The 55567-nt window shown below is 66.2% G+C and carries 59 protein-coding genes (2 of these 59 only partly in view); 31 read left to right on the top strand and 28 right to left on the bottom strand.

All coding sequences use genetic code 11. From position 1 onward, the window contains the following. The 9 genes from miaB to ASE70_RS16480 form a co-directional block, all read left to right on the top strand. Positions 1–1310 carry the 3' portion of a tRNA (N6-isopentenyl adenosine(37)-C2)-methylthiotransferase MiaB gene (gene miaB, locus ASE70_RS16520; protein ID WP_082451088.1) on the top strand. Its footprint begins 1 nt before the window's first position, so 1310 of the gene's 1311 nt are visible here — the last part of the coding sequence; its start codon straddles the left edge of the window (only 2 of its three bases are visible, at positions 1–2); its stop codon occupies positions 1308–1310. Continuing rightward, entirely contained in the window at positions 1307–1870 is a 564-nt protein-coding gene (locus ASE70_RS16515; RefSeq protein WP_056507207.1) for a hemerythrin domain-containing protein, read from the top strand. Before miaB ends, ASE70_RS16515 begins: the two co-directional genes overlap by 4 nt. An 88-nt stretch (positions 1871–1958) precedes the next feature. Then, the gene (locus ASE70_RS16510; RefSeq protein ID WP_056507203.1) at positions 1959–3017 is read left to right on the top strand and encodes an NAD(P)-dependent alcohol dehydrogenase; all 1059 of its coding nucleotides are present in this window, start codon (positions 1959–1961) and stop codon (positions 3015–3017) included. A gap of 350 nt (positions 3018–3367) precedes the next feature. Then, positions 3368–4369 (top strand): PhoH family protein, encoded by a 1002-nt coding sequence (locus tag ASE70_RS16505; protein ID WP_056401533.1) that lies wholly within the window; start codon positions 3368–3370, stop codon positions 4367–4369. 49 nt (positions 4370–4418) lie between these two features. Beyond that, entirely contained in the window at positions 4419–4676 is a 258-nt protein-coding gene (locus ASE70_RS16500; RefSeq protein ID WP_056401530.1) for a type II toxin-antitoxin system VapB family antitoxin, read from the top strand. Beyond that, the gene (locus ASE70_RS16495) at positions 4673–5068 is read left to right on the top strand and encodes a type II toxin-antitoxin system VapC family toxin (protein WP_056401527.1); all 396 of its coding nucleotides are present in this window, start codon (positions 4673–4675) and stop codon (positions 5066–5068) included. The genes ASE70_RS16500 and ASE70_RS16495 overlap by 4 nt, the downstream gene beginning before the upstream one ends. After that, a complete protein-coding gene (gene ybeY / locus ASE70_RS16490) occupies positions 5065–5577 on the top strand; it encodes an rRNA maturation RNase YbeY (protein ID WP_056401524.1) in 513 nt (170 codons plus the stop codon). The genes ASE70_RS16495 and ybeY overlap by 4 nt, the downstream gene beginning before the upstream one ends. A 10-nt stretch (positions 5578–5587) precedes the next feature. Then, positions 5588–6496, top strand: a complete 909-nt coding sequence (locus ASE70_RS16485) for a hemolysin family protein (RefSeq protein ID WP_056401519.1) — start codon at positions 5588–5590, stop codon at positions 6494–6496. Between the two features lie 280 nt (positions 6497–6776). Further along, entirely contained in the window at positions 6777–8117 is a 1341-nt protein-coding gene (locus ASE70_RS16480; RefSeq protein WP_056507200.1) for a PQQ-dependent sugar dehydrogenase, read from the top strand. A gap of 14 nt (positions 8118–8131) precedes the next feature. On the opposite strand, the gene ASE70_RS16475 is transcribed toward ASE70_RS16480, so the two are convergent. Both ASE70_RS16475 and ASE70_RS16470 read right to left on the bottom strand, forming a co-directional pair. Then, entirely contained in the window at positions 8132–8434 is a 303-nt protein-coding gene (locus tag ASE70_RS16475; protein WP_055995825.1) for a polyhydroxyalkanoic acid system family protein, read from the bottom strand. A 23-nt stretch (positions 8435–8457) separates the two neighbouring features. After that, positions 8458–8790 carry an SMR family transporter gene (locus tag ASE70_RS16470; protein WP_056507197.1) on the bottom strand — a complete coding sequence of 111 codons (333 nt, stop codon included), beginning with the start codon at positions 8788–8790 and terminating at the stop codon, positions 8458–8460. 265 nt (positions 8791–9055) lie between these two features. On the opposite strand from ASE70_RS16470, the gene lnt reads away from it, so the two are divergent. The 3 genes from lnt to ASE70_RS16455 all read left to right on the top strand — a co-directional run bounded on the left by lnt (position 9056) and on the right by ASE70_RS16455 (position 13077). Continuing rightward, positions 9056–10591 (top strand): apolipoprotein N-acyltransferase, encoded by a 1536-nt coding sequence (lnt, locus tag ASE70_RS16465; RefSeq protein WP_056507193.1) that lies wholly within the window; start codon positions 9056–9058, stop codon positions 10589–10591. Positions 10592–10666: 75 nt separating this feature from the next. Further along, positions 10667–11878 (top strand): methionine adenosyltransferase, encoded by a 1212-nt coding sequence (metK, locus tag ASE70_RS16460; RefSeq protein ID WP_055995830.1) that lies wholly within the window; start codon positions 10667–10669, stop codon positions 11876–11878. Between the two features lie 101 nt (positions 11879–11979). Next, a complete protein-coding gene (locus ASE70_RS16455; protein ID WP_056507191.1) occupies positions 11980–13077 on the top strand; it encodes a hypothetical protein in 1098 nt (365 codons plus the stop codon). A 592-nt stretch (positions 13078–13669) separates the two neighbouring features. Here ASE70_RS16455 and ASE70_RS16450 read toward each other — a convergent pair. Continuing rightward, positions 13670–14251, bottom strand: coding sequence for a phosphatase PAP2 family protein (locus tag ASE70_RS16450; protein WP_056507188.1), 582 nt, complete (start codon positions 14249–14251; stop codon positions 13670–13672). A gap of 71 nt (positions 14252–14322) precedes the next feature. Here ASE70_RS16450 and trmB point away from each other — a divergent pair, with 71 nt between their 5' ends. Next, positions 14323–15003, top strand: coding sequence for a tRNA (guanosine(46)-N7)-methyltransferase TrmB (gene trmB / locus ASE70_RS16445; protein WP_056507182.1), 681 nt, complete (start codon positions 14323–14325; stop codon positions 15001–15003). Here the strand turns inward: trmB and pncB are convergent. Next, positions 15000–16304, bottom strand: coding sequence for a nicotinate phosphoribosyltransferase (gene pncB, locus ASE70_RS16440; protein ID WP_056401493.1), 1305 nt, complete (start codon positions 16302–16304; stop codon positions 15000–15002). The two genes, trmB and pncB, sit on opposite strands and share 4 nt — an antisense overlap. Positions 16305–16307: 3 nt before the next feature. After that, entirely contained in the window at positions 16308–16997 is a 690-nt protein-coding gene (locus ASE70_RS16435; protein ID WP_056507179.1) for an NUDIX hydrolase, read from the bottom strand. A gap of 58 nt (positions 16998–17055) precedes the next feature. On the opposite strand from ASE70_RS16435, the gene ASE70_RS16430 reads away from it, so the two are divergent. Beyond that, complete coding sequence (locus tag ASE70_RS16430) at positions 17056–17688, top strand: isochorismatase family protein (RefSeq protein ID WP_056401485.1); 633 nt, start codon at positions 17056–17058, stop codon at positions 17686–17688. A 56-nt stretch (positions 17689–17744) separates the two neighbouring features. Further along, positions 17745–18368, top strand: coding sequence for a response regulator transcription factor (locus ASE70_RS16425; protein ID WP_056507177.1), 624 nt, complete (start codon positions 17745–17747; stop codon positions 18366–18368). A 462-nt stretch (positions 18369–18830) separates the two neighbouring features. Here the strand turns inward: ASE70_RS16425 and ASE70_RS16420 are convergent, their stop codons facing one another. Together ASE70_RS16420 and ASE70_RS16415 are read right to left on the bottom strand one after the other, a co-directional pair. After that, entirely contained in the window at positions 18831–22088 is a 3258-nt protein-coding gene (locus tag ASE70_RS16420) for a PAS domain-containing protein (RefSeq protein WP_056507174.1), read from the bottom strand. Between the two features lie 74 nt (positions 22089–22162). After that, positions 22163–23260, bottom strand: a complete 1098-nt coding sequence (locus tag ASE70_RS16415) for a GNAT family N-acetyltransferase (protein WP_156356315.1) — start codon at positions 23258–23260, stop codon at positions 22163–22165. A gap of 91 nt (positions 23261–23351) precedes the next feature. Between ASE70_RS16415 and ASE70_RS16410 the strand changes: the two genes are divergently transcribed. The 4 genes from ASE70_RS16410 (at position 23352) to ASE70_RS16395 (ending at position 26937) form a co-directional block, all read left to right on the top strand. After that, on the top strand, positions 23352–23813 hold the full coding sequence (locus ASE70_RS16410) for a DUF2721 domain-containing protein (RefSeq protein ID WP_055997203.1): 462 nt from the start codon (positions 23352–23354) through the stop codon (positions 23811–23813). After that, the gene (locus ASE70_RS16405; protein ID WP_056394708.1) at positions 23810–24217 is read left to right on the top strand and encodes a DUF4345 domain-containing protein; all 408 of its coding nucleotides are present in this window, start codon (positions 23810–23812) and stop codon (positions 24215–24217) included. The genes ASE70_RS16410 and ASE70_RS16405 overlap by 4 nt, the downstream gene beginning before the upstream one ends. Before the next feature lie 336 nt (positions 24218–24553). Beyond that, the gene (locus ASE70_RS16400; RefSeq protein WP_056507172.1) at positions 24554–26452 is read left to right on the top strand and encodes a ribonucleoside-diphosphate reductase subunit alpha; all 1899 of its coding nucleotides are present in this window, start codon (positions 24554–24556) and stop codon (positions 26450–26452) included. 110 nt (positions 26453–26562) lie between these two features. Continuing rightward, positions 26563–26937 (top strand): endonuclease domain-containing protein, encoded by a 375-nt coding sequence (locus tag ASE70_RS16395; protein ID WP_056507301.1) that lies wholly within the window; start codon positions 26563–26565, stop codon positions 26935–26937. Positions 26938–27005: 68 nt separating this feature from the next. Here ASE70_RS16395 and ASE70_RS16390 read toward each other — a convergent pair whose 3' ends face one another. Further along, the gene (locus tag ASE70_RS16390) at positions 27006–27281 is read right to left on the bottom strand and encodes a DUF2171 domain-containing protein (RefSeq protein WP_056507168.1); all 276 of its coding nucleotides are present in this window, start codon (positions 27279–27281) and stop codon (positions 27006–27008) included. A gap of 53 nt (positions 27282–27334) precedes the next feature. On the opposite strand from ASE70_RS16390, the gene ASE70_RS16385 reads away from it, so the two are divergent. Genes ASE70_RS16385 through ASE70_RS16375 form a run of 3 tightly spaced genes read left to right on the top strand, consistent with a single transcriptional unit; the run spans position 27335 to position 28819 of the window. Beyond that, positions 27335–27538 carry a hypothetical protein gene (locus ASE70_RS16385; RefSeq protein WP_056507165.1) on the top strand — a complete coding sequence of 68 codons (204 nt, stop codon included), beginning with the start codon at positions 27335–27337 and terminating at the stop codon, positions 27536–27538. Further along, entirely contained in the window at positions 27514–27765 is a 252-nt protein-coding gene (locus ASE70_RS16380; RefSeq protein ID WP_056507162.1) for a hypothetical protein, read from the top strand. The genes ASE70_RS16385 and ASE70_RS16380 overlap by 25 nt, the downstream gene beginning before the upstream one ends. Positions 27766–27769: 4 nt before the next feature. Continuing rightward, the gene (locus ASE70_RS16375) at positions 27770–28819 is read left to right on the top strand and encodes a ribonucleotide-diphosphate reductase subunit beta (RefSeq protein ID WP_055995868.1); all 1050 of its coding nucleotides are present in this window, start codon (positions 27770–27772) and stop codon (positions 28817–28819) included. Between the two features lie 370 nt (positions 28820–29189). Here ASE70_RS16375 and ASE70_RS16370 read toward each other — a convergent pair whose 3' ends face one another. After that, positions 29190–29525, bottom strand: coding sequence for an HNH endonuclease (locus ASE70_RS16370; RefSeq protein WP_235520006.1), 336 nt, complete (start codon positions 29523–29525; stop codon positions 29190–29192). A gap of 176 nt (positions 29526–29701) precedes the next feature. Here ASE70_RS16370 and ASE70_RS16365 point away from each other — a divergent pair, with 176 nt between their 5' ends. Next, the gene (locus ASE70_RS16365; protein ID WP_056394699.1) at positions 29702–30010 is read left to right on the top strand and encodes a hypothetical protein; all 309 of its coding nucleotides are present in this window, start codon (positions 29702–29704) and stop codon (positions 30008–30010) included. A gap of 56 nt (positions 30011–30066) precedes the next feature. Here the strand turns inward: ASE70_RS16365 and ASE70_RS16360 are convergent, their stop codons facing one another. Continuing rightward, positions 30067–30669: a hypothetical protein gene (locus ASE70_RS16360; RefSeq protein ID WP_056507159.1), complete on the bottom strand. Its 603-nt coding sequence runs from the start codon at positions 30667–30669 to the stop codon at positions 30067–30069. A gap of 155 nt (positions 30670–30824) precedes the next feature. Further along, a complete protein-coding gene (locus ASE70_RS16355; RefSeq protein WP_056394695.1) occupies positions 30825–31457 on the bottom strand; it encodes an outer membrane protein in 633 nt (210 codons plus the stop codon). Positions 31458–31773: 316 nt separating this feature from the next. Between ASE70_RS16355 and ASE70_RS16350 the strand changes: the two genes are divergently transcribed. Further along, entirely contained in the window at positions 31774–33084 is a 1311-nt protein-coding gene (locus tag ASE70_RS16350) for an NAD(P)/FAD-dependent oxidoreductase (RefSeq protein WP_082451092.1), read from the top strand. 296 nt (positions 33085–33380) lie between these two features. On the opposite strand, the gene ASE70_RS16345 is transcribed toward ASE70_RS16350, so the two are convergent. Further along, a complete protein-coding gene (locus ASE70_RS16345; RefSeq protein ID WP_056394693.1) occupies positions 33381–33683 on the bottom strand; it encodes a hypothetical protein in 303 nt (100 codons plus the stop codon). Between the two features lie 11 nt (positions 33684–33694). Beyond that, complete coding sequence (locus ASE70_RS16340; protein ID WP_056507156.1) at positions 33695–36550, bottom strand: M16 family metallopeptidase; 2856 nt, start codon at positions 36548–36550, stop codon at positions 33695–33697. 185 nt (positions 36551–36735) lie between these two features. Between ASE70_RS16340 and ASE70_RS20040 the strand changes: the two genes are divergently transcribed. Both ASE70_RS20040 and ASE70_RS16335 read left to right on the top strand, forming a co-directional pair. After that, a complete protein-coding gene (locus ASE70_RS20040) occupies positions 36736–36891 on the top strand; it encodes a hypothetical protein (RefSeq protein ID WP_156347242.1) in 156 nt (51 codons plus the stop codon). A 78-nt stretch (positions 36892–36969) separates the two neighbouring features. After that, positions 36970–37425, top strand: coding sequence for a hypothetical protein (locus ASE70_RS16335; RefSeq protein WP_056394688.1), 456 nt, complete (start codon positions 36970–36972; stop codon positions 37423–37425). A 3-nt stretch (positions 37426–37428) separates the two neighbouring features. On the opposite strand, the gene ASE70_RS16330 is transcribed toward ASE70_RS16335, so the two are convergent. Further along, entirely contained in the window at positions 37429–38427 is a 999-nt protein-coding gene (locus tag ASE70_RS16330; protein ID WP_056507153.1) for a hypothetical protein, read from the bottom strand. Continuing rightward, entirely contained in the window at positions 38424–39200 is a 777-nt protein-coding gene (locus ASE70_RS16325) for a glycosyltransferase family A protein (RefSeq protein ID WP_056507150.1), read from the bottom strand. The genes ASE70_RS16330 and ASE70_RS16325 overlap by 4 nt, the downstream gene beginning before the upstream one ends. Before the next feature lie 77 nt (positions 39201–39277). Between ASE70_RS16325 and ASE70_RS16320 the strand changes: the two genes are divergently transcribed. Both ASE70_RS16320 and ASE70_RS16315 read left to right on the top strand, forming a co-directional pair. Next, the gene (locus tag ASE70_RS16320; RefSeq protein WP_056507147.1) at positions 39278–40333 is read left to right on the top strand and encodes a glycosyltransferase; all 1056 of its coding nucleotides are present in this window, start codon (positions 39278–39280) and stop codon (positions 40331–40333) included. Further along, positions 40330–41100, top strand: coding sequence for a glycosyltransferase family 2 protein (locus ASE70_RS16315; RefSeq protein WP_056507144.1), 771 nt, complete (start codon positions 40330–40332; stop codon positions 41098–41100). Before ASE70_RS16320 ends, ASE70_RS16315 begins: the two co-directional genes overlap by 4 nt. Positions 41101–41374: 274 nt before the next feature. On the opposite strand, the gene ASE70_RS16310 is transcribed toward ASE70_RS16315, so the two are convergent. From ASE70_RS16310 to ASE70_RS16280, 7 genes are all read right to left on the bottom strand, one after another. Beyond that, on the bottom strand, positions 41375–41572 hold the full coding sequence (locus ASE70_RS16310) for a sulfurtransferase TusA family protein (protein WP_056507141.1): 198 nt from the start codon (positions 41570–41572) through the stop codon (positions 41375–41377). Continuing rightward, positions 41569–42942 (bottom strand): ribosome biogenesis GTPase Der, encoded by a 1374-nt coding sequence (der, locus tag ASE70_RS16305; RefSeq protein WP_055995905.1) that lies wholly within the window; start codon positions 42940–42942, stop codon positions 41569–41571. The genes ASE70_RS16310 and der overlap by 4 nt, the downstream gene beginning before the upstream one ends. A 201-nt stretch (positions 42943–43143) precedes the next feature. Continuing rightward, complete coding sequence (locus ASE70_RS16300) at positions 43144–44475, bottom strand: outer membrane protein assembly factor BamB family protein (protein WP_056507139.1); 1332 nt, start codon at positions 44473–44475, stop codon at positions 43144–43146. 28 nt (positions 44476–44503) lie between these two features. After that, the gene (locus ASE70_RS16295; RefSeq protein ID WP_056394675.1) at positions 44504–45208 is read right to left on the bottom strand and encodes a tetratricopeptide repeat protein; all 705 of its coding nucleotides are present in this window, start codon (positions 45206–45208) and stop codon (positions 44504–44506) included. Between the two features lie 246 nt (positions 45209–45454). Continuing rightward, the gene (panB, locus tag ASE70_RS16290) at positions 45455–46315 is read right to left on the bottom strand and encodes a 3-methyl-2-oxobutanoate hydroxymethyltransferase (RefSeq protein ID WP_056507136.1); all 861 of its coding nucleotides are present in this window, start codon (positions 46313–46315) and stop codon (positions 45455–45457) included. Between the two features lie 23 nt (positions 46316–46338). Further along, positions 46339–46779, bottom strand: coding sequence for a hypothetical protein (locus ASE70_RS16285; protein WP_056507133.1), 441 nt, complete (start codon positions 46777–46779; stop codon positions 46339–46341). 76 nt (positions 46780–46855) lie between these two features. After that, positions 46856–47203, bottom strand: coding sequence for an arsenate reductase (locus ASE70_RS16280; protein WP_056507130.1), 348 nt, complete (start codon positions 47201–47203; stop codon positions 46856–46858). A gap of 92 nt (positions 47204–47295) precedes the next feature. Here ASE70_RS16280 and ASE70_RS20810 point away from each other — a divergent pair, with 92 nt between their 5' ends. After that, positions 47296–47487, top strand: coding sequence for a hypothetical protein (locus tag ASE70_RS20810; protein ID WP_156356313.1), 192 nt, complete (start codon positions 47296–47298; stop codon positions 47485–47487). Between the two features lie 162 nt (positions 47488–47649). Here ASE70_RS20810 and ASE70_RS16275 read toward each other — a convergent pair whose 3' ends face one another. Continuing rightward, positions 47650–49398, bottom strand: a complete 1749-nt coding sequence (locus ASE70_RS16275; protein WP_162235999.1) for a methyl-accepting chemotaxis protein — start codon at positions 49396–49398, stop codon at positions 47650–47652. Between the two features lie 192 nt (positions 49399–49590). Between ASE70_RS16275 and ASE70_RS20235 the strand changes: the two genes are divergently transcribed. After that, complete coding sequence (locus tag ASE70_RS20235) at positions 49591–50019, top strand: hypothetical protein (protein WP_056507127.1); 429 nt, start codon at positions 49591–49593, stop codon at positions 50017–50019. Between the two features lie 9 nt (positions 50020–50028). Next, positions 50029–50847 carry a ferredoxin--NADP reductase gene (locus tag ASE70_RS16265; RefSeq protein WP_056394663.1) on the top strand — a complete coding sequence of 273 codons (819 nt, stop codon included), beginning with the start codon at positions 50029–50031 and terminating at the stop codon, positions 50845–50847. A gap of 183 nt (positions 50848–51030) precedes the next feature. Here the strand turns inward: ASE70_RS16265 and ASE70_RS16260 are convergent, their stop codons facing one another. From ASE70_RS16260 to ASE70_RS16240, 5 genes are all read right to left on the bottom strand, one after another. Continuing rightward, the gene (locus tag ASE70_RS16260; RefSeq protein WP_056507123.1) at positions 51031–53142 is read right to left on the bottom strand and encodes a TonB-dependent siderophore receptor; all 2112 of its coding nucleotides are present in this window, start codon (positions 53140–53142) and stop codon (positions 51031–51033) included. 77 nt (positions 53143–53219) lie between these two features. Further along, entirely contained in the window at positions 53220–53642 is a 423-nt protein-coding gene (locus ASE70_RS16255) for a GNAT family acetyltransferase (protein ID WP_235520002.1), read from the bottom strand. After that, positions 53639–54523, bottom strand: a complete 885-nt coding sequence (locus tag ASE70_RS16250) for a hypothetical protein (protein ID WP_156356312.1) — start codon at positions 54521–54523, stop codon at positions 53639–53641. Before ASE70_RS16250 ends, ASE70_RS16255 begins: the two co-directional genes overlap by 4 nt. 63 nt (positions 54524–54586) lie before the next feature. Next, positions 54587–55198, bottom strand: a complete 612-nt coding sequence (locus ASE70_RS16245; protein ID WP_200925663.1) for a hypothetical protein — start codon at positions 55196–55198, stop codon at positions 54587–54589. A 74-nt stretch (positions 55199–55272) separates the two neighbouring features. After that, positions 55273–55567: the 3' portion of a hypothetical protein gene (locus tag ASE70_RS16240; protein WP_056507113.1), read on the bottom strand. It continues 17 nt past the right edge of the window; only the last 295 of its 312 coding nucleotides appear in the window; its start codon lies beyond the right edge, outside the window — the gene reads right to left on this strand; it ends in the stop codon at positions 55273–55275.

Below are 55567 nucleotides of genomic sequence, written 5' to 3'. Positions count from 1 at the left end.
TGACCACCACCCCGAAAACCTTCCACGTCAAGTCGTTCGGCTGCCAGATGAACGTCTATGACGGCGAGCGCATGGCCGAATTGATGGCGGCGCAGGGCATGACCGCGACCGACGATGCGAACACCGCCGATCTGGTCGTGCTCAACACCTGCCACATCCGCGAAAAGGCGACCGAAAAAGTCTATTCGGACATCGGCCGCCTGCGCAAACACGGTGCCGACCCGATGATCGCCATCGCCGGCTGCGTCGCGCAGGCGGAGGGGGCCGAGATCGTCCGCCGGGCGAAGGTCGATGTCGTCGTCGGCCCGCAGGCATATCACAACCTGCCGAAGCTGATCGCCGACGCCGCCGCCGGCAAACCCGCGCTCGACACCGACATGCCCCCCGAATCGAAATTCGGCCACCTGCCGGCGCGTCGCCGCAGCGGCCCGAGCGCGTTCCTGACCGTGCAGGAAGGGTGCGACAAATTCTGCACCTATTGCGTCGTGCCCTATACGCGCGGTGCGGAAATCAGCCGCCCCTTCGCCCGCATCGTCGATGAAGCGAAGGCGCTGGTCGATGGCGGCGCACGCGAGATCACGCTGCTGGGGCAGAACGTCAACGCGTGGGCGGACGGCGACGGTCGCGGCCTCGACGCGCTGATCCGCGAACTCGACCGCATCCCCACGCTGGAGCGCATCCGCTACACCACCAGCCACCCCAACGACATGACGCAGCGGCTGATCGACGCGCACCGCGACGTCGAAAAGCTGATGCCGTTCCTGCACCTGCCGGTACAGGCCGGCAACGACCGCGTGCTGAAGGCCATGAACCGCAGCCACACCGCCGACAGCTATCTGCGCCTGCTCGACCGGGTCCGCGCCGCCCGTCCCGATATCGCGCTGTCGGGCGACTTCATCGTCGGCTTTCCCGGCGAAACCGATGCCGAGTTCGAGGATACGCTGCGCCTCGTCGACGCGGTCGGCTATGCGCAGGCGTTCAGCTTCAAATATTCCCCACGCCCCGGCACTCCCGCCGCCGACATGGCCGACGAAGTCCCGCTGGCGGTGATGGACGAACGGCTGCAACGGCTGCAGGCGGCGCTGTTGCGCGATCAGAAGACGTTCAACGACGCGACGATCGGCCGGACCTGTCAGGTGCTGGTCGAACGGCAGGGCCGTCAGTCCGGACAGATGCTCGGCAAGTCGCCATGGCTGCAATCGGTCCATTTCATGACCGACGCAAAGATCGGCGACATGGTCGAGGTCGAGATCGTCGCATCGGGCGCGGTCTCGCTGTCGGGCGTGGAGCGCGTGCGGGCGGCGGCGTGAGCGACCTCGCGACGCGCGGGGCCATCGGCGACGACCTCGCCTATCTCCGCGCCACCTATCCGCAGCCCGACTGGCGCACCCATGCCAATTTCGGCCAGCTCGCCGATTTCTGGCTGCACATCCACGCGTCGCTGCGCGCCGAGGCGGCGGCGGTCGAAAACACGCTCGCCGCCTTTCGCGACGGCAGGCTCGACGCACCGGCGTTCCAGCGCCGGTTCGTTCCCGACCTCAACCGTTTCCTCCAGCATCTGAACGCGCATCACCAGATTGAGGACAGCGCCTATTTCCCCAAATTCCGCGCGCTCGATCCGCGCATGGCCCGCGGCTTCGACCTGCTCGATGCCGATCACCATGCGATCCACGATGCGCTGGATCGGAATGTCGCGGGCGCACGGACCTTGCTGGCGGCGCTCGGCGGATCGGGTCCGGTCGACCGCGCCGCCGCCGACTATGCAGGGCGGTCGCGGACGCTGCTGACGATGCTCGATCGGCATCTCGCCGATGAGGAAGATCTGGTGATCCCGGCGATGCTCGAACATGGCGAGCGGCGCGTCACCTGAAAAATCAGCCTGTTGATACCTTGTATCAGCAACGAATGCCGCGGCGTTGCATTGTGCTGGCGACCTCTTTCATCATTGGAAACCCAGCATGACGACCCCCGCCCAGGGCTATGCCGCGCAGTCGGCCGACAGCAAGCTCGCCCCCTTCTCGTTCGAACGCCGCGATCCGCAGCCGAACGACGTTGCGATCGACATCCACTATTGCGGCGTCTGCCATAGCGACCTGCACACCGCGCGCGGCGAATGGCCCGGCACCCTGTATCCCTGCGTTCCCGGACACGAGATCGTCGGCAAGGTCACGGCCGTCGGCTCCGACGTCACCAAATTCACCGTCGGCGACACCGTCGGCGTGGGCTGCATGGTCGATAGCTGCGGCGAATGCCCGTCCTGTCATGAGGGCGAGGAGCAATATTGCACCGGCACCGGCATGGTCGGCACCTATAACGGCCCCGACCCCGTGCTCGGCGGCCACACCTTCGGCGGCTATTCGGACCATATCGTCGTCGATCAGGACTTCGTGCTGCACATCAAGCATGACGATGCCGATCTCGCCGCCGTCGCGCCGCTGCTGTGCGCCGGCATCACCACCTATTCACCGCTCAAGCACTGGAAGGTCGGTCCGGGGCACAAGGTCGGCATCGTCGGTCTGGGCGGCCTCGGCCATATGGGCGTGAAGATCGCTGCCGCGATGGGTGCCGAGGTCTATGTCTTCTCGACCTCGCCCAACAAACGCGACGACGCGATCCGACTGGGTGCCAAGGACCTGATCGTGTCGAAGGATGCCGACGCGATGGGCGAACATGCCGGAAGCTTCGACTTCATTCTGAACACCGTTGCGGCATCGCACGATCTCGATCAGTTCCTCGCCCTGCTGAAACGCGACGGGACGATGACGCTGGTCGGCGTGCCGGAAACGCCGCACCCCTCGCCCTCGGTCGGCACGCTGATCTTCGGCCGCCGTTCGCTCGCCGGCTCGCTGATCGGCGGCATCGCTGAAACGCAGGAAATGCTCGATTTTTGCCATCAGCATGGCCTGACCGCCGATATCGAGACGATCGCGATGGACGAGATCGAAACCGGGTACGACCGGATGCAGAAGAGCGATGTGAAATATCGCTTCGTCATCGACATGGCGACGCTGAAGTAAGGATTTGGGCTCACGCGAAGGCGCGGAAACGCGAAGAAGGTTCAATTTCGCGCAGAGGCGCAGAGAGGTTTCGGGCGGGGCAAGCGCGTCTCCCCGGCGAAGCCTTTTGCCGCTGCGACGAGGTAGGAGCGTTGCTGGCGCAGCAATTGCAACCCCTCTGCGCCTCCGCGCCTCTGCGCGAAATCGAACCTTCTTCCTCCCCGTGCCTCAGCGCCTTCGCGTGAACCAAGTTTCGCTTCCCCCCCGCAAAAGCATCTGTCAGTCTCGCCCGTGATGCAGTCGCGCCGCCCCGTCCGATTCCAGGCCCAGCCCGGACCCGCGCGCCATCACACCCCGACCGAAAGGATCGCATGAGCCGCAAGCCCGTCCCCGCCCAAGCCGGTCAGCGCGCCCGCGCCGAACTCAGCTTCGACAAGCCGCAACTTCTCGCCCGCCTGTTCGGCGAATTCGACGCGAACCTGCTGGCGCTCGAGGAACGGCTGGGCGTCTACATCACCGCCCGCGGCGACCGGGTCGGGATCGAAGGATCGGCCGAGGCGGTGGCCCATGCCCGCGAAGTGCTGAATGAACTCCATCGCCGCATCCTGCGCGGTGAGGAGGTCGACCCCGGCCTGATCGACGCGGTGATCGCGATGTCGTCGCAACCCGCGCTCGACGGCATCTTCCGCGCCGAAAGCGGTCAGGGCGCACCGTCGATCATGATCCGCACGCGCAAGAAGACGATCGTCCCGCGCACCGTTGCGCAGGCCAGCTACATGAATCAGCTGCTCGGCAACGACATCATCTTCGCTCTTGGGCCGGCAGGCACCGGCAAGACCTATATCGCCGTCGCACAGGCGGTGGCGCAGCTGATCACCGGCAGCGTGCAGCGCCTCATCCTCTCGCGTCCGGCGGTCGAGGCGGGGGAGAAGCTCGGCTTCCTGCCCGGCGACATGAAGGAGAAGGTCGATCCCTATCTCCGTCCGCTCTACGACGCGCTGAACGACTGCCTGCCCGCCGAGCAGGTCGAACGGCGCATCCTCTCTGGCGAGATCGAGATTGCGCCGATCGCCTTCATGCGCGGTCGGACGCTGGCCGATGCCTTCGTCATCCTCGACGAAGCGCAGAACACCACACCCGCGCAGATGAAGATGTTCCTGACCCGCTTCGGTCAGAACAGTCGGATGGTGGTGTGCGGCGATCCCAACCAGACCGACCTTCCCGGCGGCGTGCAGGCATCGGGCCTTGCCGATGCCACCCGCCGGCTGGAGGGGATCGAGGGCATCGCCTTCGCTCGTTTCGGCGCCGGCGACGTGGTGCGCCACCCGATCGTCGGCCGCATCGTCGAGGCCTATGAAGGGAAGGACGCTTGAGTCGAGGGATATCCTGCATTAGCTTGCGGGATATCCGCAGGAGGTCTCGATGGCATCGCTCTATATCAAGGATGCGGCTACCGCCGACCATGCCGCGCGCTTGGCCGCCAAGCTTGGCGTCAGCAAGACGGATGTCGTGCGTCGCGGCCTGATTGCGCTGGAAACCCAATTATCTCCGGACGAACGACGCCGTTCGTTGCACGATCGAATCGCGAAATGGCGTACGGCAAACCCCTTGCCGCCGCCTACCGGTCTGGAAGCCAACAAGGCGTTTTACGACTGGCTCAGCGGCGAGGAGGACGATTGACCCTCTTCGTCGATGCATCTGCGCTGGTCTCGATCATGACCGGCGAGCCCGAAGCCGCATCGTTGATCGACCGGATGGCAGATGACGGGCATCTGTTGTCCTCGGCAATCGCAGTCTGGGAAACGACGATGGCTGTCGCACGCAAACGAAAATGCCAGCCAGCGGAGGCGTTCGCGCTTGTCGAGCTCTTCTGCCATGACATGGATATCGCCCTGGCTCCGATCGGGCCGTCCGAATCCTCGATCGCCGTCGAAGCCTTTACGCGCTACGGCAAGGGTCGCCACGAAGCGAAGCTCAACATGGGCGATTGCTTCGCCTATGCCTGCGCCCGTACCAACAATGCCGCGCTGCTCTACAAGGGCGACGACTTCGCAAGGACCGACCTGAGATGATCGAGATCGCCGTACAGGCAGAGGCCGACTGGCCGCAGGATCAGGATTGGGAGGCCCTCGCCACCCGCGCTGCGACCGCCGCGATCGGCCGTACGCCGCAGGGGGTGTGGCTGACCGATCCGGCCCTGATCGAGATCGCGGTGCGCCTGACCTCCGATGACGAGGTGCAGACGCTCAACCGCCAATATCGTCAGAAGGATAAGCCGACCAACGTACTGTCCTTCCCGATGATCCAGCCCGATCTGCTCGACACCGTCACCCGGAACAGCGACGACGGCGAGGTATTGCTGGGCGACATCGTCCTCGCCCACGGCGTCTGCGCGGCGGAAGCGGCCGAACGCGGCATTTCGGTTGCCGATCATGCCACGCACCTGATTGTCCATGGCTGCCTGCATTTGCTAGGCCATGATCACCAAAATGATGCCGAGGCGGAAGCCATGGAGGCGATCGAGCGTTCGACGCTCGCCCAACTCGGCCTGCACGATCCCTATCCCGTTACAGAGGACTGACACGACCATCATGGCCGACGTTTCGACCAGCACCCCGCCCGGCGACAGTAGCAGCTCCGAAGGGGGCATATGGCGGGGGCTGCGCTCGCTGATCTTCGGCACCGACGCCAGCGAGACGCTGCGCGAACGGATCGAGGAAGTGATCGCAGCGCATGAGGACGAAAACGACGCGCCGGTCGCGGGCGACCTGTCGCCGATCGAGCGCAAGATGTTGCGCAACATCCTCCATTTCGGCGAACGCGATGCCGGCGACATGGGGGTCCCCCGCGCCGATATCGTCGCGCTGGAGGAGAACACCCCCTTCGCCGATGTCGTGAAGCTGTTCGCCGAGGCCGGCCACAGCCGCCTGCCGGTGTATCGCGAGAAGCTCGATACGATCGTCGGCATGGTGCACGTCAAGGACGTGTTCGCGATCCTCGCCAAGGGCGAGGAGCATCCGCCGACCGCGATCGGCCTGTTGCGACAACCGCTCTACGTCCCGCAATCGATGGGGACGCTCGACCTGCTCGCGCAGATGCAGGCCAGCCGCACCCACCTCGCCATCGTGCTCGACGAATATTCGGGCACCGACGGCCTGATCACCATCGAGGATCTGGTCGAGGAGATCGTTGGCGAGATCGAGGACGAGCATGACGATGCGCCGACCGACCTGTTCGTGCCGCTGGACGGCGGCGCATGGGAAGCCGATGCCCGTGCCGAACTGGAGGACGCCGCCGAACTGATCGACCCGCGTTTGGGCGAAGTCGACGAGGACGTGGAGACGCTGGGCGGCCTCGCCTTCGTACTGGCGGGCGAGGTGCCCAAGGAAGGCACCTGCCTCGATCACCCGTCAGGCTGGCGGATCGAGATCATCGCCGCCGACACCCGTCGCGTCCTCCGCCTGCGGCTTCACCCGCCCCACCCGCAGATCGAAGAGTAACAGCCTTCCCGCCGCAGGGAGGGGGACCGTGCGACGCATGGTGGACGGGGGGGGCACGAACGTAGCACCACGATAGACAAAACCGATCACCGACAACGATATAATCGGTTTCACAAAGCAACCCGACTCCGATAGTCCCACGAAGCGGACAGGTTCGCGAGCCCCCCTTCGAACCGGTCCGACGGGCCGCCGGCGCTCCTCCCTTGTCACCGGCGGCCCCTTTACATCGGAACGTCCGCGCCCCCTTCCCCCGTCGCCTGCACCGCCCTATTCATCGGCCATGCGCAAACACGTCATCCGCTTCGGCCTCGTGCTGCTGGTCCTGATCGCCGGGCTGGTCTTCTACATCACCCGGCCCGACCGGGCGCAGTTGAGTGAGAATGCGGTGGCGGGGCGTACGCCGCAGCTGACGCAGGTCCGCGATCAGTGGTTCCCGACCGTCCGCGTCGCCGATCCGATCGGTTGGAAGGACGGCCAGACTCCGACCGCCCCCGCCGGATTGCAGGTGCAGCCCTTCGCCAAGGGCCTCGACCATCCGCGCTGGCTGTACCGCCTTGCCAATGGCGACGTGCTGGTGGCCGAAAGCAACAGCCCCCCGCGCGAAGGCGGCGGCATCACCGGCTGGTTCATGCGGCTGTTCATGAAGCAGGCCGGGGCCGGCACCCCCTCGGCCAACCGCATCACCCTGTTGCGCGATGCCAATGGCGACGGCACGGCGGAGGCGCGCTCGGTGTTCCTCACCGGGCTGAACTCGCCATCGGGCATGGCGGTGGTCGGCGACTGGCTCTACGTCGCCAATACCGACGCGCTGGTCCGCTATCCCTTCCGCAGCGGCCAGACCCGCATCACCGCGGCACCCGAAAAGATCGTCGACCTGCCCGGCGGCGGCAATCACTGGGCGCGCAACGTCGTCGCCGATCCCGACGGCAAGTCGCTCTACGTCAGCGTCGGTTCGGCATCGAACATCGCCGAAAACGGCCTCGACATCGAAAAGAACCGCGCCGCGATCTGGCAGGTCGATCCGGTGAAGAAGACGTTCCGCATCTACGCCTCGGGCCTGCGCAACGCCAACGGCATGGCGTTCGAACCGCGCAGCAAGGATCTGTGGACCGTCGTCAACGAACGCGACATGCTCGGCTCCGACATGCCGCCCGATTATCTGACCAAGGTCGAATTCGGCGGCAACTATGGTTGGCCGTGGCATTATTGGGGCGGCTATATCGACGAGCGGGTCCAGCCGCAGCGTCCCGACCTGCGCCAGTATGTCGCCCGCCCCGACTATGCGCTCGGCGCGCACGTCGCCCCGCTCGGCCTCGCCTTCACCGCCGACATGCGGCTGGGCGAGCGGTTCGGCAACGGCGCGGTGATCGGACTGCACGGGTCGTGGAACCGCGTGCCGCCCTCGGGCTACAAGGTCATTTACGTGCCCTTCGCCGCCAACGGCTTCCCCGTCGCCAACGCCAAGCCGGTCGACCTGCTGACCGGTTTCCTGACCGCCGATGGCAAGGACGTCCACGGCCGCCCGGTCGCGGTGATCGCCGATCGCACCGGCGCGATGCTCGTCGCCGACGATGTCGGCAACACCATCTGGCGGGTCAGCCAGCCGCTCGCGGCCCGCTGACCCGGTCGGGCCGGCTACTTCAACAGCGCCGGCCCGTCCCTGCCCAGCTTCTCCTTGATCTTGTTCGCGAACATGGCCAGCATCGGCGGCAGGTCGAGTACCGCGTGGACATGCGCGTCGTGCATTTCACAGCGCGCCTGCACCGTCTGCCCCATGCCGCTGACCGTGAAGTGCAGCGTGTCGCCGTCCCAGCTTTTTCCGTGCAGCGTGCCGCCGGGGATCATGCCCGCCAGCTTGTCGATACCGCTGTCGATCCGCTGCCGCACGCCCGCGCGTCCGAGTTGATGGGGAATATCGACGGTCACCGGTTGGTTCATTGCAAACTCCTTCGCGCGCCGATCTAGTGCGCGGTGCTGTTCGAAAACAGGTTCATCACGATCACGCCCGCGATGATGAGCGCCATGCCGAGCATCGCCGGCAGGTCGAGCCGCTGCCCCTGCCAGACCCACGCGATGCCGGCGACCAGCACGATGCCGACCCCCGACCAGATCGCATAGGCGATGCCGGTCGGCACACTCTCCAGCGTCCGCGACAGACAGTAGAACGCGATCGCATAGCCGATCACCGTCACCAGCGACGGCCCGATCCGCGTGAACCCGGCGGTCGCGCGCATGGTGGACGTGGCGACAACCTCGGCGATGATCGCACTGGCAAGCCAGAGATAGGGGTTCATGAAGTGGAGATAGGGCGGCGACGGTGGCGATGGAAGCTTGGCGGCGGCGCGTGGTTCTCGACAAGCTCGAACGGAACGGGCTGGGGGTCCGATCCTGCGCTACCCGTTTCACCACCCCGTTCGGTTCGAGCAGCTTCGAGCCTGCCGAGAAGCGTCCGTCGAGAACATTGCGTTCGGGGCACCCCGTTCTCGACAAGCTCGAACCAAACGGCGTTTCACTAGGTGTAGCCCAGCCCCCCTTGCACCCGCCCGCCACACATCGGATATGCGCCGCGTGCCCGCTCTCCTCGCCCTGCTCGCCGGCCTGACCTCGGCCCTCGGCTTCGCGCCGCTTCAATGGTGGCCGGTCACGCTGGCCGCGTTCGCGCTGTGGCTGTGGCTGGTCCACCGCGCGCCGACGCTGAAGGCCGCCCTGTGGCGCTCGTGGCTGTTCGGCGTTGCCCATTTCACCATCGGCAACAACTGGATCCAGCACGCCTTCGACTTTCAGGACCGGATGCCCCCCGCGCTCGGCTATGTCGCGGTCGTCGGCCTCGCGCTCTACCTCGCCGTCTATCCAATGATGGCCGGCGGCATCGCTTGGCGTCTCGGCAGGCGCAGCGAACGGCCCGACCTCGGCTTCGTCCTGATCGCCGGCGCAGGCTGGATCGCCACCGAATATCTGCGCGCGATCGTTTTCACCGGCTATGCGTGGAACCCGATCGCGGTGATCTGGGTCCCGACCCCGCTGCGCGCCCTCGCCGCCTATACCGGCACCTACGCCCTGTCCGGCCTGACCGTCGTCGCCAGCGCGCTGCTGCTCCTGCCTCGCCCGAAAGTGCGCGCCGGTGTCATCGTCGCCCTCGCCCTGCTGATGCTGGTCCCCGAGGACGCGCTCGACTTCAACCTGACGCGACCAACCATCGCCGCCACCGCCCCGCGCGTCCGCGTCGTCCAGCCCAATTTCCCGCAGGAGGTCGTCCGCAGCGAAGGCTATGACCAGCGCCTGCTCGACCGGCAGATCGAGCTGTCCGGCACCCCCGGCCCCGCCCCGCGCCTGATCGTCTGGCCCGAAGGCACCGTCAATTTCTACCTCGAGGACGGCTATCCGCCCGAATGGTATCAGCACCCCCCCGCGCTGCTGCGCGCGCGCATTGCCAGCACGCTGGGGCCGCGCGATGCGGCGCTGGTTGGCGGCACCGCGCTGTTCTTCTCGCGCGACGGACAGGTCACCGACGCCGGCAATTCGGTGTTCGCCATCACCCCCGATACCCGCATCGTCGGCCGCTATGACAAGGCGCATCTGGTGCCCGGCGGCGAGTATCTTCCGATGCGCTCGATCCTCCAGCCGCTCGGCCTCTCGCGCCTCGTCATGGGCGATGTCGACTTCCGCCCCGGCCCCGGCCCGGCGACGTTGGCGCTGCCCGGCTTCGGCCCGGTCGGTATGCAGATCTGCTACGAGATCATTTTCTCCGGCCAGGTCGTCGACCGCGCCCACCGTCCCGCCCTCCTGTTCAACCCATCGAACGACGCGTGGTTCGGCCGCTGGGGTCCGCCGCAGCATCTGGCGCAGGCCCGCCTGCGCGCGGCAGAGGAGGGGCTGCCTATCCTCCGGTCGACCCCCACTGGTATTTCCGCGGTGATCGACGCCACCGGTGGCCTCGTCGCGTCGATCCCCCTGGGTCAGGCGGGTGCCATCGAAGTCCCGATCCCCGCCCCGCACCCCCCGACCCTGTTCGCGCGGGTCGGCAACTGGATGGCATTGCTGGCGATAGTTTTGCTGTGCGGCCTCACGATTGCCATCCGTCGTCGCGCGCGCTAGGGCGACCATATAAGGAAAGCTTTATATGCGGCATGGCAACGGCCGCGCGCTTTCCCTCTAGCCTAGAGGAAGTCCATGCGTTCCAATTATCTCTTCACCTCGGAATCGGTTTCCGAAGGTCATCCTGACAAGGTCGCGGACCAGATTTCCGATTCGATCGTCGACCTGTTCCTGTCGAAGGACCCCGAAGCGCGCATCGCCTGCGAAACGCTGACCACGACCCAGCTCGTCGTCCTCGCCGGTGAAATCCGCTGCAAGGGCGTGTTTGAAAACGACCAGTGGGCCGATGGCGCACAGGAAGAGATCGAGCGCACCGTCCGCGAAACCGTGAAGAAGATCGGCTATGAACAGTCGGGCTTCCACTGGGAAACCTTCCGCTTCGAAAACAACCTGCATGCGCAGTCGGCGCATATCGCGCAGGGCGTCGACGCGTCGGGCAACAAGGACGAAGGTGCCGGCGATCAGGGCATCATGTTCGGCTTCGCCTGCGACGAAACGCCCGACCTGATGCCGGCGACGCTCGATTACAGCCACAAGATCCTCGCCCGGATGGCCGCCGACCGCCATTCGCGCGCCGCGCCGTTCCTCGAACCCGATGCCAAGAGCCAGGTCACGCTGCGCTTCGAAAACGGCAAGCCGGTCGCCGCGACCGCGATCGTCGTCTCGACCCAGCATGCGCCGGGCTATGACGAGGGCGACAAGGAAGCCGAACTGCACAAGTATGTGAAGTCGGTGATCGCCGATATCCTGCCCGCCGACCTGCTGTCGGATGCGACCGAATATCACATCAACCCGACCGGCAGCTTCGAAATCGGCGGCCCGGACGGTGACGCCGGCCTGACCGGCCGCAAGATCATCGTCGACACCTATGGCGGCGCGGCTCCGCACGGCGGCGGCGCGTTCAGCGGCAAGGACCCGACCAAGGTCGACCGGTCAGCGGCGTACATCACCCGCTATCTTGCGAAGAACATCGTCGCCGCCGGCCTCGCCAAGCGCTGCACGATCCAGCTCGCCTATGCGATCGGCGTGTCGAAGCCGCTGTCGCTGTACGTGAACACGCACGGTACCGGCACCGTCGCCGACGACGCGATCGAAACCGCGATCGCCGGCATCGCCAAGCTCGGCGGCCTGACGCCGCGCGGCATCCGCACGCACCTGTCGCTCAACAAGCCGATCTACCAGCCGACCGCCGCCTATGGCCATTTCGGCCGCAAGCCCGAGGGCGATCTGTTCCCATGGGAAAAGACTGATCTGGTCGACGATCTGAAGGCCGCACTGGCCGCCTGATCCGGTCCGGGCCAGACGGCTCGACACGGACAAGAAATTGCGGGAGGTTCGCCGACAGGGCGGACCTCCCGTTTTCATGTCCGCCCGCCAAGGGGGACGTGATGCGGCGGTTTGGCATGGGACTGTGGGCGATCGGTCTGTTGATGACGGCGGCATCGGCTCCGCCGGCGGTGGCGCAACTGCAGAGGAATGCGATAGCCGCGCCTGCCGACCAGCCCTATCGCTTCAGGCATAGCGGGCTGACCATCCCGGCGATGCTGGAGGGAATGCCGCGCGGGCGAATCGAACAATTCGGCACCGACGAACTCGACGTATTCGCCAATTACGAGCGCGGGTCGGACGCGATCACCCTCTATGTCTATCGCAACGTCAGCGGCGCGGTACCCGTCTGGTTCGACCGCGCCGGCGCCTCGATCGAAACGCGGCGGGACATGTACGGCATCGCCACCGCCGCCGGTCCCGCGACCGCATTCGCCCCGCCGGGGCAAAGCGTCGCCAGCGGCCTGATGGGCGCGTGGTCGGTCTCGAAGCCGCCCTATCGTGGCACCGGGCTGGCGCTCCTGCCGATGGGCGACTGGCTGGTGAAGGTCCGCTACAGTTCGGCGACGCACGACGGCGCGGGGATTGCCGCACGGTTGCCGGCCATCCTGTCAGCGCTGACCTGGCCGACCGGCCTTGCCGCGGCGGCTCCCGCCCAGCCGATTGCGGATTGTACGACTCCGCTCGACTTCCCGAAAAAGGCGAAGCTGGTTCGCGATGAGAAATCGAACATGATGTCGGGGCTGCTGGGCGGGATGTTGCAGTCGATGGCTTCGGACAAGCTGGCGGAAAAGGACACACCCGACGCCGACGCGCAGAAGCCGGCGACATGGTGCCGCGATCCTGGCCCCAGCCCGGTCGGTGCCGTCTATCGCAGGGACGCTGCCCTTGATTCCTATCTGCTGGCGTTCAGCGATGCGGGTCGCGGGGCTTGGGTCGCGCCCGATATGTCGGGCCTGCTGCTTGGCAAGAAGGGGGGCAAGCGCTGGTCGGTCGCCTTGGTCGACATGGCGGAGACCTCGAACTACCCGCCGCTGACCGCCCTGCCCCGTCCGGCGGAGGTGCTGGCGCTGGTCCAGCAGCCCGCCATCTCCACCACGCGGACATGGGGCGACAAGACGATCACCCTCAACGGCGGCGCGATGCCGGGAAGGCGTTGAACGGACGGGCGCTGAACCGATTGGCGTTCGGAGCATGCCTCACGACATCATCCGTTGCCCCAGCGACGGCCTGGGCGGGATCGACATTCAGTTCGCTGGGCGCAGAAATAGCGGTCCGTCCCCTTTCGTCACTCCCGCGCAGGCGGGAGTCCATAGACGCCAGCGTCGCGGATCCAGCCAAACCGTCGGCGTTTATGGATTCCCGCCTGCGCGGGAATGACGAAATCCCATGGTTATCGCTGAATGTCGATTGGTCCTAGGTCTCGCGCGGCGCCTGCCACCCGTTTTGATCGGGAAATCCCAATTCTTCGCCGGGACCACGTCGCAAGTCGGGCGGGTCGGACTGCCGTCGCAGAGGTTCCGTCCCGATCCGGAGCGCGGCTCCCTTCCGGCCGCAGCGCAGGATTTCCTACAAGCTACCCCTCCGGTATATCCGGAGCAGAAGTGCAAACCCGATCGCAGGCAATGTAGATCGAGTTCGAAAGATCTTTGACAGGTAGTTGAACCGATTAGTCGATCGGCCCGACGTCGCGAATGCGCCAACTGCGCACGAGTGTGACTTTTGTGACCTTTGACCTTCGCGCTGGCCACGCTACGCCGCCTCCGGCAACACCCGCGCCACCACCGCCTCCGCCACCAGCCCGATCACTGCTCCGACCGCGACATCGATTGGAAAGTGCGTCCCTCGCGGTATCTGGATCGCCGCCACCGCCGCCGCCCCGGCATAGGCTGGCCCGGCCGCGTCCGGATATTCCCGCGCCACCGCCCGCGCCACCGCCAGCGCGCCCGCGGTATGCCCCGACGGAAACGAGTTTTGCGGCCCCTCATCGGTATCGCCGGGCTTGGGTCGATGGTCCTCCCGGTCGCTGAACAGTTTCGGCCGCGCCCGGTCGACATTGGCCTTGATGACCGCCTTGGCCAGCGTCGCAAGGCCGTGGGCGACCAGCATCCGCATCCCCGTCCGCGTCAGCCGGGCATCGCTCCGCCACAATCCGACGGCGATCGTGGTCAGGTTGATCGCGACCATCGGCGGCTGATCGGCGACCTCGCTGAGCCACCCGGCGGCCTTCACCACCGGATGGTCGTGGAGTTCGCGGGCGACGCCGCGGCCCGCATCGATATCGGCATCGACCAGCCGCTTAGCCTGTTGTTTCGCCTTGCGCTTCTTGCCCATGGTAACCGAACCACCGGCGGACGCGGAAGCTCCCTTGTCGGACCACGGCCCCGCCGGGTAGGAGCGCGGCGATGAACGATCCGACTACCATCCGCCGCCTCTATGGCCGTCGACAGGGGCACAAGCTGCGCGAGGGGCAGGCTTCGCTGGTCGAGCAATTGCTCCCCCGCGTATCGGTACCCGAAACCGGCCCGCTCGACTCGCACACCCTGTTCGGTGACGATCGCCCGGTCGAAGTCGAGATCGGTTTTGGTGCCGGCGAGCATCTGGCGGGTCAGGCATCGGCGCGGCCGGACCACCGCTTTGTCGGTTGCGAACCGTTCCTCAACGGCGTCGTCGGCGCGCTCAACCACATTCGCGACGGCGAATTGGCCAATGTCCGCCTGCACATGGGCGACGCGCTGGAAGTGATCGAACGCTTTCCCGACGCTTCGCTCGAGCGCGTCTACCTGCTGCACCCCGATCCCTGGCGCAAGGCGCGCCATGCCAAGCGGCGCATGATGAACCACGGCCCGATGGACCTGATCGCCGCCAAGCTGCGGCCGGGCGGCGAGTTCCGCCTGGGCACCGACGATCCGACCTATTGCCGCTGGGCGATGATGATCATGGACCAGCGCCGCGACTTCGCCTGGCAGGCGCAGACCGCCGCCGACTTCCTGACCCGCCCCGCAGACTGGCCGGAAACCCGCTACGAGCGCAAGGCGCGACGACAGGGTCACGAAGTCTGGTATTTCCGCTACCTCCGGCTTTAGACCGCGACCGGGCTCGCCACCCGGCCATTCTCGCCGAAGATGCGCAGGTAGCGGGCGATATCGGCGGGATCGCCGGTCGCCTTGGCGGGATTGTCGGACAGCTTGACCGCCGGGCGGCCATTGGCGCTGACGACCTTGCACACCAGCGAGATCGGCTCCAGCCCCTCGCCGCCCAGCGGATCGCAACCACGAAAATCGTTGGTGAGGTTGGTGCCCCAGCCGAAGCTCATGCGCACGCGTCCGTGGAAATGTTCATAGGTCGCGATGATGCTGTCGACGTCCATGCCGTCGGAAAAGATCAGCAGTTTCGAGGCGGGATCGACGCCGCGTTCCTGCCACCAGCGCAGGATCTGCTCGCCGCCCTCGATCGGCGGCATGCTGTCGGGGCGAAAGCCGGTCCAGTCGGCCAGCCAATCCGGCGCATCGCGCAGGAACGCGGCGGTGCCATAGGCGTCGGGCAAGGCGATTAGCAAGTTGCCGCCATAATGGCGCTGCCATTCCGCCAGCACGCGATACGGCGCGGCGGCGATGCCGGCATCGTCGTCGGCCAGCGCCGCTTCGACCATCGGCAGTTCGTGGGCGTTGGTGCCGATCGCCTCGACCCCAGCCTGCATCGCGAGCAGCACGTTCGAGGTGCCGACGAACCGATCGCCCAGCCCCTCCTGCAACGCCTCGACGCACCAGCGCTGCCACAGGAAACCGTGCCGCCGCCGGGTACCGAAGTCGGACAGGACCAGATCGGGCAGGACGCGCAGCCGCTCGACCTTGTCCCACAACCGCGCCTTCGCCCGCGCATAGGTGACGTCCAGCGCGAACCGGCCATGATCGCGCAGCGCCGCCCGCGCCCGCAATTCGTTGATGATCGTCAGCGCCGGGATTTCCCAGAGCGAGGTTTCGGCCCAGGGGCCTTCGAAATGTAGTTCATACTGTCCGTCGCGCACCGACAGGTCGTATGCGGGCAGGCGGAACCGGCTCAACCAGTCGACGAAATCGGGCGAAAACATCCGCCGCACGCCGTAAAAGCTGTTGCCGGCCAGCCAGATCAGTTCCTGTTTGGTGAAGCCGATCGTCCGGGCGTGGTCGAGTTGCGCGCGCAGTTCGGCTTCGTCGATCACCTCGGCCAGCCGCACCGACCGGCTGCGATTGATGACGGCAAAGGTCGCGTGGACGTCCGGATGGACCTCCCGGATCATCTGCACCATCAACAGCTTGTAGAAATCGGTGTCGAGCAGGCTGCGCACCACCGGGTCCAGCCGCCAGCCATGATCCCATACCCGGGTCGCGATATCGGTCATCACCATCGATCAGCCTTTCGGAACATGGACATAGAGTTCGGCCGGACGGAATGCGCGCCCCGCCTCGAACGCGCCGGTCGCCCGCAGCGCGCCGCGTTCGAGCATCCGGCGGCGAAAGGCCGGCTTGTTGAGCGGCCGTCCCAGCACCGCCTCATGGACCCCCTGCAACTCACGCAGGGTGAAGTGCTCGGGAACCAGCGCGAAGGCGTCGTCATCGATCGTCCGGCGCAACTTCGCGATCGTCATCGCGATGATATCGGCATGGTCGAACGCCAGCGTAACCACACCGCCATCGACCATGATCGAGCCATCGGCGTCGATCGTCGCCAGACACTGGTCGGCATGGCGCGGTACCGTGGCCAGGCGCGCCGGTGCCAGCAGCGCGCGATGCGCAATCGCGATGATCCGCATGCGGGGGTCGCGGTCGGTGTTGCCGAAGGCATGCACTTGTTCAACCGCGATGTCGGCCAGCCCCGCCTTGATCCCCAGCACCCGTGTCGCCGCCGCCTCGAGCGATTCGTCGATTCCCACGAAACCGCCCGGCAATGCCCAGCGTCCGGCGAAAGGCGGCCGGGTTCGCCGCGTCAACAACACGCAGAGCCGCCCCCCCGCAACGCCCAACAGGACGCAATCGACCGTGATCGATGGCCGGGCATAGGCCGTCGGATCATAACCGGTCAGGAACAATGGCTCTTCCATCCGCCTTACATATATGCAAATAGAATATATTCAAGGCGAAGCCGAAGGGAGACGAACAATGGCCGCTGTCATCATCGTCGTGGATACGCAGGCGGATTTCATCCTGCCGGACGGAGCGTTGCCGGTGCCCGATGCAGAAACGATCGTCGCGCCGCTCGCCGCATGGCTGCAAACGCGAACCGCGCGCGACACGGCGGCGGTCGTCTTCACCTACGACACCCATTTCGTCGAAACCTACCCGACGAGCGCGGAAGCCGAACAATTCCCGATCCATTGCGTCCGGGACAGCGCGGGCTGGCGCAACCTGCTGGACCCGTTGGCAATCGATCCGGCGATCCCGTGCCGGACGCTGGAAAAGGGCGTGTTCGACATGTGGGCGGAAGCCGGCCTGCCGCTGTTCGACCCCCGCGACGGCGCGCCACCGATCGACCGGGACGCCTTCTTCGCGGCCCTGCAGGACCGCGGCATCAACCATGCAATCGTCGTCGGCGTGGCGGCCGATTACTGCGTCCGCTGGGCGATCGACGGTCTTGTCGCGCGCGGGTTTACGGTTTCCGTGCTATCGGCGTTGACGCGCGGGATCGCGCGTACGATCGAGCAGGTCGTCGGCCAGGATTTCGCGGGACGGCCGGTATCGCTCGATGCAGCATTTCAAGTCCAGCTTCCTCAATCACTTGGTAATGGTATTTGATGCATGTTATGCCGGATGCACCACTGTCGAACGACGGTGGGAACAAGGGTTGACGGATGACGCATATACTTGTCGCTGACGACCATCCGATGTGCGCCACCGCGCTCGGCATGGCAGCGAGCGCGGTCGATCCATCGGTTACCAGGGATTGCGTGACCACCCTTGCCGAAGCCGAAAGCCTTGTTCGGCAACAGGAATACGATCTCGTCCTGCTCGACCTGATGCTGCCCGACGTACAGGGGTTCGCCGGACTTGCCCTGCTGCGCGCGGTGCGGCCATCAGCGACGATCGCGATCGTATCCGGCCGGGAAGAACCGGCGGTGATCGCACAGGCACGCGCGCTCGGCGCGCAGGGGTTCATTCCCAAATCCTCCTCGATCGACCAGATGATGGACGCGATCCGCAGCCTGCTGTCCGGCAAGCACTGGGTCCCGGCCGGTCTCGAGGACATGCCGCTCGCCGATCCGCGCATCGATCTGGCCGAACGGATGGGGACGCTGTCGATCGCGCAGTTGCGCGTGCTGCGCGCGATCGCCAACGGGCATCAGAATAAGCAGATCGCCTATGACCTGCAACTCGCCGAACCGACCGTCAAATCGCATCTGTCGGCGATCTTTCGCAAATTGGGCGTGAGCAACCGGACGCAGGCGGTTCTGGCGCTACAGGCGTTCGACGCCTGAGGCCGGAGACCGGTCAATGACGTGGAGTTCGGCGTCGATCTGAAACGGCGGCGAAGTCTGCGATTCCGGGTAATCCGGGCTTTTCCGAGGACCGATCGACATTCAGCTGTCAGGCCAGCGAACTTCTCCCCTTCCTGACAAGGGAGGAGAGAAGCCGAAACCTCCCGGAATGCCGAGCGGCCCTCGGAGCCGGATGACGCGCGGCTTGGGCCATCAACATTCAGCCGCAAGGTTTGCAACGTTGCTCCCCTCTGTGAAAAAGGGGCTCCGAAGAAAGGTCACGCCCACCAACCGACCTACCCACCCCCCTCCCTTTAAGGAAGGGGAGAGGTCCAGGCGGATCTCGCATGTCGATCGACCCTGTCAACGGAAAGCGGGACCAGAATCACGTCAGGGATGACGACCTCCTTTTCCGTCCAGTCGCGCCAGGTCCTCCGCCCATTCCGCGCACAGTATCGGCGGTCAGACCGGTTCAGCCATCGCACGCTGGGCAGCGTCGATTACGGCGGTCGCGCAGCGATCGATATCGTCCAGCGCCGCCGGATCGATTGGTGCGTCGTCCCGGGCATCCTCGATCACCTGCAACGCCGCGACCAGTTCGAACGCGCCCATGCTGGCTGCGGCTCCGCGCAACGCATGGGCTTCGCGCCGGGCGAGGTGGATGCGGTCATGTTCGACCAGCGTGCGCAGCCGCGCCGGGGTCCGCGCCGCATCCTCGATCAGCAGTGCCAGCAACGTGTCGCGCTGCGCCGCGCCGAGGGCGCTGGTGATCGACTGCATGCGGTCGCGGTCGATGGCATCGGGATTCGGCATCGCCGGGCGTCCGGCGGGCATCGGCACCTTGCTGAGCACGGCGCGCAGTTGCGGCACGTCGACCGGCTTGGTCAGAATGCCGTTCATCCCGACGCGCAGGATCTCGGCGCGGCGTTCGGTCGAAAGGTCGGCGGTCAATGCATAGATCGGCACGCCCGCCCCCGCCCCGCTCCACGCCCGGATCGCACGCGCGGCAGCGATCCCGTCCATCACCGGCATCTGTACGTCCATCAACACCACATCGACCGGATTGCCCGTCGCCGCCGTGACATATTCGACGGCGCGCGCGCCATTTTCGACCGCAATGACGTGATGCCCCAGCCGCCGCACGATTTCAGTGATCAGATAGCGATTGGTGTCGTTATCCTCGGCGACGAGGACGGTCGACGCCGTAATCCGCCCCCCCGGCGGCGTCGCGTCCGATCCGGGTACGGGCGCATCCACCGGCAGTCCGACCTGTCCGGCGGCCGGCAGTGGCAGGCGGAACCAGAAGCGCGATCCGGCACCGGGGCGGCTGACGACGCCGATGGTGCCGCCCATCGATTCGACCAGCATCCGGCTGATGCTGAGGCCGAGGCCGGTGCCGCCATAGCTGCGGGTGGTCGAGGCGTCGGCCTGAACGAAGGGTTCGAAGATGGCGTCCAGCCGGTCGTCGCGGATACCGACCCCGGTATCGGCGACCTCGAACCGCCAGCAATCACCGGCCTCGCGCGTCGCGGTGATGCGCACCGATCCGTGCCGGGTGAATTTTATCGCGTTGCCGACCAGATTGGTCAGCACGCGTTGCAGCCGCGCCGGATCGCCGACGACGCGCGAATCGGGTACGTCGAAGTCGAGCGACACGGCATGATGCTTTGCCTCTGCCGCGAACATGCCGGTGGCCGTCGCGAGCAGTTCGCGCGGTTCGAAGATGATCGCTTCGGGCTGGCTGTGCCCCCCTTCGAGTTTCGAGAAGGTCAGGACGTCGTCGACGATATCGGACAGCGTCCGGCCTGCCTGTTCGAGCGAATCGAGATGCCGCATCCGCTGAACCCGGTCGGGCGTGTCGCGCAGCAACTGTGCGGCGGCGAGGATCGAGGTCAGCGGGGTGCGGATCTCGTGGCTGATCGTCGCGGTGAAGGTCGCCTTGGCCGCCAGCGCGCGTTCGGCATCCTCGCGCGCGGCACGAAGATCGGTCATCACCGCGACCTGTTCGGTCGTATCCTGCAACACGCCGAACAGGCCGACCACTTCGGCCCCCTGCCCCCGTTCGGCCTGTCCGCGGGACTCCACCCAGCGGATCGCACCATCGTGCCGGATCAGCCGGGCGGTGAAGGCGAACGACCCGCCGGTTGCAATCGCTCGGTCGATCTGGGCGCGAACCATCGCGCGGTCGTCGGGATGATAATAGTCGAGCGATGCCTCCAGCGACGGTTCCTCGCCCGGCGGCAGGCCGTGGATCCGGAAGATTTCCGGCGACCACAGGTTACGCTTGTCGGTGAGGTTCAGTCGCCAATGGCCGAGCCGCGCCGCGCTTTCGGCCATGGCGAGCAGCCGCTGCTGTTCCTGCAACTGCGTGATCGATTCGATCGCCCTGGTCTCGGCCGCCCGGCGTTCGCCGATGTCGCGGATCGAGCCGATCAGCTCGCAATTATAGCGGCTGTCGCCGATCAGACGGAACGCGCCCTCCAGCCAGACATAATGGCCGTCGCGATGCTGCATGCGGTAGCGAAAGACGGTGCTGTCGCCGCCGGGAACCAGCGCATAGGTCTGACGGCGGACGCGGTTGCGATCGTCGGGATGGATCGATGCATAGGGGGTGCGCGCGATCATCTCGTCGGGCGTATACCCCAGCAGGCGCAGCGACGCCGGGGAGGCATAGCGGCGGATGCCGTCGCGACCGACGCGGACGATCAGGTCGGTCGAATAATCGGTCATCATCCGCAATTGTCGTTCATTGTCGCGGATCTCGTTCAGCGCCAGCGACTGTTCGTAGAGGAGCGAGGCGACCGGAAAGCTGGTCAGCGCGATGATGCCGATGAGCAGTTGCAGGAACAGGACCCGGTCGGCGACCGCGTCGAACGCGGCGACGATCGGCCCGACGCCGTTGAGCGTGCCGACCGTCGCGATGGTGCCGATGATGAGCAGCGAGGCCGACACACCGATGAAGCGCGAAAACAGCGCGGCGAACACGCCGCACGGTAGCAGCAGGAACAGGGAGGGGTTGCGGCTGGTCCCGAATACCACCAGCGCGATGATCGTCGACATTGCGATCGGCAGCGCGAGCGTCGGCGACAGGATCCTGAGCTCCTCCGCCAGTGCGCGTCGCGTCGCCTTCAACGCCGGCAGGAGGACGATCAGTCCCATGGCGATGGCGGCAAACCACTGCACCGCGTGGTAGAAGACGATCACGCCGTGCAGGAACCAGCCGGACACCTCGGCCAGCAGGGTGCTGACCGTGGCACCGACGAACGCCGCGAGGATCACCAGTCCATAGCCGCGCAACGATCGGGGATCGGGTTCGAACCGCCGCAGCAGCCCGGCAACCAGCAGGATGACGACCGCGTCGATCGAGGCATACACGATCAACGGCAGCAGCGGCAGGCCGACGAACACCCCGGCGGCGACCAGCGTGGCAAAGGTGATCGCGGTGATGCCCGGCCAACGCCGGACCGGACGTCGCGTCAGCGTGGCGACCGCGATCGGCGTGGCCGGCCAGATCAGCAACGCCCCCTGCAACAGCGGCACCAGCGCCATGGCCAGTGCCGACGCAAGGAACAGGATCGCCACATACCGCGGCATGTCGATCGGCGGCTGCACCGCCGGGCGACGACTGTCGCGCCGCGGCCAATGCTCGTCGACCGGCCGCTGTGGGGCATCGGGCCGAACCGGCGCATGGGCCGATGGGGGTAGCGATTGGCCGGTCATGTTCGATCATCCGCCCGTTTGCGCAAGGTCATGATGGTGGTCGATCCGTCGCGTTACGGCAACGGACGTATCGGTTAGTCCCGACCGTTCCCGGCCGGCACCGATCCCGACCGCGCCCAGCGCCGCGCCAGCCAGCGCCCGGCAAGCGCCGGCAGACCGGGCCGCAGGAACAGCCAGTCGCGGATCGCCGGCCCCCGTTCGGCACCGATCAGCCCCTTATACCCGCTGTCGCCCGCGCCCCAGTCGACATGGGTGACGCCGTCGGCGACCGCGCGGACGAGGTTGCGGTAATAGAGCAGCCGCCCCGGCGAACGCTGGCCATAGGTCGCGTCATAGCTGTTGGCGACGGCATATTTCAGCTGGCCGGCGTTGATATCGAACGAGAAGGCGGCGGGCTTGCCATCCATCCGGAGCAGCGCGACCCACATCATGTCCGCCAGCACCGGATCGGCAGCCGCCGCCCGCCAGAAGCGGCCATGGCCGGTCTCGGTAAACTTCGCGTCGTGACCATCGGTGCGCTCGGCAAGCCAGCTTGCCGCCTCGATCGCGGCGAGATCGTCGAACAGGCCGGACTGCCAGTCCGCGCCGCTGGCGAACGACCAGTCGGGGGTGCCGAGCGCCGCCAGATGCTTTTCGTTGAAGCGGTTCTTGCGCAGCGTCGACAGCCGCGGCCAAACGCCCTCGGCCTGCCGTGCGGCGATATCGAGGAGATAGCTGTCGGCGATGAAGCGCGGCATGGCGCGCCAGCCGCCGGCGCGCGCCGCGTCCAGCAGCCCGTCGAGCATCGGATCGCCGTCATAGACCGGCCCCAGCCGGAACCCGCGCACCTGCCGCCCCGCTTCGTCCAGCAGCGCCGCGACGTCGCCCGGCGAGGCATCCTGCGCGACGGGGCCGCTGCGGAACGGCCAGTAGCTGCCGGGCACCTGCGCCATGCGCAACGCCGCCGGCCCCAGTCCGATCAGCGGCAGTGCCGCCATCGCCTGTCCGCCACGCTCGACCAGCAGCGTTCGCGCCGTGCCGCCATAGGCGTCGATCGCGGCGGCATACCATCGGCGGCGCAGGAACCGGTGGCTCGGTGCGGCCGATGCGGCGACGGCATCGATCGCATCGGGCAGACCGGCGATCATCCGGGCGATGGCGGGGGAAGCGGGCGACAACATGGGCGGCATCATGCCCCATAACCGGTTACGATTGGGTAGCGATCCCGGGGTGTGCACGCCACGCGACCTTGCCCGGTTCGGTCCGCCGCTGCATAGCAAGCGCGTGGAATTCGAACCTGTCCTGTCGACCGTCGCCAAGACGATCCAGACCGCCATCGCGCCGGTCTTCCTGTTGGCGGGAATCGGCGCGATCCTGAACGTCATGGTCGGTCGACTGGCGCGGATCGTCGATCGTGCCCGCGACCTCGAAAAGCTGCACCCGTCCTCGATCGGACCGGAACATGCGCGGCACGTGTTCGAACTGCGGCTGCTCGACCGGCGCATCCGCGTCATCAACAATGCGGTGTTCCTGGTCGTGCTCTCGGCGGTCGCCAACTGCACCGTCGTCGCGATGCTGTTCATCGCCGAACTGCTCGACCTGGGCCTTGGCAAGGCGGTGGCGATCGCGTTCGTCCTGTCGATGGTGCTGCTGATCGGCGGACTGGTCTGGTTCCTGTTCGAGGTGCGGATGTCGGTCCATGCGATTCGCGTCCGCGCCGAATTGCTCGAGCGCGAACGAACGTGACGCCGCGCGGCGAGCGGACGCTGCTGCAGGTCGCGGTCGCGATCGCCTGCTTCGTGCCGCTGTCGGTGGCGACTTTCAGCATCCTGCGCGGTGCGGCGTGGCTGCAACCGGCTCCCGCGGTCGATCTGGACAGTCATTTCCGCTATCTGTCGGGCATCTTCCTGGTCCTCGGCCTCGCCTTTGCCAGCTGCATTCCGGCGATCGAGGGCAAGACCGGCCGGTTCCGGTTGCTGGGCGCGATGGTGGTCGGCGGCGGCCTCGCGCGACTCCTGTCGCTCCTGACGATCGGCGCACCATCGACGGGACATGTCGTCGGGCTTGGTATCGAGCTCGCCGTCGTGCCGCTGCTGCTGCTGTGGCAGACCCGTATCGCGCATCGATATCGGCAGGCGACAACCGCATAAAGTTCCGCCCGGACGCCCCGTCCGGCGACAGCAATTTTTCTGCGTTCCCGAAAAGTTCGCTTGCATTTCGCGAACCCGGCGGATCGCCGCGCGTCGCGTCGGGAGTGACCGTCGAGCCGGTCGAGCCGGGCGCCAAAGGTTATAATTGCCGACTTGCGCGTCGACCGCTTTCCTACAATTAGTGGTGCCCGACGCGGGACGGGCGCTATGGATTGTGTTACGCCTGCTGGAACCTCCAATGCCGCCAACGCTTGTCAAGGGCGATGGTGCGCGCGGACGTTCCGTAGAAATCGACAGGGGCATCGCTCCGTGCTAGAACACAAGAGGAACGGGACGATGACCTTCCAGGATAGTCAGGATGCCCAGATGAACGAACTGCAATTCGCCGATCCGGCCCCCGCCGCCACGCCGCCCGCGCGCACCAGCCGTACGGTCGATGCGCAGCTGCACGCGGTCGAGGTCGATCATTCGCGCGATGCGCTGCTGACCGATTTCGGCAAGGACACGCTGAAGGACCGGTATCTGCTGCCCGGCGAATCATATCAGGACCTGTTCGTGCGAGTCGCGTCGGCCTATGCCGATGATGCCGCGCACGCCCAGCGGCTGTACGACTATATCTCGAAGCTTTGGTTCATGCCGGCCACCCCGGTCCTGTCGAACGGCGGCACCGGGCGCGGCCTGCCGATCTCCTGCTATCTCAACTCGGTTCCTGACAGCCTCGAAGGCATCGTCGAGACGTGGAACGAGAATGTGTGGCTGGCGTCGCGCGGCGGGGGCATCGGCACCTATTGGGGCAGCGTGCGCGGGATCGGCGAGCCGGTCGGGCTGAACGGCAAGACCAGCGGCATCATCCCGTTCGTCCGCGTCATGGATTCGCTGACCCTCGCCATTTCGCAAGGGTCGCTGCGTCGCGGTTCGGCGGCCTGCTATCTCGACGTCAGCCACCCGGAGATCGAGGAGTTCCTCGAAATCCGCAAGCCCAGCGGCGATTTCAACCGCAAGGCATTGAACCTGCATCACGGCGTGCTGATCCCTGATGCGTTCATGGAAGCGGTCCGCGACGGTACCGAATGGGCGCTGAAAAGCCCCAAGGACGGGTCACAGCGCGCGGTCGTCGATGCGCGTTCGCTGTTCCAGAAGCTGGTCGAGACCCGCCTGGCGACCGGCGAGCCGTACATCGTGTTCAGTGACCATGTGAACAATACGATGCCCAAGCATCATCGCGATCTGGGCCTGAAGGTGTCGACGTCGAACCTGTGCAGCGAGATCACGCTGCCGACCGGCAAGGATCACCTCGGCAACGACCGCACCGCCGTGTGCTGCCTGTCGTCGCTGAACCTCGAAACCTGGGACGAATGGAACGGCGACAAGCGCTTCATCGAGGATGTGATGCGCTTCCTCGACAACGTCCTGACCGACTATATCGAGCGCGCGCCCGACGAGATGGCGCGTGCCCGTTATTCGGCGGAGCGCGAGCGGTCGGTGGGCCTCGGCGTCATGGGCTTCCACTCGTTCCTGCAGGCGCGCAGCCTGCCGTTCGAAGGGGCGATGGCGAAAGCATGGAACCTCAAGATCTTCCGCCACGTCAACGCGCAGGTGAATGAGGCGTCGATGCACCTCGCCACCGAGCGTGGCCCCTGCCCCGACGCGGCCGACATGGGCGTGATGGAGCGGTTCAGCTGCAAGATGGCGATCGCGCCGACCGCGTCGATCAGCATCATCTGCGGCGGCACCAGCGCCTGCATCGAACCGATCCCGGCGAACATCTATACCCACAAGACGCTGTCAGGGTCGTGGTCGGTCAAGAACCCGTATCTCGAAAAGCTGCTGATCGCGAAGTCGAAGAACAGTGATGCGGTGTGGAACACGATCCTCGAGCGCGGCGGTTCGGTGCAGCATCTCGAGTTCCTGAGCCAGGAAGAGAAGGACACGTACAAGACCAGCTTCGAGATCGACCAGCGCTGGCTGCTCGAACTCGCCGGGGACCGTGCGCCGTTCATCGATCAGGCGCAGTCGCTGAACCTGTTCATCCCGGCCGATGTTGAGAAGTGGGACCTGCTGATGCTCCACTATCGCGCATGGGAGCTGGGCATCAAATCGCTCTATTATCTGCGGTCGAAGTCGGTGCAGCGCGCCGGGTTCGCCGGTGGTGTCGAGGCGGACAACACGTCCGAGCTGGCCAAGTTCGATCTGGGCGAGACGACCGATTATGACGAGTGCCTGGCCTGTCAGTAAGCGGGCGGCGGTCGCGCAGCGATCCTGTCTGACGGCGTGGCGGTTAGGCGATGATCCCTCTCCCACTGGGAGAGGGAGGGAGCCGCTTTAGCGGCGGAAGGGTGAGGGCGATGCGCACGTATCAACATCAACCGTCCGGAACGGTCGGCCGCGCCCGCGATCTCCGCCGCAATGCGACCGATGCGGAGAAGAAGCTGTGGGCAGGTCTGCGTCAGACCTTCCCGGAGTTACGCTTCCGGCGGCAGGTCCCGGTTGGCCCTTATTTCGTGGATTTTCTGAGCGTGCGGGCTGGTTTGGTCATCGAAGTGGACGGTGGGCAGCATGACGCCGATGCGGTGTACGACGCGCGCCGCACAGCCGTTCTCAACCAACACGGCTTCCGGGTCGAGCGCTTCTGGAATGACGACGTGCTGACTAATCTCGACGGAGTGTTGGCGCGTCTGGCCACGCTAGTGGCAAACGTGCGTGAGGGTGAACCGGCGTGAACCGATCCGCCCTCACCCTTCCGCCGCTGCGCGGCTCCCTCCCTCTCCCGCCGGGAGAGGGAAAGGTGTCAGATGGCGTTGCCATCCTCTTCGGTTTCGAACGTCACCGCGACATCGGCATTGGCGGACAGGCGGACGGTGTTGTCCTCGACCTCGGCGACGAGGCCACCGTCGATATAATGGTGATGCCCTTCATGCGAGCTGTCCGCCCCTTCGACCTGCGCGCCGCTGTCCTTCTTGGTCAGCTTGATGCGGTCGCCTTCGACGCGGTCGACGGTGCCGACATGGACGCCGTCGGCGCCGATGACGTCGGCATGTTCGTTGATGTTGCTGAGATCGGCCATGCTATTTCTCCGTTGGGGGCGGCGGTCAAACGCACGTCCCCGCAGTTGGTCGCATGACGCTGAACGTACTCATCATGCTCGGCGTGGCACTCTTAGCGGGCGTCATCGGGCTATGGCTGCTGCTGCTGCGCCTCCGGTCGCGGGCAACGCAGCAAAGCCGCTATGCCCATGGCATGGTCGGGATGATGGCACTGGCGCTCGGGGTCATCCTCACGATCTTCGGGATCGCGCAATGGTCGTGGGGGTCGGCGTCGTGAACTGGCCAGATTTCGTGAACTGGCTGACGATAGCCAGTACGTTGGCAACCGGCGTTTGGCTCGTTGTCAGACCAGAGCAGGCGGTCGATCGTACGCTGAAACAATTGCAGCGGATCGGGGCAGAACCGGCCCAGCCCGGGATCAAGACGCGTATTACCTACCAGCTTCTCGGCGGTTTGGCGCTTGCGCAGACCGCTATCCTCCTCTTCAAGACGTACTCGGAGTAACCCCATGTCGCTCACCGAAGCCCGCAAGCAGTACAAGCCGTTCGAATACCCATGGGCGTTCGATTTCTGGAAGCGTCAGCAGCAGATCCACTGGATGCCCGAAGAGGTGCCGTTGGGTGAGGATTGCCGCGACTGGGCGCAGAAGCTGACGCCGCACGAGCGCAACCTGCTCACGCAAATCTTCCGCTTCTTCACCCAGGCCGATGTCGAGGTGCAGGACTGCTACCACGAAAAATATGGCCGCATCTTCAAGCCGACCGAGGTCAAGATGATGCTGGCCGCCTTCTCCAACATGGAGACGGTGCATATCGCGGCGTACAGCCATCTGCTCGACACGATCGGCATGCCCGAGAGCGAATATGGTGCTTTCCTCGAATATAGCGAGATGAAGGACAAGCACGACTATCTCCAGAATTTCGGGGTCGATACCGACGAGGATATTGCCAAGACGCTGGCGATGTTCGGCGGCTTTACCGAAGGATTGCAGCTGTTCGCGTCGTTCGCGATGCTGATGAACTTCCCGCGCTTCAACAAGATGAAGGGCATGGGGCAGATCGTGTCGTGGTCGGTCCGCGACGAGAGCCTGCATTGCGAAGGCATCATCAAGCTGTTCCACGCCTTCTGCAAGGAACGCGACTGCATGACGCGCGCCGTGCGCGACGATATCGCCGACATGTGCCAGACGACGGTGCGGCTGGAGGATAATTTCATCGATCTCGCCTTCGAAATGGGGCCGGTCCACGGCATGACCGCGAAGGAAATCAAGAAATATATCCGCTATATCGCCGACTGGCGGCTGGGGCAGCTGGGCATGAAGCCGATCTACCTGATCGACGAACACCCCCTGCCGTGGCTGGCACCGCTGCTGAATGGCGTCGAGCATGCGAACTTCTTCGAACAGCGCGCGACCGAATATTCGAAGGCGGCGACGCGCGGTAACTGGAACGAGGTCTGGGACGGCTTCGACAAGCGGCAGAAGGCGAAGGTGGTCGCGCCGGCGAACGAGGAAGCCAGCGGCATGGGCGACATGTTCGGGGGCGTGGCGGCGGAGTAAGCGCCGGCGAGGGGCTGCGCACGCTGCCCCGAGTCGGTAGGCGTGAGCGGCCGGCGGTGCCGGAAGCGCCGACCGACGGCACGGGCTTTGCCCGTGCCCGCCATCCAAAGGTCACAAAGGTCACACTCGCACGCTATTGGCGTGACGATCCGATTTGCCGTGTCAAAGAGCGCGAGCCGCGACGACCCGGCAGTATGATGACGACGGCCCAGCGTGTAGGACAGAGTGAATTTCGGTCCCTTGCCGCAGCACGTCTTCGATGACGGGCGGAGCAGCCCTTCCAACACTGGCGTTTGGGCAGGAACCTAAAGCGTTGCGTGTACGGATCCCCGCCTGCGCGGGGATGACGAGGCGCGCGTGGACTGCGCTCCTACCGCCCGCGCCGCACCGGTACGCGAAAATCGGCGGGCTTGTCGGCGACCCATTTCACGAATTTGGCGACCGCGGGAACGTCGCGTAGCGTGTCGAGATCGGCGAGCGGGCCGGCGAGTTCGGTGTTGGTCGCGCTGGCGTGGATGGTGCGGTGGCAGATCGGGTGGACCGGGACCGTCTCGCGGCCGCCTTCGCTCTTGGGCACGCGGTGATGCCATTCGACCTGCGTGCCGATCGGGCGGCGGCAGAGCGCGCAGGTCGTCGGATCGAGCGTGCGCACGACCAGCGCCTCGGCTGCGGCCAGTCCTGCCTTGCGCTTCACGCGTCCGGCCATCTCCATTTCCCCTGCTGCGTCCGCCATGCAGATCGGTATCGCCACGGCGTTCGGCAAGCGCCTGTATGTACTGCCAAGTTACCAATCCCTGCGCGTCAGATGAACGGCAGATGAAGGAACCGTCATCGAACCGTACGGGTTGTATCGCGGCAAGTTCAGGAAAAGGGAGACAACCCATGAACCGCTTTCCATTGTTGATCGCCGCAGCCGCGACTGCCTGTATCGCAACGCCGTCGTTGGCCAAGGATCGTTCGGTACCGGTCTATTCGGACTATAACCCCTATTATCTCGACTATAAGACCGACATCTCCGAAGCGAAGCGCGAACTGCGCAGCGATCTGCGCCGCGCCAAGGACGCATCGTCGCGGGAGGATGCGTGGCACGAATATCGCCGCGAGGTCGCCGACGCCGAGCATGATTTCCGCAAGGAAATGGCGGAGCGTGGCATGGTGGTCCGGCGCGGTCGGGTGACCGTCGAGGAATAAGCGTTCCCGTTGTCCTACGGGAAACAGGCCGTCGGGTTCGCGCCCGGCGGCCTGTTTCAGTAGATGGCGGTAAATTTCCAGCCGGTCAGCCGCAACATCGCGATGCCGGCGGCATGGATCGGCCCGCGTTCGGGACTCCATGCGTTCACCATTTTGTACCGGTGCCCGGCGGCACGTTCGATGATCCATTGCGAGCCATCAATCCCGCCATCGCAGGGGTTCGCGCCGATCGGCAAGGCGAAGGGATTCTGAACGGTCAGTCGCCGTCGCAGATCGACTGCTTCGACTTGCGTGAGCGGGCGCATCACCCGCCGGCGAACGGTACCGGGTTCGCCACCACCCAGGCCGTCCAGTTGGACCGCGATCAGTCGGGGACTGTCACCGCCCAGTCCGTCGATGCGCACGATGACGGCGGGATCGAAGCTGCGCAACCAGAGGAAGCGCAGGCTGTCGGCACGACCGGCATAAGCGCGCCGAAGCAGCGATGGCTCGCCTGCCGCCCGCAACTGACCACTGTACCAATCGCTTTCAAAGGCGCTGAGGCGCGGAAGCGATCGACCGAAAAATTCGCACCGGACCGTCGCCATTTCATAGGATTTCGGGAAATAGCCTGGCGTTATCGCCTGTTGCGCCAACGCGAGATAGGTCAGCCATGCCATGTCACGCCCCCCGGACCGGGCTATGACGGTGCATCGTTCGGCCGATGGAAGCAACATACGGAAAACGGCCCCGAGCCATCGCCCGGAGCCTCATTCTGTACGCAGATACCGGGGCGGGTCCCGATACGCCGGACCCGCCCGAACAACGTCGATGCTTAGAAGTGGGTCGTCAGACCCAGCATCGGACGGAAGCTGTGCGCCGAACCGAAGGTCGACACTTCACCGCGCAGGCGGACGCCCGAGTTGCCGGTGATGCCGCCGAGACCGATATCCTTCGGACCGACTTCGAAACCGGCACCGTAGGTCATTTCGTGATAGTCGCGGCTGGCGGTGCCGAACCGGTCGAAATTGACCCAGCGATAGCCGACCTTGCCATAGATCAGGCCCGAGTCACCCGCGCGGAAGCCGAAACGGCCGGCTGCGCCGTAATCCCAATCGATGTCGCCCGACACGCCCTTCGAGACGCTGCCTTCGGCACCGACGAACACCGGGCCCAGCGGCACGTTGAAGCCGACGATCCCTTCGACCAGGGCACCGTTGAGTTTGTCGTTACGCGCGACCTGCGGAATGCCGGCCTTGGTGGCTTCGGAGTCAAACTGCTCCCAGCCGCCCATGACGGCGATATATGGTTCGAAACCGATGCCGCTGGTACCGTCGGGTGCGGTCACGGCGGGGGCGGATTCGGTGGTGGCCGTCGTGTCCTGCGTCGTGGTCGACATGTCCTGCGCAAAAGCGGGGACAGCCACGAACGCGGCAGCGGCTGCGGCGACGGTGAAAAGCTTACGCATACAAAACCTCATCAGCGTTTACGGTCCCGGCATCGAAGCTGTGCCGGTTTGTCCGTGGCCCATCTGAACCCGGCAGCACCGGCGAGGTTGCATTGCATCGCAACACCGTCGTCATGAAACTTCCTCGTGTGGTATAACGGCAACGGTATCTTTCAGCCCGATGAACGAACCATGGCGACGCTGCCCGGACCATGGTGGCAATATGGCAAGGATGGCGCGACGTCGGGGCAACGCCCGCAACGATCGTGGACCTGACGGGTTGGTGATCCGGTCGCGCGGTGCGGCCATACTCGCGAAAATGGCGGATGGAGGCGGTATGCGACCCCAGATCATCATCCTGGGTGCCGGCTTTGGCGGGATCGCCGCGGCACAGGCGCTACGGGGAACCGATGCCGATGTGACGCTGATCGACCGGACCAACCACCATCTGTTCCAGCCATTGCTGTATCAGGTGGCCGGCGCGGCGCTGTCGCCGGCGGACATCGCAACGGCCAATCGCGCCCTGCTGCGTCGCAATAAAAACACACGCATATTGATGGCGGAGGCGTGCGGGATCGATGCCGCGGCGAGCGAACTCCGCCTTGCCAATGGTCGGCGGATCCGCTTCGATTACCTGATCGTGGCAACCGGTGCGGGCTATAGCTTCTTCGGCAACGATGGCTGGCGCGACCATGCCTTCGTCCTAAAATCGATCGATGATGCGCTGGCGATCCGGGCGGCATTGCTGGGTGCGTTCGAGCGGGCCGAGCAGTGCGACGACCCGGCCGAACTGCGACGCCTGCTGACCTTTGCCGTCGTCGGTGGCGGGCCGACCGGCGTCGAACTGGCCGGCACCATCGCCGAACTGGCGCGCACGACGCTGGCACGCGATTTCAGCCGGGTCGATCCGCGCGCGACGCGGGTGGTGTTGTGCGAGATGGGCGATCATATCCTCGGTGCGTTCGACCCGACACTGTCGGAGGCGGCCCGCGCGATGCTCGAATCGCTCGGCGTCGAGGTGCGGACCGGCGAGAAGGTGCAGGCGATCGACGAACGCGGACTGACGGTCGGCGACCAGCGGATCGATGCGGCGGCGGTGCTATGGGCGGCGGGAACCGAAGCACGCCCGGCGGCCGAATGGCTGTCGGCCGATGCCGCGCGCAACGGCGCGGTGAAGGTGCGGCCGGACTGTTCGGTACCGGGCCATCCCAACGTCTTTGCGATCGGCGATGTCGCCAGCTTCGATACCGGTGATGGCCCCCTGCCCGGCCTCGCGCCCGTCGCAAAGCAGCAGGGGCAGTTCGTCGGCAAGCTGATCGCGGCGAAAATTGCCGGGCAGAACGCCGACGACACGTTCAAATATCGCGATTACGGGACGATGGCGGTGATCGGCCGGTCGCGCGCGGTGGCGGAGATTGCCGGGCTGAAGCTGAACGGCTTCATCGCGTGGCTGGCATGGTCGCTGGTCCACCTGATGCTCCTGGTCGATTTTCGTAGCCGCGTGTCGGTCTATGTCCATTGGGCGTGGTCGTGGTTCACCTATGGCCGGGGCGCGCGGCTGCTGACCGGCTATGCGCCCGATCCGGGGGAGCGCCCGCGCACCGCGGGGTTGCCGGAGATCGAGGCGGAAGCGCGGGCGGCGGAGTAACCGAGGCACTGGTCGTACCCCGCGGGGGCAAGGGTCCAGACACTGCGGCCGGTCGAATGAATGGCCGATCAGCCGTACCCCCGCGGAGGCGGGGGTCCAGAGCCAAGGGCGTTCCGCTCCTTCACTTTGGGTCCCCGCCTGCGCGGGGATACGGTCTGGGGTGACGGCGCAACCAATCGCAAATTGCCTGCTCGCCGTACCTGCGCGGGGACACGGTTTCGGACGCAGGCACCGCCAAACGCAAACGGCCCGCCCGCATCGACTGCGGACGGGCCGTTCCCGTTATCGTCGCGCGATCAGCCGGCGCGATTGCCCGCCATCGGGAAGCTGCCGAACGCGCCCGCGCCGACCGTGCCAGAGATGGTGTCGCCCTCGACCGTCGCTTCGCAGTCGAGCGTCATCGGCATCGGCACGACAATCGCAACCTTCCACGACAGCTTGTCGCCATCGACCTTGCCATCGGTGATCTCGGTCGATCCCATCGCCCCGGAATAGCTGCCGGTGAAGGTGCCGCCGTCGCTCTTGACGGTCAGCGTCGCCTGCTGGTCGCCCATCGGCGACTTGGTGATCGTGTTCCAGCTGCCATCGACATTCGCCATCTTCGCTCTCCTTACTTTGCCGCGGCGGCCGGAGCGGACGGCGGCGTTGCCGCTACCACCTCCACCGGCAGACCGAGCGCGTCAAGCTGCGGACGGACGGTCGCCGCATTGCCGACGACCACGTAAACGAAGCGATCGGGATCGAGTGCCCGCCGTGCCGCAGCGTCAAGCTGCGGGATGGTGAGCGCGCGATATTTTTGCGGCAAGGTCGCCTGATAATTGTCGGGCCGGCCGAGGAAGTCGTTGGACTGCATCGCGCCGAGCACCGCACCCGACGTTTCGTACGTGCCGGCGAGCTGACGGGTTTCGCCGTCGATCGACCGCTGGAACTCGACCTGGGTCACGCCCTGCTTGCCGAGGAAGCCGCTGATCTGTTCGCGCAGCGACGCGATCGCCGGCCCGGTCTTGTCGGCCTGCACCGGGGCGGTGATGACATAGGGGACGGCGTTCTGCATCAGGCGATAGCCACCGCCCGCGCCGTAGGACCAGTGCTTCGCTTCGCGCAGGTCCATGTTGATCCGGCTGAGGAAGCCCGAACCGAGCACGGTGTTGGCGGTGGTCGCCGCCAGCGTGTCCGACTTGGCCTGTACCGGCGTCATCTGTCCCGCGACGATCAGCGACTGCGGCGAATCCGGCCGGTCGATCAGAACGATCTTTGGCGTGGTAGTCGCGCGCTGTGCCGGGAAGGTCTTGGTGCCGCCGGTACCGGTCGCGCGCCAGTCGCCGAGACCGGCGTTGAGCGCGGCCTGCACCTCGGCCAGCGGACGGTCGGACACGACGAAGACCTTCGCCTTGTCCGGCCGCAGCCACGCACCGCGCCAAGCCATCAGATCGCCGCGGGTCAGCGACGCGACCGCCGCCGGATCACCGACGCCCGCCGCCAGCTTCGCATAGGGCGAGTCCGCGCCGTAGAGCAGCGGCGGCAGGGTCATGTCGGCCAGCCCCTGCGGATTGGTCCGCTGCTGGCCGATCTGCGCCAGCACCTGACCGCGCACCCGCTCGATTTCGGCCGGATCGAACGCCGGATTGCGCAGCACGTCGGCGAACAACAGCGCCGAGCTGTTCAGATTGGCGCTGGGCGTCGAGAAGCCGATCGTCGTCTGGTCGGCCGAATTGCCGCCATAGATCGACATGCCGAGCTTTTCCTTCGCCTCGGCCAGCGCGATCGAATTGCGGGTGGTGGTCCCTTCGTCGAGCACTGCCATCGTCATGCCGGCGGTGCCGAGCTTGCCCGACACGTCGGCGGCGATCCCGGCGTCGAACGCCATCGACACCTGCGTGACCGGAACGGCTGTGCGCTGGGCGTAGACCAACTCCATGCCGTTGGCGAGGCGGCTGCGCGTCACTATGGGGAACTGCAACTGGCCGCCGGCATCGGGCACGGCGGGCATCGCGCCGCGCGTGCCCTTGGCCGGGCCTTCGGCCGGGGCGGGTACGCTGTTGTCGGCGACCTTGGGCACCGCCTTCGCCTCTTCATAGCCTTCGCGGGCACCGGGAACGACGACCAGCGTATAGGCCGGGCGCGACATCCACTTTTGCGCGGCGGCACGGGCACGGTCCGGCGTCATCGTCGCCAGCGCGGTCAGCTCCTTCTTATAGAAGCCCGGATCGTTCGAGTAGAGCTGCCCCTGCGCCAGCGCGACCGCCTTGCCCCCGAAGCCGCCGACCGATTCGAGGCCGGAAATGGTGCCCGACACGTTGGTGGTGGCGACGCGCGCCACTTCGTCGGCGGACGGGCCGGTGCGCAGATAGTCGGCGATGATCTGATCGAGCTTCGCCTCGACCAGCTTCGCATCGACGCCGGGGCGGACGACCGCGCGGACGACGATCATCCCCGCCTGCGACAGCGACTGGACGCCGGCCGATACCTGCACCGCCAGCTTGTCGCGCTTGACCAGTTCATTGTCGAGCCGCGAGGAGGCAAGCCCGCCGAGCGCGGTCATCGCCACGTCGAGCGCGGGCGCTTCGGGATCGTTCAGGCCCGGCACCGGCCAGACCTTCATGATCATCGTCGCGGCGACGCGGTCCTTCATCTCCTCACGCACCGGCGCGGCCAGCGTCGGCACGTCGATCTTGGGCAGGACCGATTCCGGCCCCTTCGGGATCGCACCGAAATATTTCTCGACCAGCGGACGAGCCGTCTTGGCGTCGATGTCGCCGGCAAGCACCAGCACCGCATTGTTCGGGCCGTAATGGCCGCGGAACCAGTTCTTCACGTCGTCGAGGCTGGCGGCATCCAGATCGGCCATCGAACCGATCACCGAATGGCGATAGGGGTGGCCGACCGGGAAGATACCCTCGGTCATCTTGTAGCGGACCAGGCCATAGGGCTGGTTGTCGCCCTGCCGCTTTTCATTCTGCACGACGCCGCGCTGTTCATCGAGCACGCCCTGCGTCACCGCGCCGAGCAGATAGCCCATGCGGTCGGATTCAAGGAACAGTGCGCGGTCGAGTGCGGGCTTCGGCACCGTTTCGAAATAATTGGTGCGGTCATAGCTGGTCGTGCCGTTCAGGTCGGTCGCACCGATCGAGCGCAGCGGATCGAAGAAATCTCCCGGCGCATTTTCCGAACCGTTGAACATCAGATGTTCGAACAGATGCGCGAACCCGGTCTTCCCCGCCGGCTCATGCTTCGACCCGACGTCGTACCATACCGACACTGCGACGATCGGTGCCTTGCGATCGGTATGGGTGATGACCGTCAGGCCGTTCGGCAACGTGAATTTCTCGTACGGAATGTTCACCGGCGCGACCAGTGCGGACAGCGGCGCGGCCTTGATCGGCGCGGGCGCGGTGGACTGGGCAAAGGCACTGGGCCCGACAAGCGCCGTGGACGCGAGCAGGACGGACGCGACGGTACGAAACATGGAACCCCCCAACATTATCGATAAACGGAATGACGGTGTATGGGGTGGTTTTGTGTCGCGCAAGCGTCATCACGTTGCCGATGCCTCCCCCTATTCTTACGCGGATGTAACTTATGATGTCTTGGGAGCGATCGGCCGCTTTGGCGGTTCTCATCCCGCGATCCGTGATTATGTTGCAACGCGCAATGACCATTCCATTCGAAACGCTTCGCACGATGTTGCCATTGTCCGACAAGGTCGACCGCCTGATGGCGATCGGTTGGGAAGACATCGGCGGGCTCGTGCTGGCCATGGGGGGCATCGCCTTTCTGACCGCGGTCGGCGCATTGCGATCGCGGTGACCCTTCGCGCGGCAGTTGACGGCGCGTCGCGACATATTGGCGGACAGCTATTGGTCCCGGTAGAAAGGTATGTGTTCCATGATCCGATCGATGACCGCCCTGCTAGGCGCGGCGCTGCTGACCGCGTGCGGAACGTCGGGGGACAGCGCGCCGTCGACCAACGCGACGGAGCAGGTCGACCTGCGGCATCTGGTCGAGACCGAGATCGCCGGCAACGGGATCGAACGCTATCCGCTGGAAGGCACGGTGATCCCGACGCCGTCGGACAAACAGTCGCGCTATGAACTGCTGCGCCAGCGCAAAACCGCCGTCGGCACGACGATCGCGATCCTGCGCCAGCAGCGCGGTGACCGCTTCGTCTATGCCCGCACCGAAGTGGATTGCGAACGCGACCTGTTCCACGTCGTCGGGGTCGCCGACACGCGCGCCCATGTCGAAACCAACGTCGCCCATGACGGGCCGCTTCGCCCGACCGCCGGACTGCCGCTGCGGCAGGAACTGTCGCGCTTCATCTGCCAGCGGGCGCAGGCGTAACGGCTATTCGCCCGCCGGCGGCACCGCCGGCGTGGCGACCGCCGCTTCGAACGCCGGATCGGGTTCGGCCATGGGCAACGTCCCGCGCCGGCGTTCGAAGCTGGTCAGCAGGAAGAACAGCAGGTTGCTCCCCTGCGTCAGCGCGCCGCCTGCCAGCAGCAATCCCGCCATCGCCGCGCGCGGACCGTCGATGATGTGGCTCATCTCCAACGCCGCCGACAGGAACAGCAGGTCGCGATTGGGCACGATCGGCAGGCGGCTGATGACCATCTGCACCGTAAGGAAGGTGATCCACACGCCCCATGACTGATCGGGCAGCACCACTGCCCATTGCGTCGCCTGCAACAGCACGACGATCAGGATCCGGGCGACGTGGATCGCCAGCACGGTGCCCGCGACGCGCCACGGGACGGACAGGATCTGGTTCCGCAACCGCAAGAGCAACGGCGTCAGGAACGCCGCGACGAGCAGCCCGGCGAGGATCACGCCCCCCGCCGAATGCAGCCAGTCGGCGATCCATTTCGCGCGCCCCGTCGCCATGAAGATGATGAGCAAGCCCGAGGTGATCGCCGCCGATGCCAGCGCGGACAGGATCGCATTGTCCTTGATCGCCAGCAGCAGCGTCTTGGACGCGATGCCGAGCCGCTGGCGTGCCCAGACGAACAGGTAGAGCTCGCCCGAATAGCCGACGAAGGCCGAGTTGAAGACCCGTTTGCGCACGAACACCGGCAGCGCACCCGGCAGGGGTCGTCCGAGCAGGCGGCGGAAGATCCAGACCTCCGACACCGGCAGCGCCATGAACATCACGACGAACAGGATGTAGAACCACGGCGTGCGCGGCAGCGCGGCGGCGACGTTGCTCCACCCGATCGCGCGGACTTTCAGCACCAGCCACAACAGCACGCCGACGAAGAACAGCGCGCGGAACACCTTGCCTGCCCACGCGGCCGCCGGGGTTTGCGACCACAAGTGCAGCCGCTGCCCATGTTCGGCGAGGGTCAAGCGAACACTCCGGCGCTGCGCGAATCGGCGACGAACGTCTCGAACGCCGAGCGCGTCTCGGGATCGAGACGAAAGCGCGAATGCCGCCACGTGCCCCCGGGCAGCAGCGAGCGCAGCGCATATTCGATCGCGGCGGCGGGCGTGTTGCGGACCCGGCGTTCGAAATGGGTCCGGTCCCAGGTGTTCGATCCGTGGAAGGCGCGGACGAACAGGCCGGGTGCGTCGAGCACGCCGATGCGGTCGATCGGCCAAGCCCCAAGAAAATCGGTATCCTCGCCGCGCCGCTTTTCGGGATAGCGTGCCCGCGGATCGGCACGGTGGACGATGCTGCCCGGGACGCCCGGCTCCAGCGTGCCGACATAGGGGTGATCGAACCAGCCGGGCGCGTCGAGATGCATCAACGTGCCGCGCAGGACGCAGGCATCCTTGCCCTGTTCGAGCACCGCGACCTGACGCGCGAGCCGGTCGGGGTGATACCAGTCGTCATCGTCCCACTGTGCGACGATCGATCCGCGGGCGAGGTCGAGTGTGCGGTTGCGTAAACGCCCGAGCGTCGTCTCCGGCGTCTTGGCGACACGGTGGTAGATCAGCCGGTCGGCGGGGATGTCGGCGAACAGCGGCGTATAATCCTGATCGCCGTCATCGACGACGACCAGTTCGCGGTTCGCCCAGCGTTGCCGCAGGAAACAGTCGACCGCCCGCCGTGCCAGCGCGGCACGGTTCGCGGTCACCATCACGCAGCTTACCCGCGCGCCGTCATCCGACCAGTTCATCGCCAGCGCCTTAGCCGCAGCATGCGCACTCGACAATCGGGTGGCGCTGTCGACCCCGCACTGGTAGCCGAACGGCGATGCGGATCATCTTCGTCCTGACCTATCCCAGCCATCACGGCGTCGCGGATACCGCCGAATGGCTCCGCTGGGACAATCGCGACAAGCGGATGCCGGGCATCCTGACCAAATTGGGCGTCGAGAGCGAGCTATGGGCACTGGCCCCCGCATCCCTCACTACCGTTGCGGCCCTGGACGGGGTCGCACCCTACCCGATCCGGCTGTTCGCGCCGTCGAATCCGACCGCCAAAACGCGCGATCAGGTGAGCGATACGATGGTCGCGGCAGCGCGCACCGATCCGGCCGATCTGTTCGTGCTGGTCGGCAGCAATGGCGGGGCGGGGTTCGACCTGTTCGACCGGGTGCTGCGGCCCGATCGGCGGCGGTTCGCGGTCATCATCGGCGGCGATTACTGGAGCCGGATCGTGCCGGATGCCGCGTTCGTCTTTCCCGAAACATCGGTACAGGAGGCGAAGCTGACCCATCCCGGCTGGCGTTTCTGGCGGCGGTCGGTGCCGGCGGCACGGATGCAGCGGCTGCCCAAGACGATCGACACCGATCGCTTCGCGCCCATGGCGGCCGGGAAGCGGTTCGACGTGATCGCCACCAGCCGGTTGAGCCCGTACAAGAAGTTCGACGAGATCGCGGCGCTGGCCGAGACCATGCGGGTGGCGGTGATCGGCGACGGACCGCAGGCGGCGGAACTGCGGGCACGCTTTCCGAAGGTCGCATGGCTGGGGCACGTTCCCAACGGGCAGGTGCCGGTGATGCTGGCGCAGGCGCGGCTGTTCTTCCATGCCGGACGCCGCGACTATTTCCCGCGCGCCATTCCGGAGGCGATGGCGTGCGGTCTGCCGGTAGTGGCGTTCGACGACCGGATCGGAGCGGATGTCATTCCCGAGACGTGCGGGCTGCTGGTTCGGGACAATGACTATCGCGACAAGGTCGCTGCCCTGCTGGCCGACCCGGCGGCGGTCGAGGCGATGGGTGCGGCGGCGCGGGCACATGCGGTCGCGACGCACGGGCCGCGATCGTCGGAGGCGGCGTGTCGGACGCTGATCGAGGTCGCGGCGTGACGCGCTGGACGTTCGTCATCGCCTATTACAACGAAGTCGATTTCCTGCCGGCGACGCTGGCGGCGCTGGCAGGACAGACGGTGCCGTTTCGGCTGGTACTGGTCGATAACGGGTCGACCGACGGATCGGATGCGGTCGCGCGCGGGTTCGCCATGCCGGGGATCGAGGTCATCCATCGGTCCGAAGCGCGGCCGGGCAAGATCCACGCGCTGGAAACGGCGATGGCCGAATTGACCACCGAATTCTGTGCGTTCGGCGATGCCGATACCTGGTACCCGCCGCACTATCTGGCCGAGGCCGAACGGGCGTTCGATGCCGACCGGCGCGTCGTGGCAGTGATGGCGATGGGGGTCGATGCGTCGGGGCAGCCGTTGCGGCGGGCGCTCTATTCGGGGATCGTGACGCGGCTGCTGCCGAAGCAGACGCATACCGGTGGGTACGGGCAGGCGTTTCGCACGCAGGCGCTGGTGAAAGCGGGCGGCTTTTCGGAAGCGCTCTGGCCCTATGTCCTGCTCGACCATGAGGTCATGCAGCGCGTCGCCAAGCTCGGGCGGGTGGTCTATCCTTTCCGCTTCTGGGCCAAGCCGTCGCCGCGCCGGTCGGACCGGCGGCGGGTGCGATGGACGCTGGCCGAGCGGGTCCTGTACCATGCGACGCCGTTTGCCGCGAAGGACTGGTATTTCTACCGGTTCCTCGGGCCGCGGTTGCAGGCGCGGGGGATTACGCATCTGAATTTGCGGGATAAACCTTGGGAAGCGCAGCCGTAGCGTTTTCAAAGGTCACAAAGGTCACACTTGCGGGCGTTTCGGTGCGTCGCGGATCGTGGCGTTGCGGGAGGCGGGTTCGGCGGTGAGAAAGAACGCCGAAGGGTATGGCATGGTCGGGCGGTTGTAGGACAGAGTCGTTTCTCGTCACCCGGGATCGCCCTCACTCTTCCCACCCGGCTGCGCCGGACGGGCCCCTTCTCTCTCCCGGTGGGAGAGGGAGGAAGCCGCGCAAGGGTCAGGGTGACGGGTCGGTGGGCGTGATGAGCCGCAGGCCCTATCGCTCTATTCGGAACAAGCCTTCGCGCACGACCTCTAGCCGCGCCCCGACCGCGCTCGCCGCGCTGGCCAGTTCGCCCGCTGCCTTTGGGTCGTCGGCCTCGATCTCCACCATCGTCGCCCCGTCACGCAGCGCTTTGGCCAGCCGGATGGCGGGCCACGGGCAGCGCATGCCGCGGGCGTTGATATGGGTCACTTGCTATGGTCGAAGGGGTTCTTTGGCGCCCGCATGTTCAGACGCACCGGCACCGCGCCGAAGCCGAATTCTTTGCGGATGCCATTGATAAGATAGCGTTTGTAGCTTTCGGGCAGCTGATCGACGCGGGTGCCGAACAGGACGAAGCTGGGCGGACGGATGTTGTTCTGCGTGATGTAGCGCATCTTGATGCGCTTGCCGCCGGGGGCGGGCGGCGGGTTCGCCTCCAGCGCGCGGTCGAACCAGCGGTTGAGCTGGCCGGTCGAAACGCGGCGCCCCCATGCCTCGCGCGTTTCGAACGCGGCCTGCATGAGTACGTCCAGCCCCTTGCCGGTCGCGGCCGAGACGGTCAGCAGTGGCACGCCGCGTGCCTGCGCCAATCCCTCGTCAAGCGCGCCCTTCACGCCGTTGAACAGCGACGAGGCATGTTCGGCGATGTCCCATTTGTTGAGCGCGATCACCAGCGCGCGGCCCTCTTGCAGCACGCGGTCGGCGATCTTGATGTCCTGCAGTTCGAGGCCGCGGGTACCGTCCAAAAGCAGCACGACGACCTCGGCAAAGTCGATCGCATGCAGCGCGTCGGCGACGGAGAGCTTTTCGAGCTTTTCCTGGACCCGCGCTTTCTTGCGCATCCCCGCCGTGTCGATCAGCCGGACCGGACGGACGCGGCCATCGGGGGCGGTCCATTCCCAGTCGACCGCGATCGAATCGCGGGTGATGCCGGCTTCGGGACCGGTAATCAGGCGGTCTTCGCCGACGAAACGGTTGATGAGCGTCGACTTGCCCGCATTCGGGCGACCGACGATCGCGAGCTTGAGAACCGCGGTTTCGGGGTCGAACTCGCCTTCATCCTCGGGCTCTGGTTCATCCTCGCGCTCGACATAGGGGCGCAGCGCGTCGAACAGGTCGGCGACGCCCTCGCCATGTTCGGCCGACATCTGCACCGGATCGCCAAAGCCCAGCGCCAGCGATTCGAGCACGCCGTTCTCGCCCGCGCGGCCCTCCGCCTTGTTCGCGACCAGCACGACCGTGCCGTCGGCCGAGCGCAGCCAGCGGGCGATTTCCTCGTCCAGCGGGGTGATGCCGGCGCGGGCGTCGATCATGAACAGCGCGACATCGGCCATTTCGACCGCCGCCTGCGTCTGCATCCGCATCCGCCCCGGCAGGGTCGCGGCGTCCTCATCCTCGAACCCCGCCGTGTCGACGATGGTGAAGTCGAGGCCGAGCAACGACGCCTCCCCCTCGCGCCGATCGCGGGTCACGCCCGGCTGATCGTCGACCAGCGCCAGCCGCTTGCCGACCAGCCGGTTGAACAGCGTCGACTTGCCGACATTGGGACGGCCGATGATGGCGACGACGGGTAAAGGCATGGGAATTCCTGGGGTGCGGGGTTGCCGCGATAGTAGGGCGTAAGGGGGGCCGGGTCGAGGGTGCGCGCTTGCACCCGCACAGCCGTCATTCCGGCGCAGGCCGGAATCCATTGTGTCGGGTGCTCGCGATGGGGCCGCGACCTCACCCCATCCATGGATTCCGGCCTGCGCCGGAATGACGAAGGGGGTGAGGCAGGTAGGCTACTTCCAGGCGGTCAGCTGCCCCGCATCGTCGAGCAGGTAGAGCGTGCCGTTGGCGACGATCGGCGACAGCGAATAACCGGCCTTCGACCGGGTATCCTGCGTCGTGGTGATGCTGCCATCGGCGGTCGAGACCGACACCAGCTGCCCCTGCGTATTGGCGAGGATCAGGCGGTTGCCCGCCAGGATCGGGCCGACCCAGCCGATCGGGTTCTTGCGCTTCTTGAGGTTGCGGAAGCCGGGCAGCTGCTGGACCCAGCGCAGCTTGCCGCTACCGCGCGAAATGCACAGCAGGCGGGCATCGTCGGTGACCACGAAAATCCATTCGCCCGCGACCCATGGCGTCGAGATGCCGGCGAGATTCTGTTCCCACAACCGCTGACCCGACGTCAGTTCGAGCGCGACCATGCGCCCGCCCTGCCCGACCGCATAGACGCGGCCATTGTCGATCACCGGTTCGGCATCGATATCGGCCAGTGCCGACACCGAGGTCGAGGCCGAGGTGCGCGACAGGCTGTCGCCCCAGACCGATCGGCCGTTTTCATAGCGATAGGCGTTCAGTTCGCCCGACGAGAAGCCGGCGACGACCGTGCCCTGCGCCGAGGCCGGGGCGGCGACGCCGAACACGCCCTGCGACTCGAGACTGCCCGACTGGGTCCAGACGACCTTGCCATCGGTCTGGTCGAGGGCGAAGAGCTGGTTGTCCTGACTGACGACATAGACCTGTCCGTTGGTCACGGTCGGTGCGCCGCGCAGCGGGCCGCCGGGCTTGGCGCGCCACACTTCCTTGCCATCGGCGGTGTCGAAGGCGACGACATCGCCCAGACCATCGGTGGCGAAGGCGCGGTTGCCGTCGACCGACACGCCGCCGCCGAAGCGCGCGCGGCGGTTTTCGTCGCCCTTGACGGTGGGGGCGGTCCACACGGTCGCGCCGGTATCAGCGGTCATCGCCGTCACGAGGCCGTTGACGTCGATCACGTACAGCCGGCCATCGGCGACGACCGGCGCGGCGGCAAGGCGCGTACGGGTATCGCCGCCCTCGATCCGCACCGACCAGCGCTGGCTGAGCGTATCGGCCAGCGCGACATGGCCCATCGACTTCGACGGATTGCCGCCGGGCTGCGCCCAGTTGGCGTTGGTTTCGGCGAGCGGCAACACGACCTGAAGATTGGCGAGCGCCGGATCGACCTCCGCCAGATTTTCCGATGCGAGGATCGGCACGCGCTGGCCGACGATCGGGGTGCGCGCCGGGCCCTTGCCCTTCAAGGCGCCGCAACCGCCCAGCAGCGCCAACGCCGCGACCGCCGCCGAGAGTTTGAGATGGGTCTTCATCGAAGGGGTTCCGGAAACTGGAGAAGCGTTATTGCGCGGCGGTCTGGTTGGCCGACGCATCGACCGCGTCGACACCCAGCGACCCGGCCATCTGCACCGCCCGCCCGCGCACCGATTGCGGCACGCCGTCGGTCTGCGCGATCAGGGCAAAGGTCTGGCCCGCCTGTTGCAGCTTGTTCTGGCGGAGATAGGCGACCGCCACCATCTCGCCCGCGCTGCCGAGCCACGGGCTGCCCTTGTCGGCGAGGCCGCGCAGCCGGTCGATGACCTGTTGCGGTTGCAGGCTGTCATATTCGACGGCGGTCTGGCGGACGAGCGCCATGTCGCGGAACGGCTGTGCCAGCGAGTCGTCGGCGGCGACCTTGCCAAAGGCGGCAGCGGCCCCCTTCAGGTCGTTCTTGGAGAGTAGCAAGTCGGCCTGCGTCAGCAGCGCGGTGGCGCGGACGGCGTCGCGATCGGACGTCGTCAGCTTCGCGACCTCGGCCGTGCCCTGCGCGACGCGGCCCTGTGCGATCTCGTCGAGCGCGGTGGCGAGCTTCTCCCCCTGTTCGGCGGCGAGGCTGTTCTGATGATGCTGCCACCAGGTCCAGCCGCCGAACGCCGCCAGCGCCGCCAGCACCGCGACGATGATCCACAGGCCGTAGCGGCGACCGATCGCGGTCATCTGCTCGCGACGCATCTCGTCATCGACTTCGCGGATGAAGGCATCGTTGTTCTGCGGGGTCAACGCCAAGGGAACAGCTCCAGGGGATGGGTCAAGCGCGCTCCTTTAGCCGAGCGTCGGCGGAAACGAAAGCGAATGGTCGCAGGCGTCGTGCCGGGGGGAGACCATGGCGAAGGGCGGGTGTTCGGGGGATGAACGGGGGCCTCCTTCGTCACCCCGGGCTTGACCCGGGGTCCCGCTTTTCATCACGGCCGAGAGAAAGAAGAAGCGGGACCCCGGGTCAAGCCCGGGGTGACGGTAGGGTTGGCCTGCCGCTCAACCTTTCGGCGCGTAGAGCTGGTCCGGCCCCGGAAAGGCGCGCGAGCGGACGTCGTCGGCATAGGTCCGCACCGCTGCCGAAATGCGGCCGGCGATGTCGTCGAACGTCTTCACGAAGCGCGGGGTGCGTTCGAAGAAGCCGAGCATGTCCTCGGCGACCAGCACCTGTCCGTCGCACTGCGCCGACGCGCCGATGCCGATCGTCGGCACCGCGATGCGGCGGGTGATGTCGATTGCGATCGGTTCGACCACCCCCTCGATCACTACTGCAAAGGCCCCCGCCTCGGCGACGGCGACGGCATCGGCGACGATGTTCGCCGCTTCCTCCGGACTGCGGCCGCGCGCGCCATAGCCGCCGAGCTGGTTCACCGCCTGCGGCGTCAGGCCGACATGGCCCATCACCGGAATCCCGCGCTGCGACAGGAAGGCGACGGTGTCGGCCATCGCCGTGCCGCCCTCCAGCTTCACCGCCGCCGCGCCGGTCGCCTTGAGCAGCATCGCCGCGCTTTCGAACGCCTGCCCAGGACTGGCTTCGTAACTGCCGAAGGGGAGATCGATCACGACCAGCGCATGATAACTGCCGCGCACGACCGCCGCGCCATGCGCCGCCATCATGTCGAGCGTGACCGGCACGGTCGACGGCAGGCCGTAGATCACCTGCCCCAGACTGTCGCCGACCAGCAGCATGTCGCACTGCGCGTCCATCAGCTGCGCCATGCGCACGGTATAGGCGGTCAGCATCACGAGCGGGGTCCTGCCCTTGGCGGCGCGGATCGCGGGAATGGTCAGCCGCTTCATCGGCGCGGGGGTCGGCGTCGCGCGGCTGGTCGCGGTGTCGATGGTGAAGGTCGTGGACATGGTCAGCGTCTAGCGGAACGCCTCTAGCGAAGCCACCCACGAGCATCGGCATGGCGCGCGACGGCCAGCTGGGCCAGAGCGATGGCGAAGATCACCAGCGGAAACGGCACGACCGCCGCCGCGCCCTTGACCGCGATCAGATCGGTCGCGGCAAAGACCCAGCCGAACTGCACCGCGACCGCCAGCAGCGAAAGCGCGAGGAAGACGATCGCGATCCGCCGCCGGAGCATGAGCGCAATCCCGCCGAGCAACCCGCCCCACGTGGCGATGGCATAGATACAGACGAACCAGCCGGGCAGCGCGAGGAAAAAGCCGCGCTCATAGTCGGGCAACGCCGCCAGCTGCGCCGGCCCGGTCGTCGCATGGCCGTAAAAGGCGAAGACACCCGCCGCGCCCCACAATGTCATCAGCAAGGCGACGACGCGGAACCAGATCGGCGGCAAACGAAAAAGGGTTTCAGGCATGTCTCTCCCACAGGCAAATCGCTGCGGTATCGCCATCGGCCCCCGAGCAGCTGCAATCGTAGCGCAATCAGTCCGCCTAGAGCAATCGTCCGGCGTAGCGATCGGGTTTGAAACCGACCTCGATCCAGTCGTCCGCGACCAGTACCGGCCGGCGGATCATCGACGGTTGCGCCAGCATCAGGTCAATGGCGCGGTCGGCGGTCAGATCGGTCTTGTCGGCATCGGGCAGCTTGCGGAACGTCGTGCCCGACCGGTTGAGCAGTGCGTCCCACCCCAGCGCCGCGACCCAGCGTTCGAGGGTCGCGCGGTCGATCCCGGCCTTCTTATAGTCGTGGAACCGATGCGCGATGCCTTGCCCGTCGAGCCAGACGCGGGCTTTCTTCATCGTGTCGCAGGCCGGAATTCCATATATCGTCAACGTCATTGGCAATCCCTCCGCGACACCGCACACGAAAAGGCAGCGCGTTCGCTTCTGCCCAATAGCTGAAGTTCGCGCGAAGGTGCTATCGTCGCCGTATGGCAACAACAGTGTCTCAAGGCGTCTATCACCACGGCAAGCGACACCGGTTCTCCGTGACGGCCGCAGACGACAGCCCTGAAGCATTCCAAGCGGCGCTCGCCGAATTAAACGACGAGGTGCGTGCCTTCACGCAAGCAACAGCGCCGAGCGTCTATCGGCAATCCTACCGGAAGCGGAAAGGTAGCTGACTACCAAAAATCGCCGCTTTCCAGTAGTTCGACCCATTCGAGCGTTTGCTTGCAACCGTGCCGGGTTGCTCGCAATTGGGGGTGCCGTACAGCGTCAGGGTCACGGGTCGCCTCGTCGCAGGGTAGGCGTTCGCGTCTAGCCTGGCGACGCGCCGCCGTCGATCACGCCACCGCGCGCAACGTGCGGGGCTGGTCGCGGCCGGCGGTTTCCGCGACGCTGAACAGGGCGACGTGGCGGGTCAGCGCTTCGGCTTCGCTGGCGAGGCTGCGCGCGGCGGCGGTAGCTTCCTCGACCATCGCGGCGTTCTGCTGCGTTACCGCGTCCATCTCGCTGACGGCGATGTTGACCTGTTGCAGGCCCGACGATTGTTCGTCGGCACCGCGGGCGATGGTCGCGACCAGATCGGCGATCTCGGCGATGCGCGCAACGATGCGTTCGAGCGCGCTGCCGGTCTGGCCGACCAGCGTGACACCGACCTCGACCTGACTGCCGCTGGCATGGATGCGCGACTTGACGTCGTTGGCGGCGTCGGCCGAACGCTGGGCCAGCGCGCGGACTTCGGAGGCGACGACCGCAAAGCCCTTGCCCGCATCGCCCGCGCGCGCGGCCTCGACGCCGGCGTTGAGCGCCAGCAAATTGGTCTGGAAGGCGATGCCGTCGATCACCGAGATGATTTCCGAAATCTCGTCCGACGCGCGCTTGATACCGCTCATCGCCGTTACCGCATCGCGCACGATGCGCACGCCGTCCTCGGCATCGCCGCGAGTCGCGCTCATGGTCGTATTGGCCTGTGCCGCGCCCGCCGCGGTGCGCCGGACGGTGGCCGTGATCTGGTCGAGCGCGGCGGCGGTTTCCTCGAGGCTGGCGGCCTGTTGTTCGGTGCGGCGCGACAGGTCGTCGGACGCGCTGCTGATCTCGGTCGCGCCGGTGCGGATACCGCCCGCCGAGCGCGTGACCGAGCGCATCGCGTCGGCGACCGCCGCCATCGCCGAGTCGAAATCGCTGCCGATCTTGGCGAAGGCACCCGACAGCCTGCTGCCGATCCGGGTGTCGAGCCGGCCATGGGCCAGCGCGTCGAGCCCCGATCCGACCGTCGCGACCACGCGCTGCTGCTCGGCTTCACGCTCGGCGGCAACGATCGCCGCGTCGCGGAAGGTTTCGAGCGCGGCGGCCATCTCGCCCACTTCGTCGATCCGGTCGCGGCCGGGAATCGGAGTCGCGGTGTCGCCGGCGGCCAGCGCGCGCATCCGGGCCGACAGCGCCTCGACCGGTTGCGAGATCGAGCGGCCGATGCGGAAGGCGACGAAGGCAACGACCAGCAGCACGGCCAGCGCCAGGGCGCTCTGGTACAGCGCCGCGCTCCACACCGCCGCGTTGACGCTGTCGAGATACACGCCCGACCCGATCACCCAGCCCCATGGCTTGAACCCGGCGACATAGGACAGTTTCGGTTCGTCATGCGACTTGTCGGGGGTCTTCCACATATAGCGGACAAAGCCCGCCCCCTGGGCCTTCACGACATTCGCCATTTCGACGAAATGCGCCTTGCCGGTGGCGTCGCGGTTGTTGGTCAGGTCGGTATTGTCGAGTTCGGGCTTGGTCGGGTGCATTAGCATCGTCGGATGCAGGTCGTTCACCCAGAAATACTCTTTCCCTTCGTAGCGCATGTCCTTCAGCGTCGACAGCGCGGCGCGCTGCGCCTCGGCACGGCTCATCCGCCCCGCCAGTTCGGCGTTGTGATAATAGGTGACGACCGACCGCGCGGTTTCGACGACCTGTCGCGTATTGCGCTCGATATCGGCGTGCATGATCGCCGACATGCGAAACAGACTGATACACAGCAGCGCGACCAGTCCGATCGCCGCCATTGCCCCGATCAAGTTGACGCGACCCCGGACCTTCAACTTCATTGCACCGCCCTTTTCCCTCGTCGGGCCACGATGCGCCGAATTACTGAATATCTTATTTACAGGTCGCCGATCCCGTCCGCGCTTCGCCCCATCGACCGGTCGCGACAAAGTGCCGGTCCGCTGCACGACGACCATTGACGATCGCCGACCCTGCCGATAGCGTCTGCGAATGAGTATCAATAGCGAGGCTCTATGTACGATCTGATCGACCGGCCGGTATCGATATTGTCGAACGGCGACCGCTTCCTGCTCGAAGCGATCCGGCTCTGGGTGGCGGCGCGCAGTGCGTGCCAGAACCCGTCGGCATTGCTGGCGGCACGCTTTGCACAGGCTGGCGCACTCGATGCGCTGTGCGATTTCGATGCGTGGATGGCGCAGTTGTCGAGCCATGCCCGCGTACCGATCCAGATCAATTGTAAATGCGGGCTTGTGACCGACGATGAATCGGTTCTCTTGACCTTGGCGCGCGATCTCGTAACGGGTCTCGATGCGAAGGCACGGACCACGCTTTCGCTGCTGGTCGCCGACGGGGCGATCGCACCAACCTTTTGCGCGCTGGCCCGGACAGCGGCGATGCTCGGCCAGATCGGGCTGCCGCCGGGGACCAGCGTCAAGACGTAAGGATTTTCGATGACCGACCGCACCGCCGTCGTCCACGGCCTCGAACCCACCAACGCGCTCAGCGTCGAGCGCGTGCGTTCGGTGCGTCACTGGAACGAGCATCTGTTCAGCTTCACGATCACCCGCCCGCCCAGCTTCCGCTTCCGGTCGGGCGAGTTTGTGATGATCGGCCTGCCCGGCGACAACGGCAAGCCGTTGCTGCGCGCCTATTCGATCGCCAGCCCGGCCTATGCCGAGGAGCTGGAGTTCCTGTCGATCAAGGTGCAGGACGGCCCGCTGACCAGCAGGCTGCAACAGATCGTGCCCGGCGACGAAGTGTATCTGGGCAAGAAGCCGACCGGCACGCTGGTCACCGACGCGCTGAAGCCCGGCAGCCGGCTGTTCATGCTGTCGACCGGCACCGGTCTTGCCCCGTTCCTGTCGCTGATCCGCGACCCCGACGTGTATGAGATGTATTCGTCGATCGTCGTCGTCCATTCGGTGCGCCGCGTGTCCGACCTCGCCTTCCGCACCACGATGGAGGCGAACCTGGCCGGCGATCCGCTGGTCGAGGATCAGGCGGCACAGCAGTTCACCTATGTCCCGACGGTGACGCGCGAGCCGTTTCACACGACCGGCCGCATCGATGCGCTGGTCGACAACGGCACGCTGTTCAGCGCCCGCATCGGCGGCGCGCAGGCGTTCGACCCGGCGACCGACCGCATCATGCTGTGCGGGTCGACCGAGATGATCCGCGACTTTTCGGAATATCTGGAAGGTCTGGGGTTCGAGGAAGGGTCGAACGCGAAGCCTGGCGACTACGTGATCGAACGCGCGTTCGTGGGGTGAGGCAGCACGCCTTACCCTGCCATCAAATCCTGATTCCGTTTGGTTCGAGCAGCTTCGAGCCTGTCGAGAACGCGCCGATTGGGGCAAGGCGTTCTCGACAGACGCTTCTCGACTTCGCTTGAAGCTGCTCGAACCAAATGGTGGTACGAAGGAAGGGGGCGGCACCACCGCCCCCTGTTCGCGTCAGTAGCTGACCCGGATCGTTCCCAGCACCGTCCGTGGCGCGTTGAAGAACCCCTGATCGTAGTTGATAGCGTTCAACACCTTCGCATCGTTGACGTTGCGGACATTGGCGCTGAGCGAGACGCGATCAGTCAGGTCGTAGCGCGCGAGCAGGTCGAACGTGGCATAGCCATCCTGCGTGATCCGGATCGGGGTGGTGGTGTTCGGCACCAGTGCACCCGGTTCGAGGTAGATGCGGCTCTGATACTGGCCCGATGCGCCCAGCTTCAGCGCCGGCAGCATCGTCGGCGACCACACGATATTGAGCCGCCCGGTATTGCGCGGCACGAACGTGCGCACCGCCTGGTCATCGTCGCCGCGTACCCGCATCACCGTGTATCCGCCGGTGGCCTGCACACCGGGCGCGACCTGTCCGCTGAATTCGAACTCGATCCCCTGCGATTTGGCATTGACGCCGCGATAGAGCGTCTGACCGATCGTCGCGTCGAAGCCCGCCGCCTCGGCCGTGTTCTTTTGCCGCGCCTGAAACACCGCGATGCTGGCGTTCAGCCGGCCGCCGAGCCATTCGCCCTTCAGCCCGGCTTCCAGATTGTCGCCCTCGATCGGGTCGAGCAGCCGGCGGTTCGCGTCGACCTGGGTCTGCGGATTGAAGATCGTCGCGAAGCTGGCATAGGCGCTGATATTGCTCGCCAGATCGACCGTCGCCCCGACGAACGGCAGGAAGCGCGCGCGGTCGTAATCGGTCGGCGCGCCATAGGAGATGCCTTCGCTGAACGCGCGGGTCGCGTTGGCACCGACCATCACCTTGACCCGCTCGGCCGGGTTCAGCCGGATCAGGCCGTACACCGTTTCGCGCCGCTGCCGGGTCGCGAGGCTGGGGTCGTACGCGGTTGGGAAATTCGGCTCGGGGAAGCTGCCGTCGAACGCCGTCGCCAGCGGCAGCGAAAGATTGATGGCGGCGGTATCGTAGCTCGACCCCTGCTCATAGGCTTGCGCGCTGCGGTTCACGCCGAACATCACGTCGTGTGTCCGGCCGAACAGGGTCGCCGTGCCGGCAAGATGCGCGTCGATGGTCAGGTTGCGGGTTTCGGCACGGAACGCGCCGGGATAGCTGAAAATGCCGAGGCCGGTCGCGCGATCGGGATTGCCGAAGACGTAGAACAGCCGGTCGTCCTCGCTGATCGCCCGGCGCAGGACGCTGAGCTTGGCCGTCCAGTCGCCGAAGCGATGCGTCACGTCGCCGAAGATCTGGCGGTCGGTGACGTTCCACCGCGCCCAGTCGGGACCGGTGTTGGTCGAGCGGGCATGGTCGATGCGGGTACCGTCGGTGTAATAGAGCGGCAGCGACCCCCACATCGCGCCGCGCGTACCATGATCCTGATGGCCGTATCCGGCGCTGACCACCGTATCGGGGCCGAGATCGGCCTCGACGATGCCATAGCCGGTCCAGCGGCGCAGATGGTAGCGATCGAGATAGCTGTCGCTGTCGACGAACGCGCCGACCGCGCGCGCCCGCACATTGCCTTCCCGTGTCAGCGGCACGCTGACATCGGCGTCGAGGCGCAGAGCGTCGAACGATCCGTACTGGACGCTGGCCGATGCCTTCAGGTCGCGGGTCGGGCGCTTGCGGACGAAGTTGATGACCGCCGACGGGTTGCCGGTCGACGACAACAGGCCGGGCGCGCCGCGCACGACCTCGATCCGGTCGTAGATCGCGGTATCGACCGATCCGGTCTGCACTTCGAAGGCGAAGGGCAGGCCGATGCCGTCGATCTGGAACGTCTGGATATCGAAGCCGCGCGCCGAATAATAGAAGCGGTCGGTTTCCTGCGCCTGCACCGTCACACCCGGGACGGTCGTGAGCAGCGCGTTGGCGTCGTTCAGCTGAAAGTCGTCGATCTGCGCACGCGTCACCACGCTGACCGATTGCGGCGTCTCGCGCTGGCTGAGCGGCAGGCGGGTGGCGGTGGTCTGCGCCTTGACCGCATAGTCGGCGCTGCCCTCGGTCCGGGTGCCGGTGACGATGATATCGTCGCCCCGCTGCGGGTCCTCGGTCGGCGGCACGTCCGGCACGGCGGTAACGGCGGCGAGGAGGATGGCGAAAGCGGACATGCGGAACGATTCCCTGACTGTTTCGCGCCGGTACGCCGCCGTTGCTGCTTTTGCAAGTGACTATCAGTAGCTTACGCTCAGGCTGGTCGGTCCTTTGTCAGGAAACGGCCGAGAACGACGACATCCTGCCGCGTCAACCCGATCGCTTCGTAGAAACCGAGCGCGGCATCGTTGTCGCTGCGGACCATCAACTGGAGCTTCGGCGCGCCCGCGTCGCGCAGCCAGTCTTCGGCAGCGGCGAACAAGGCGCGGCCGATACCCTGCCCCTGACGATCGGGCGCGACCGCGAGATAGTAGAGCCAGCCGCGATGCCCGTCATGCCCGACCATGACGCTGCCGATCGGTCCGCCTTCCTCGCGGGCCAGCAGGATGGTCGACGTCGCGCCCGACAGCGCCCGCGCGAGATCGGCATGGGGGTCGTTCCATGGCCGGGTCAGCCCGCACGATCGCCACAATGCAACCACGCGGTCGGCATCGTCGGCGGTGGCGGGTGCGATCACCGGGCGATACAGGTGCTGCCCGCCCATAACGCCGCGACATTGTCACGGGCGTCATAGGTACCCGACAGATCGCCGCTGGTGAATTCGCGGCCGAGGCTGGTTTCCTCGACCGGCGCGTCGATCGTCGAATCCACCGTCGCCCGCTTCGCGCCGATGCCGACGCCGCTCATCGTCGTCAGCCCGCGCCCGCGCGCCGACCAGCCGACGAAGCGGCCTTCCTGAAAATAGACCGCGATCTTCGGATAGGTGGCGATGTCGAGCGGGCCTTCGCCGCACGTCTCGTTGCGCGATCGTTCGGGCAGGCTCTGGGTCGCCGCCTCGACCACGCGTAGCACGATCTCGCTCGGGCTGCCGAAGGGGAGCGCGCGGCTGCTGGCACCGGCCACGGTTTGCAGGCCGTCGGGGGCGAGGTTGAGCGCGATCGCGTTGCGCGCCGCTGCTTCCGCACCGGCCGGCGCATCGCAGCGGACGCGGCGGACCGGTCCGCCGTCCGCCATCATGTCGAGCGTCCCCCCCTCGCCCAGCGCCAGCCGGTAGCGGCGCTGTTCGGTGATGCCACCGCGATCGCCGACGATATCGATATCGACCGCCCCGGCATCGGCAAGGGTGATGCCGCGCACCGGCAGCTCGCGGTCGCCCATCGTGATCGCGTTCGCCGCGACGATCAGCCGGTTCGCCCCGGCGGGATCGGCGGCGCAGGCGGCACCGTCGCTGCCCCATGTCCCGACGAACCGGGTCGGGATCGTCACCAGCGTTTCGGGCGTCGGCGACGGCATCGGCAGGATCGGGTCGTCCTGCGTCAGATTGACCGACGCATCGGGTTCATCGGCCTGTCCGCATCCTGCCAGCAACGCCAGCATCCCGATCGCCCACCGCCGCATCACCCGACTCCCGTACCTCTTGTTTCGGCAGGACTGCCGGATTTGCCGTCGCGACGAAAGAGGTCAGCGTGGCGGCGGCGTCGATCCGACCGCGACGACCGGCGGCGTGCGCGACGCGAAATAGGCCTTTGCCGGCAATTCGATCACCGTCACCCGTCCGGCATTGGCGCGTTCGAGCGACTGGGTGAACGAGCGCGGCTTCTTCATCAGTTTCCGGTCCTCGACCACGGTCAGGCCCGATCGACGCGCGGCTTCGGCAACGAAATGGACGCAGTTGCGACGGTTCAGATTATAGTGCGAATCGCCCTTCTCACCCCATTCGTCGATCAGCGAGCGGACGGCGGCATATTGCGCATCGCTCAGCACGACCGAGAAATGGGCGTTGCTGCGGTCGATATAGGATGGTTTGGGGCGGTCGATCCGTCCGGCGACCGATCCGGTCAGCAAAGCGGGGGTGATCGCCTTGGCAGTAAAGCCATAGGTGCCATCGGCTGCCGGCCCGCCGGCATCGGGCGTGCCCGAAAAGCTGAAGAATGCATGCGGGAAGCTCTGCCCGAATTCCTGCGACCAGAAGGTGATCGTCACCGCCGCCTGCGCCGGGACGATGGCCTGCACCGCCAGCAGCAGCGCGGCGAGGGCCCGGAACACGGGTCGGAACCACCGATCGGTCGTCATGCCGCCTTCCATACCGAACGCGGCGCGCCGGCACCAGCCGACACGCCGCATCGTTTGCAGTCGTTACCGTACGGTCAGTCGGCCTTGCCGTCGCGGGCCAACTTTTCTTCCTGTTCGGGGTCGTAGCCCGACGAAGGTGCGGGACCGTTGCTGTGGATCGGCTGGGTCGAGGCGGGCGGGTCCGACGCGTCCATCGATTCGTCGAGACCGCGGTCGAGCCGCGCGTCGCTGTCGGCCGGATCGCTTTCCATCCTGCCGGCGATGCTGTGATCGCCGCCTGCGTCGCCGCGACCCGGCGGGGTGTGCGCGTCGCTTTCGTTGCCGTCGGGGGCGACCGACAGCGACGAAAGCGCCTTGTCGTCGATTCCC

Origin of the sequence: Sphingomonas sp. Leaf22, from assembly GCF_001421715.1 — a bacterium.
Taxonomy (GTDB): domain Bacteria; phylum Pseudomonadota; class Alphaproteobacteria; order Sphingomonadales; family Sphingomonadaceae; genus Sphingomonas.
This window is presented reverse-complemented; position numbering and strand designations above follow the sequence as displayed.

Coding starts and splice junctions, on each gene's coding strand:
- ASE70_RS16375 (WP_055995868.1), top strand. CDS start 27,770: ATGTCGCTCACCGAAGCCCGCAAGCAGTACAAGCCGTTCGAATACCCA.
- ASE70_RS16265 (WP_056394663.1), top strand. CDS start 50,029: ATGACCGACCGCACCGCCGTCGTCCACGGCCTCGAACCCACCAACGCG.
- ASE70_RS16435 (WP_056507179.1), bottom strand. CDS start 16,997: ATGGAAGAGCCATTGTTCCTGACCGGTTATGATCCGACGGCCTATGCC.
- ASE70_RS16505 (WP_056401533.1), top strand. CDS start 3,368: ATGAGCCGCAAGCCCGTCCCCGCCCAAGCCGGTCAGCGCGCCCGCGCC.
- ASE70_RS16365 (WP_056394699.1), top strand. CDS start 29,702: ATGAACCGCTTTCCATTGTTGATCGCCGCAGCCGCGACTGCCTGTATC.
- ASE70_RS16335 (WP_056394688.1), top strand. CDS start 36,970: ATGATCCGATCGATGACCGCCCTGCTAGGCGCGGCGCTGCTGACCGCG.
- ASE70_RS20235 (WP_056507127.1), top strand. CDS start 49,591: ATGTACGATCTGATCGACCGGCCGGTATCGATATTGTCGAACGGCGAC.
- ASE70_RS16415 (WP_156356315.1), bottom strand. CDS start 23,260: ATGATGCCGCCCATGTTGTCGCCCGCTTCCCCCGCCATCGCCCGGATG.
- ASE70_RS20040 (WP_156347242.1), top strand. CDS start 36,736: ATGACCATTCCATTCGAAACGCTTCGCACGATGTTGCCATTGTCCGAC.
- ASE70_RS16320 (WP_056507147.1), top strand. CDS start 39,278: ATGCGGATCATCTTCGTCCTGACCTATCCCAGCCATCACGGCGTCGCG.
- ASE70_RS16385 (WP_056507165.1), top strand. CDS start 27,335: ATGACGCTGAACGTACTCATCATGCTCGGCGTGGCACTCTTAGCGGGC.
- ASE70_RS16395 (WP_056507301.1), top strand. CDS start 26,563: ATGCGCACGTATCAACATCAACCGTCCGGAACGGTCGGCCGCGCCCGC.
- ybeY (WP_056401524.1), top strand. CDS start 5,065: ATGATCGAGATCGCCGTACAGGCAGAGGCCGACTGGCCGCAGGATCAG.
- ASE70_RS16425 (WP_056507177.1), top strand. CDS start 17,745: ATGACGCATATACTTGTCGCTGACGACCATCCGATGTGCGCCACCGCG.
- ASE70_RS16455 (WP_056507191.1), top strand. CDS start 11,980: ATGCGGCGGTTTGGCATGGGACTGTGGGCGATCGGTCTGTTGATGACG.
- ASE70_RS16345 (WP_056394693.1), bottom strand. CDS start 33,683: ATGGCGAATGTCGATGGCAGCTGGAACACGATCACCAAGTCGCCGATG.
- ASE70_RS16350 (WP_082451092.1), top strand. CDS start 31,774: ATGCGACCCCAGATCATCATCCTGGGTGCCGGCTTTGGCGGGATCGCC.
- ASE70_RS16250 (WP_156356312.1), bottom strand. CDS start 54,523: ATGCGGCGGTGGGCGATCGGGATGCTGGCGTTGCTGGCAGGATGCGGA.
- ASE70_RS16400 (WP_056507172.1), top strand. CDS start 24,554: ATGACCTTCCAGGATAGTCAGGATGCCCAGATGAACGAACTGCAATTC.
- ASE70_RS16480 (WP_056507200.1), top strand. CDS start 6,777: ATGCGCAAACACGTCATCCGCTTCGGCCTCGTGCTGCTGGTCCTGATC.
- ASE70_RS16275 (WP_162235999.1), bottom strand. CDS start 49,398: ATGAAGTTGAAGGTCCGGGGTCGCGTCAACTTGATCGGGGCAATGGCG.
- ASE70_RS16245 (WP_200925663.1), bottom strand. CDS start 55,198: ATGACGACCGATCGGTGGTTCCGACCCGTGTTCCGGGCCCTCGCCGCG.
- ASE70_RS16380 (WP_056507162.1), top strand. CDS start 27,514: ATGGTCGTGGGGGTCGGCGTCGTGAACTGGCCAGATTTCGTGAACTGG.
- ASE70_RS16510 (WP_056507203.1), top strand. CDS start 1,959: ATGACGACCCCCGCCCAGGGCTATGCCGCGCAGTCGGCCGACAGCAAG.
- ASE70_RS16450 (WP_056507188.1), bottom strand. CDS start 14,251: ATGGGCAAGAAGCGCAAGGCGAAACAACAGGCTAAGCGGCTGGTCGAT.
- metK (WP_055995830.1), top strand. CDS start 10,667: ATGCGTTCCAATTATCTCTTCACCTCGGAATCGGTTTCCGAAGGTCAT.
- ASE70_RS16325 (WP_056507150.1), bottom strand. CDS start 39,200: ATGAACTGGTCGGATGACGGCGCGCGGGTAAGCTGCGTGATGGTGACC.
- ASE70_RS16500 (WP_056401530.1), top strand. CDS start 4,419: ATGGCATCGCTCTATATCAAGGATGCGGCTACCGCCGACCATGCCGCG.
- panB (WP_056507136.1), bottom strand. CDS start 46,315: ATGTCCACGACCTTCACCATCGACACCGCGACCAGCCGCGCGACGCCG.
- ASE70_RS16360 (WP_056507159.1), bottom strand. CDS start 30,669: ATGGCATGGCTGACCTATCTCGCGTTGGCGCAACAGGCGATAACGCCA.
- lnt (WP_056507193.1), top strand. CDS start 9,056: ATGCGCCGCGTGCCCGCTCTCCTCGCCCTGCTCGCCGGCCTGACCTCG.
- ASE70_RS16260 (WP_056507123.1), bottom strand. CDS start 53,142: ATGTCCGCTTTCGCCATCCTCCTCGCCGCCGTTACCGCCGTGCCGGAC.
- ASE70_RS16420 (WP_056507174.1), bottom strand. CDS start 22,088: ATGACCGGCCAATCGCTACCCCCATCGGCCCATGCGCCGGTTCGGCCC.
- ASE70_RS16285 (WP_056507133.1), bottom strand. CDS start 46,779: ATGCCTGAAACCCTTTTTCGTTTGCCGCCGATCTGGTTCCGCGTCGTC.
- ASE70_RS16300 (WP_056507139.1), bottom strand. CDS start 44,475: ATGAAGACCCATCTCAAACTCTCGGCGGCGGTCGCGGCGTTGGCGCTG.
- der (WP_055995905.1), bottom strand. CDS start 42,942: ATGCCTTTACCCGTCGTCGCCATCATCGGCCGTCCCAATGTCGGCAAG.
- ASE70_RS20810 (WP_156356313.1), top strand. CDS start 47,296: ATGGCAACAACAGTGTCTCAAGGCGTCTATCACCACGGCAAGCGACAC.
- ASE70_RS16340 (WP_056507156.1), bottom strand. CDS start 36,550: ATGTTTCGTACCGTCGCGTCCGTCCTGCTCGCGTCCACGGCGCTTGTC.
- ASE70_RS16280 (WP_056507130.1), bottom strand. CDS start 47,203: ATGACGTTGACGATATATGGAATTCCGGCCTGCGACACGATGAAGAAA.
- ASE70_RS16370 (WP_235520006.1), bottom strand. CDS start 29,525: ATGGCCGGACGCGTGAAGCGCAAGGCAGGACTGGCCGCAGCCGAGGCG.
- pncB (WP_056401493.1), bottom strand. CDS start 16,304: ATGGTGATGACCGATATCGCGACCCGGGTATGGGATCATGGCTGGCGG.
- trmB (WP_056507182.1), top strand. CDS start 14,323: ATGAACGATCCGACTACCATCCGCCGCCTCTATGGCCGTCGACAGGGG.
- ASE70_RS16470 (WP_056507197.1), bottom strand. CDS start 8,790: ATGAACCCCTATCTCTGGCTTGCCAGTGCGATCATCGCCGAGGTTGTC.
- ASE70_RS16475 (WP_055995825.1), bottom strand. CDS start 8,434: ATGAACCAACCGGTGACCGTCGATATTCCCCATCAACTCGGACGCGCG.
- ASE70_RS16390 (WP_056507168.1), bottom strand. CDS start 27,281: ATGGCCGATCTCAGCAACATCAACGAACATGCCGACGTCATCGGCGCC.
- ASE70_RS16355 (WP_056394695.1), bottom strand. CDS start 31,457: ATGCGTAAGCTTTTCACCGTCGCCGCAGCCGCTGCCGCGTTCGTGGCT.
- ASE70_RS16485 (WP_056401519.1), top strand. CDS start 5,588: ATGGCCGACGTTTCGACCAGCACCCCGCCCGGCGACAGTAGCAGCTCC.
- ASE70_RS16430 (WP_056401485.1), top strand. CDS start 17,056: ATGGCCGCTGTCATCATCGTCGTGGATACGCAGGCGGATTTCATCCTG.